The organism is Prevotella phocaeensis (assembly GCF_900065875.1).
Classification (GTDB): Bacteria; Bacteroidota; Bacteroidia; order Bacteroidales; family Bacteroidaceae; genus Prevotella; species Prevotella phocaeensis.
In genome coordinates this window covers 173,014-230,684 of sequence record NZ_LT160622.1, presented here as the reverse complement: position 1 = coordinate 230,684, position 57,671 = coordinate 173,014, and the positions used below count along the sequence as shown (strand labels likewise).

Annotated in this window: 43 protein-coding genes, 1 tRNA gene and 1 pseudogene (2 of these 45 only partly in view); 19 read left to right on the top strand and 26 right to left on the bottom strand. The window is 43.1% G+C overall.

The annotated features are described in order from the left end of the window. A protein-coding gene (locus BN3912_RS04240) for a hypothetical protein (protein ID WP_023984247.1) crosses the window boundary here: on the top strand, positions 1-24 show its 3' end. Its footprint begins 1,617 nt before the window's first position; the window shows 24 of its 1,641 coding nt (coding positions 1,618-1,641); its start codon lies off the left edge, out of view; its stop codon occupies positions 22-24. Positions 25-532: 508 nt separating this feature from the next. On the opposite strand, the pseudogene BN3912_RS12655 reads toward BN3912_RS04240, so the two are convergent. Then, positions 533-636: pseudogene (locus BN3912_RS12655) on the bottom strand (IS982 family transposase); the annotation flags it as partial. Between the two features lie 261 nt (positions 637-897). Between BN3912_RS12655 and BN3912_RS04230 the strand changes: the two are divergent. From BN3912_RS04230 to BN3912_RS04200, 7 genes are all read left to right on the top strand, one after another. Next, the gene (locus tag BN3912_RS04230; protein WP_051403446.1) at positions 898-2,724 is read left to right on the top strand and encodes a glycoside hydrolase family 2 protein; all 1,827 of its coding nucleotides are present in this window, start codon (positions 898-900) and stop codon (positions 2,722-2,724) included. Between the two features lie 68 nt (positions 2,725-2,792). Continuing rightward, entirely contained in the window at positions 2,793-4,541 is a 1,749-nt protein-coding gene (locus BN3912_RS04225) for an ELWxxDGT repeat protein (protein WP_023984245.1), read from the top strand. Between the two features lie 181 nt (positions 4,542-4,722). After that, entirely contained in the window at positions 4,723-7,866 is a 3,144-nt protein-coding gene (locus tag BN3912_RS04220; protein ID WP_023984244.1) for a SusC/RagA family TonB-linked outer membrane protein, read from the top strand. 17 nt (positions 7,867-7,883) lie between these two features. Beyond that, complete coding sequence (locus BN3912_RS04215; protein WP_023984243.1) at positions 7,884-9,578, top strand: RagB/SusD family nutrient uptake outer membrane protein; 1,695 nt, start codon at positions 7,884-7,886, stop codon at positions 9,576-9,578. 155 nt (positions 9,579-9,733) lie between these two features. Beyond that, on the top strand, positions 9,734-10,579 hold the full coding sequence (locus tag BN3912_RS04210; RefSeq protein WP_230204636.1) for a hypothetical protein: 846 nt from the start codon (positions 9,734-9,736) through the stop codon (positions 10,577-10,579). Between the two features lie 299 nt (positions 10,580-10,878). Continuing rightward, positions 10,879-12,648: an exo-alpha-sialidase gene (locus tag BN3912_RS04205; protein ID WP_230204635.1), complete on the top strand. Its 1,770-nt coding sequence runs from the start codon at positions 10,879-10,881 to the stop codon at positions 12,646-12,648. Between the two features lie 328 nt (positions 12,649-12,976). After that, positions 12,977-16,987, top strand: coding sequence for a hybrid sensor histidine kinase/response regulator transcription factor (locus tag BN3912_RS04200; RefSeq protein WP_036859563.1), 4,011 nt, complete (start codon positions 12,977-12,979; stop codon positions 16,985-16,987). A 460-nt stretch (positions 16,988-17,447) separates the two neighbouring features. Here the strand turns inward: BN3912_RS04200 and BN3912_RS04195 are convergent, their stop codons facing one another. From BN3912_RS04195 to BN3912_RS04150, 10 genes are all read right to left on the bottom strand, one after another. After that, positions 17,448-18,347, bottom strand: a complete 900-nt coding sequence (locus BN3912_RS04195) for a helix-turn-helix transcriptional regulator (RefSeq protein WP_023984239.1) — start codon at positions 18,345-18,347, stop codon at positions 17,448-17,450. Positions 18,348-18,359: 12 nt separating this feature from the next. Further along, a complete protein-coding gene (locus tag BN3912_RS04190) occupies positions 18,360-18,968 on the bottom strand; it encodes a ribonuclease HII (RefSeq protein ID WP_016665457.1) in 609 nt (202 codons plus the stop codon). A 97-nt stretch (positions 18,969-19,065) separates the two neighbouring features. Beyond that, a complete protein-coding gene (locus BN3912_RS04185) occupies positions 19,066-20,280 on the bottom strand; it encodes an aminotransferase class V-fold PLP-dependent enzyme (RefSeq protein ID WP_023984238.1) in 1,215 nt (404 codons plus the stop codon). 113 nt (positions 20,281-20,393) lie between these two features. After that, on the bottom strand, positions 20,394-21,737 hold the full coding sequence (gene sufD / locus BN3912_RS04180; protein WP_023984237.1) for a Fe-S cluster assembly protein SufD: 1,344 nt from the start codon (positions 21,735-21,737) through the stop codon (positions 20,394-20,396). After that, positions 21,730-22,482: a Fe-S cluster assembly ATPase SufC gene (gene sufC, locus BN3912_RS04175; protein ID WP_004369243.1), complete on the bottom strand. Its 753-nt coding sequence runs from the start codon at positions 22,480-22,482 to the stop codon at positions 21,730-21,732. The genes sufD and sufC overlap by 8 nt, the downstream gene beginning before the upstream one ends. A gap of 73 nt (positions 22,483-22,555) precedes the next feature. Beyond that, positions 22,556-24,001: a Fe-S cluster assembly protein SufB gene (gene sufB / locus BN3912_RS04170; RefSeq protein WP_023984236.1), complete on the bottom strand. Its 1,446-nt coding sequence runs from the start codon at positions 23,999-24,001 to the stop codon at positions 22,556-22,558. Between the two features lie 100 nt (positions 24,002-24,101). Next, on the bottom strand, positions 24,102-27,014 hold the full coding sequence (gene infB / locus BN3912_RS04165; protein ID WP_023984235.1) for a translation initiation factor IF-2: 2,913 nt from the start codon (positions 27,012-27,014) through the stop codon (positions 24,102-24,104). Between the two features lie 113 nt (positions 27,015-27,127). After that, positions 27,128-28,393: a transcription termination factor NusA gene (gene nusA, locus BN3912_RS04160; RefSeq protein WP_023984234.1), complete on the bottom strand. Its 1,266-nt coding sequence runs from the start codon at positions 28,391-28,393 to the stop codon at positions 27,128-27,130. A gap of 109 nt (positions 28,394-28,502) precedes the next feature. Continuing rightward, a complete protein-coding gene (gene rimP, locus BN3912_RS04155) occupies positions 28,503-28,970 on the bottom strand; it encodes a ribosome assembly cofactor RimP (RefSeq protein ID WP_023984233.1) in 468 nt (155 codons plus the stop codon). A gap of 245 nt (positions 28,971-29,215) precedes the next feature. Next, positions 29,216-29,289 (bottom strand) — tRNA-Asn (locus BN3912_RS04150). Between the two features lie 161 nt (positions 29,290-29,450). Between BN3912_RS04150 and BN3912_RS04145 the strand changes: the two genes are divergently transcribed. Next, positions 29,451-31,127, top strand: coding sequence for a S41 family peptidase (locus BN3912_RS04145; RefSeq protein ID WP_023984232.1), 1,677 nt, complete (start codon positions 29,451-29,453; stop codon positions 31,125-31,127). Positions 31,128-31,172: 45 nt separating this feature from the next. On the opposite strand, the gene BN3912_RS04140 is transcribed toward BN3912_RS04145, so the two are convergent. The 3 genes from BN3912_RS04140 to BN3912_RS04130 all read right to left on the bottom strand — a co-directional run bounded on the left by BN3912_RS04140 (position 31,173) and on the right by BN3912_RS04130 (position 34,631). Then, complete coding sequence (locus tag BN3912_RS04140; RefSeq protein WP_023984231.1) at positions 31,173-32,339, bottom strand: dicarboxylate/amino acid:cation symporter; 1,167 nt, start codon at positions 32,337-32,339, stop codon at positions 31,173-31,175. 143 nt (positions 32,340-32,482) lie between these two features. Beyond that, complete coding sequence (locus BN3912_RS04135) at positions 32,483-33,682, bottom strand: FprA family A-type flavoprotein (protein WP_023984230.1); 1,200 nt, start codon at positions 33,680-33,682, stop codon at positions 32,483-32,485. A 7-nt stretch (positions 33,683-33,689) separates the two neighbouring features. Further along, positions 33,690-34,631, bottom strand: coding sequence for a carbohydrate kinase family protein (locus tag BN3912_RS04130; protein WP_004369234.1), 942 nt, complete (start codon positions 34,629-34,631; stop codon positions 33,690-33,692). Between the two features lie 343 nt (positions 34,632-34,974). Between BN3912_RS04130 and BN3912_RS04125 the strand changes: the two genes are divergently transcribed. Beyond that, a complete protein-coding gene (locus tag BN3912_RS04125) occupies positions 34,975-36,228 on the top strand; it encodes a M16 family metallopeptidase (protein WP_023984229.1) in 1,254 nt (417 codons plus the stop codon). Between the two features lie 79 nt (positions 36,229-36,307). Here the strand turns inward: BN3912_RS04125 and BN3912_RS04120 are convergent, their stop codons facing one another. The 5 genes from BN3912_RS04120 to nrfH all read right to left on the bottom strand — a co-directional run bounded on the left by BN3912_RS04120 (position 36,308) and on the right by nrfH (position 41,289). Further along, the gene (locus BN3912_RS04120; RefSeq protein WP_023984228.1) at positions 36,308-36,859 is read right to left on the bottom strand and encodes a DUF3332 domain-containing protein; all 552 of its coding nucleotides are present in this window, start codon (positions 36,857-36,859) and stop codon (positions 36,308-36,310) included. Positions 36,860-36,958: 99 nt separating this feature from the next. Further along, positions 36,959-37,753 carry a cytochrome c biogenesis protein CcsA gene (gene ccsA, locus BN3912_RS04115; protein ID WP_023984227.1) on the bottom strand — a complete coding sequence of 265 codons (795 nt, stop codon included), beginning with the start codon at positions 37,751-37,753 and terminating at the stop codon, positions 36,959-36,961. Continuing rightward, positions 37,750-39,045, bottom strand: a complete 1,296-nt coding sequence (locus tag BN3912_RS04110) for a cytochrome c biogenesis ResB family protein (protein ID WP_023984226.1) — start codon at positions 39,043-39,045, stop codon at positions 37,750-37,752. The genes ccsA and BN3912_RS04110 overlap by 4 nt, the downstream gene beginning before the upstream one ends. Positions 39,046-39,133: 88 nt before the next feature. Further along, on the bottom strand, positions 39,134-40,630 hold the full coding sequence (nrfA, locus tag BN3912_RS04105; RefSeq protein WP_023984225.1) for an ammonia-forming cytochrome c nitrite reductase: 1,497 nt from the start codon (positions 40,628-40,630) through the stop codon (positions 39,134-39,136). Between the two features lie 44 nt (positions 40,631-40,674). Then, positions 40,675-41,289 (bottom strand): cytochrome c nitrite reductase small subunit, encoded by a 615-nt coding sequence (gene nrfH / locus BN3912_RS04100; protein WP_023984224.1) that lies wholly within the window; start codon positions 41,287-41,289, stop codon positions 40,675-40,677. Between the two features lie 430 nt (positions 41,290-41,719). On the opposite strand from nrfH, the gene BN3912_RS04095 reads away from it, so the two are divergent. Beyond that, positions 41,720-42,280, top strand: coding sequence for an NAD(P)H-dependent oxidoreductase (locus tag BN3912_RS04095; protein WP_023984222.1), 561 nt, complete (start codon positions 41,720-41,722; stop codon positions 42,278-42,280). A gap of 13 nt (positions 42,281-42,293) precedes the next feature. Continuing rightward, on the top strand, positions 42,294-42,851 hold the full coding sequence (locus BN3912_RS04090) for a flavodoxin (RefSeq protein ID WP_023984221.1): 558 nt from the start codon (positions 42,294-42,296) through the stop codon (positions 42,849-42,851). A 101-nt stretch (positions 42,852-42,952) separates the two neighbouring features. On the opposite strand, the gene BN3912_RS04085 is transcribed toward BN3912_RS04090, so the two are convergent. From BN3912_RS04085 to dapB, 4 genes are all read right to left on the bottom strand, one after another. Then, positions 42,953-43,591: a WbqC family protein gene (locus BN3912_RS04085; RefSeq protein WP_023984220.1), complete on the bottom strand. Its 639-nt coding sequence runs from the start codon at positions 43,589-43,591 to the stop codon at positions 42,953-42,955. After that, positions 43,588-43,983: a signal peptidase I gene (gene lepB / locus BN3912_RS04080; protein WP_262502689.1), complete on the bottom strand. Its 396-nt coding sequence runs from the start codon at positions 43,981-43,983 to the stop codon at positions 43,588-43,590. The genes BN3912_RS04085 and lepB (BN3912_RS04080) overlap by 4 nt, the downstream gene beginning before the upstream one ends. 152 nt (positions 43,984-44,135) lie before the next feature. Further along, positions 44,136-45,584, bottom strand: a complete 1,449-nt coding sequence (gene lepB / locus BN3912_RS04075) for a signal peptidase I (RefSeq protein WP_023984219.1) — start codon at positions 45,582-45,584, stop codon at positions 44,136-44,138. Between the two features lie 8 nt (positions 45,585-45,592). Then, the gene (gene dapB, locus BN3912_RS04070) at positions 45,593-46,348 is read right to left on the bottom strand and encodes a 4-hydroxy-tetrahydrodipicolinate reductase (protein WP_023984218.1); all 756 of its coding nucleotides are present in this window, start codon (positions 46,346-46,348) and stop codon (positions 45,593-45,595) included. 107 nt (positions 46,349-46,455) lie between these two features. On the opposite strand from dapB, the gene BN3912_RS04065 reads away from it, so the two are divergent. From BN3912_RS04065 to dprA, 3 genes are read left to right on the top strand one after another with little or no spacing between them, the layout of a single operon-like run. Continuing rightward, positions 46,456-47,751 (top strand): DUF2851 family protein, encoded by a 1,296-nt coding sequence (locus BN3912_RS04065; RefSeq protein ID WP_023984217.1) that lies wholly within the window; start codon positions 46,456-46,458, stop codon positions 47,749-47,751. Beyond that, the gene (locus tag BN3912_RS04060; RefSeq protein WP_016665450.1) at positions 47,748-48,152 is read left to right on the top strand and encodes an acyl-CoA thioesterase; all 405 of its coding nucleotides are present in this window, start codon (positions 47,748-47,750) and stop codon (positions 48,150-48,152) included. The genes BN3912_RS04065 and BN3912_RS04060 overlap by 4 nt, the downstream gene beginning before the upstream one ends. Further along, positions 48,153-49,280, top strand: a complete 1,128-nt coding sequence (gene dprA, locus BN3912_RS04055) for a DNA-processing protein DprA (protein WP_023984216.1) — start codon at positions 48,153-48,155, stop codon at positions 49,278-49,280. Positions 49,281-49,284: 4 nt separating this feature from the next. On the opposite strand, the gene BN3912_RS04050 is transcribed toward dprA, so the two are convergent. Then, a complete protein-coding gene (locus tag BN3912_RS04050; RefSeq protein ID WP_036859387.1) occupies positions 49,285-49,863 on the bottom strand; it encodes a hypothetical protein in 579 nt (192 codons plus the stop codon). A gap of 109 nt (positions 49,864-49,972) precedes the next feature. On the opposite strand from BN3912_RS04050, the gene dusB reads away from it, so the two are divergent. From dusB to BN3912_RS04035, 3 genes are all read left to right on the top strand, one after another. Then, a complete protein-coding gene (dusB, locus tag BN3912_RS04045) occupies positions 49,973-50,953 on the top strand; it encodes a tRNA dihydrouridine synthase DusB (protein ID WP_023984214.1) in 981 nt (326 codons plus the stop codon). Positions 50,954-50,976: 23 nt separating this feature from the next. Then, positions 50,977-52,167: an esterase gene (locus BN3912_RS04040; protein ID WP_023984213.1), complete on the top strand. Its 1,191-nt coding sequence runs from the start codon at positions 50,977-50,979 to the stop codon at positions 52,165-52,167. A gap of 277 nt (positions 52,168-52,444) precedes the next feature. After that, positions 52,445-53,689 (top strand): transglutaminase-like domain-containing protein, encoded by a 1,245-nt coding sequence (locus BN3912_RS04035; RefSeq protein ID WP_023984212.1) that lies wholly within the window; start codon positions 52,445-52,447, stop codon positions 53,687-53,689. A 234-nt stretch (positions 53,690-53,923) separates the two neighbouring features. Here BN3912_RS04035 and BN3912_RS04030 read toward each other — a convergent pair whose 3' ends face one another. After that, entirely contained in the window at positions 53,924-54,364 is a 441-nt protein-coding gene (locus tag BN3912_RS04030) for a Fur family transcriptional regulator (protein ID WP_004369212.1), read from the bottom strand. Positions 54,365-54,587: 223 nt separating this feature from the next. Here BN3912_RS04030 and BN3912_RS04025 point away from each other — a divergent pair, with 223 nt between their 5' ends. Next, entirely contained in the window at positions 54,588-55,640 is a 1,053-nt protein-coding gene (locus BN3912_RS04025) for a class I fructose-bisphosphate aldolase (RefSeq protein ID WP_023984211.1), read from the top strand. Between the two features lie 140 nt (positions 55,641-55,780). On the opposite strand, the gene BN3912_RS04020 is transcribed toward BN3912_RS04025, so the two are convergent. Then, on the bottom strand, positions 55,781-57,671 hold the 3' portion of the coding sequence (locus tag BN3912_RS04020; protein ID WP_023984210.1) for a heavy metal translocating P-type ATPase. It continues 2 nt past the right edge of the window; only the last 1,891 of its 1,893 coding nucleotides appear in the window; the start codon is cut by the window's right edge — 1 of its three bases falls inside, at position 57,671; the stop codon is at positions 55,781-55,783.

Genomic DNA, 57,671 nt, shown 5'->3' with positions numbered 1-57,671 from the left:
ATGCGGTGTGTAAAGTTTGAATAACTTCTTGCCGATAAAAATAGATTTTTATATTAGACAATGAGACGGCCATTTCACAAATGGAAAATCTCTATAGAATGTCCCCATATATAGTCTTGGCATTCTATAAATAACGACAAAAGCGCTTCAGCGAGGTCTCTCTCGCCGAGGCGCTTTCATTTTTTCATCAGCCATTATTATCTTCTACCAGTATTATTGTCATTCGGCATAAAAAACATAGACTCAGTCAATAATTCGTGGAGCAGAAAGTCTATGTAAGTAAATAAAACCTCCTGTCTTTACTTTCCCTTTGTCCGGCATAGGGAAACCCGTGCCGAGCATGTAGAGGTCGCGCTTTATGCCTTGTATTTGCACTTTTGAAAAATCGTTCTGCCGTGGTAAGAAAAGTGCGGTATATCTGATTCGATATGCAGAAAAGGCATACCATGCAATAGCGCACCACCTCTCTTTTTGCTATGAAATACGTCAATCCGTACTCATAAAGTTGGGGCTTAAAACATCTCCTGTTATCTGTTTTTTCCATATATATGGGCAAACCTCCGGCCCGTTCTCGAAGAAACAATCGCAATAGGCGGTAAGAACCGAGCAAAGGTTCGTTAAGAATTTATGCAACGAACAGCGATAATTTCGTTTATAGTATCATAATAATAAAAATAGAAGTGTTACCTATAAACCTTTCAGCATAGTTACAATATTGATAGAAATAAGTCATACAAGTACAAATAACGAAGAAAAGAAACGTTTTCAATATTACTTTAAACAATAGTACAGATATCTAAAACAATATTACCCTTCATCATTAAGGTATGCGTATTATTTTTGTATCAAATAAAAATCTAATTAACGACTAACGTGAAAGTATATCTTGTAATATTGATGATAACTATAGGAGGTTATTGTGTGGGTAAAACAATACCACGTCCAGAATATCCAAGGCCACAATTTGAAAGGTCTGAGTGGATTAATTTGAATGGAACATGGACTTATCAGTTCGATTTTGGAAAGAGTGGTATAGAAAACGAGCTGTTTAAATCGAAAGGGTTCGAAAGACAGATTACGGTTCCGTTTTGTCCGGAAAGCTCTTTATCGGGTGTAAACCATAAGGATTTCATCAATGCTATGTGGTATCATCGTTCTATTTCCATACCACAATCTTGGATGGGCAGGCACATCATTTTACACTTTGGGGGAGTGGATTATAAATCTACAATATATATAGATGGTATAGAAGTTTTTGTACACTATGGTGGAGCTGCTTCTTTTTCAATAGATATTACCCGATATGTGAGCAAAGGAAGGCAACATGACCTTGTTGTTTATGTTCAGGATGACGTTAGGAGTGGTCTGCAACCCGGAGGAAAGCAGTCGAGAAAGCTCCATTCATACGAATGTTTCTACACTCGCATTACAGGCATATGGCAAACAGTATGGCTTGAACCTGCAGCTAAAGGTGGTTTGAAAAGTTGTAAGGTTACCCCTGATTTAGACCAATCCCGCTTTATCTTCGAGCCCATATTCTATGATAATCATGCTTCCACATCGTTTTCCGTTACGATAAAAGATGGTAACAAGACTGTTTATTCGTGTGAAAGTGTTGCTGATAACAGTACTTTTTTGGTAGCGCCTATAAAGAATGTAAAAACTTGGTCCCCCGAATTGCCTCATTTATATAAGGTATTATACTCTGTAAAAGATGTACATGGCAAGGTGATAGACCACGTAGAATCGTACGCAGGAATGAGGAAAATAGAGTTACGCGGTAAAACTTTCTATTTAAACAATACACCTTATTACCAGCGATTGGTGCTTGATCAAGGGTATTATCCCGATGGTCAGTGGACTGCTCCCACGGATGAAGCACTCAAACGCGATATTATATTAGCCAAGAATGCCGGTTTCAATGGCGCCAGACTACATCAGAAAGTGTTCGAGCAACGCTATTTTTATTGGGCAGATAAACTGGGATATCTTACTTGGGGGGAATTCCCGAGTTGGGAAATGGACTGGACAAATCCTATAGCAGCACGCAATATGCTTACAGAATGGGAAGAATGTATGGCACGCGATTATAATGAGCCGTGCCTTGTTGCATGGTCTCCGTTAAACGAGACATGGATGTGCGACAACGATGGACAACGTGAACGATTTACAAACGACTTATATTTCATAACTAAGCGCATTGATCGTACACGTCCTGTTGTAACGGCAAGCGGCGGATTTCATACCGGTTTTACCGACATCTATACCGAACACACCTATGAACAGAACCCTATGAAACTTTACAAACAACTGTCTTTAGATCAAGACAGCATGCCTTATATGAAACACAAGGAGTTCAGCAAGCCTTATCAAGGGGAAGCATATATGATAGATGAATTCGGAGGTATTAGATGGGTGACAAAAATGCAGGCACAGGAAGTTGCCCCTGAAAAGTTGTTTTGGGGATATGGAAAAGATCCCCAATCGTTGGACGAATATTATAAGCGCTTAAAAGAACAAGTAAATGTAATATTAAGCATGGATTATATTACCGGTTTCTGTTACACTCAACTTGTAGATGTAGAGCTTGAAAAGAATGGTATCTATACTTACGATCGTAAACCGAAGTTCGATATGGGCCGAATTCGAGAAATATTCAGTAAGTCGCGTAGCAAAGCAAAGGCAGAAGTACGGCACATAATTGGCCAAAGAAATAATCAATAATATATATATCAGTCTGATATCTATAATGCGTAGATACCATACATATTACTAACTTAAATTGTGTTATTATGAAACGTGGAAAATTTTTACTCATTACAGCCATGATGCTTCTTACGGGTAATGCTATGGCACAGGGCGACGGTCAGGTTATTCCTTTATTGCCAGACGGCGTGACAGCTAATATCAATTCCGAACGAAAGATGGGAAAAGCAAAAAATCTTGTAGTTGCAGGCTCACCAGAAAAAGGCTATAAAGCTTTCTTTGCTGCCAAAGACGACGAACATGGAGAAGAACTATGGGTGACAGATGGCACGAAAGAGGGCACTCATATGGTGAAAGATATTATTCCGGGTACGGCAAGCTCTGATCCTTCTTATCTCGGACGTCTTAATGACAAGGTGCTATTCTCTGCTTATACAGATGAGGCAGGATACGAAACATGGGTGTCTGATGGTACCCCGGAAGGAACTTTTATGCTTGCAGATACCTATATGGTTGGTGACGGTAATCCGAAAGGTTTCTATCAGATCAACGAAAAACAGGCAATATTCGGTGCCACGAGCGATGAGAGTGCCGAGTACGATCCTGATAATGGTGCACAGCAATGGCTTTGGATAACCGATGGAACTGTAGAAGGCACAAAGTTTGTAAAGAAAGTAAAGATAGATAATCCGGGAAAAGAAAATACAAATTTGCATTATCCTTATGTACGTGTGGGGAGAAAAGTATTCTTCAAAGCCGACGATATAGATGGTACTACCGGTACGGAACTTTGGGTAACAGATGGTACCGAAACCGGAACTTATCTTGTAATGGATATTAATGATGAACCGAATACAAATCATGAGGGTTATACCCGTGATTCGGCTATCGACAATTTAGAGAATTATCAAAATGAGCGTGTGTTTTTCAATGCATGGACGATGGCCTCCGGACAAGAGCCATGGACTTCAGATGGCACGAAAGAAGGTACATATCAAATTTATGATACTAATCCTTCTGTAAATCCGGATAATGGTATAGGAAATGGTGGTGGCGTATTCGGTCCAAGTAGCGAGGTTTACAAGGGGCGTATATGGTTCCGTGGATATTCTCCAGAAGGAGGATATGAATTAGGGGGTACGAATTGTCAAAAGGGTGATTATCAGTATTATGACATTTGGAATGTAAATCCATCGGCAGATCACAACTCATTCCCTGATCCGGGATGTGTATTCGATGGTGTGTATATGTTCTGTGCGGCACATGGATTTGATGCTGCGGTACCGGATAATTATGGCGGAGAGCTCTGGTGCTTCGATGGTGAAAAGGTTTGGCTACAGAACGATTTTTGTCCAGGAACCGCATGTGATTGGGTAAAAGAGCAGACTGTAGCCGGCGGTTCACTCTATTGGTATAATGAAGCTAACGACATAGCGAATGGATTCGGCTCCGGTCTTTACCGTCTCGACAGTAAAGATGCCGTACCCGTGGTATGCCCTACGATCACTGCTACCGGCGACTTTGTACACTCGCTTCGTAATCTTGCAGGAACCATTATTTATGCTTCTACGACAACTAACGGTGTATATGCATTTAAGTATACTAAAGCCGGATGGGACGGGAAAACAGATGCAGGCTATCTTGAACCTGAATACCGTACACCTGCCGAGATTGCTGCCGGTATTAATGAGATGCGTACTCCAGATACAGATATAGTAAATGTTTATACGATAAGTGGAATGAAGATTCGGCAAAATATAGATAGGAAACATGCTACAGAAAGATTACAAAAAGGTATTTATATCATTGGTAGCAAGAAAGTGGTTATACGTTAACTGTTTCAATATAAGGAATAAGATTTCTTCCTGTTCTCCTCTTAACGAAGAGGACAGGAGGTAACAAATCCTCTGATTTTAACAGCTTCACTCATCTAAGGCTGATAATCTTGGTTATTTTCTTTAATTTGTATCTAAATATATAGAATGAGAATGCTTCTAATAAACTAAAGCTAAAAATATGTGTAAACATTATATTACAAGAATATTGGTTTTCTTGTTGCTGATATCTTACATGTCAATATCTTATGCGCAAAATATTACTGTAACGGGAACAGTTGTTGATAACCTGTCTAATGATCCTTTAATCGGTGTCACTGTGAGAGAGAAAGGAACAGCTAATGGTGTAATTACCAACATTGACGGGCAATATAGCATTAATGTATCGCCTAAGGCAACCCTTACATTTTCGTATTTGGGTTTTACGCCACAAGAGATTACTTTGAATGGCAGGAAAAAGATAGATGTTTTTTTAGAATCGACTTCAAGACAATTAGATGAATTGATTGTTATCGGTTACGGTGTACAGAAAAAGAGTGATGTTACTGGCTCTATTTCTTCTATTAGCGGAAAGGAAATCAACCATACGCCGGTATCATCTACGTTGCAAGCATTACAAGGACGCGCAGCAGGTGTAAATATCATTCAGAATACAGGAGCACCCGGTAGTACTACAACTATAAAAATTCGTGGCACAGGTACGATCAATGATGCCGATCCTTTATATGTAGTCGATGGCTTTATCGTGGACGATATAAATCATCTCAATCCTAACGATATAGATAATGTAGAAATTTTTAAGGATGCTGCTTCAAGCGCCGTCTATGGATCACGAGCAGCCAATGGTGTAGTTGCCATTACAACTAAAAGCGGTAAGCAAGGAAAGACCAAAGTTACCTACGACGGTTATATTGGTATATCCAATCCCTGGAAGAAAATCAAAGTGATGGGATTGGAGGATTATGCGCTTATGCAGGATTATATAAATGGTACTTCCGATTATTCGGCAGATGGCAGACTATATATGTCTAAGATGACTGATGGAACCTATTTTTATGATCAATCGAAGTTCGAAAGACTTGATACCATTCGCCATAATTCTGCTGGTAATTGGTGGGACGCTATAACACGTACAGGGCTAAAGATGCAACATGGGATATCTGTTTCGGGAGGATCGGATAAGACGCAATATCTTGTCAGTACGAGTTACTACGATGAACAAGGCATTATAAAAACATCGGGCTACAAGCGTTTCAATGCACGTGTGAATATAAATACATTATTGGCAAAGTGGTTAAACTTAACTGCCAACATATCATTCACAAATGAAAAACGCCTAATAGTTCCCGAAGGTTCTGGAAGTATATTGAAACAGGCTCTCTATGAAAGTCCGATGTTATATCTTCATAACAATAAAGGCTATTGGTATAGTAATAATCCTCTTGCAGTACTTGATAGGGATAATGATAAGGTGCATACCAATCGACTCGATATGAACTTGGGTGTTGATATAAAATTATGCAAGTATCTAACATATCAGTTTAAGACGTCTTTCTATACAGTACATTATGTAGACGATAATTTCTTTGCCGTATGGGGACTTGATGAAGATTTCACAATGCCTTATTCTCTGTCATCGGTATACAAATATCAAAGTACAGCCAATAAATGGGAGGTCAATAATCTCCTCACATTTATATGGAGTGGCAAACGTCATAATCTAACCATGCTTGCCGGACAAACAGCAGAAGGTTATAAGCACAGCTATCAGCAATCTTCTCGTTACGGTACACCAAGTAACGAAAGTATTTTCCATTATTTGTCGAGTGCTTATACTGGAGATAAAACCTACGGATTAGATCGTGAATGGACAGCAATTGGTATAATCGGACGCGTGAACTATAGTTACAATGATACTTATTTACTGCAAGCAAATATACGTGCTGATGGTTCCTCAAAATTTGCTAAAAATAACCGATGGGGCATTTTCCCATCAGTATCTCTTGGATGGAAATTCTCCAATGAAACATTTATGAAAAAGATAGTTTGGCTTACACAAGGAAAGTTTCGTATAGGTTGGGGTATCCTCGGCAATAATCGTATTGATGAACTTGCAAGATACACTTATCTTACTTCCGGTTACAACTATGCTTACGGACTGGGAAATCACAGTATCTGGGAAGGTTCTACAGCAACAGTTCTCGGCAATAATAATATAAAGTGGGAAAGAAGCGAAAGCTACAATATTGGAGTTGATCTAACTTTCTTACATAATAAACTGAACTTTACAGCAGAATATTTTAATCGTAAGACAACGGATATGTTATTACGTGTGCCAACCGTAAGTTCCGCAGGACTTGATAAGGCTCCGATGACGAATGCTGGAACCGTAAAGAATTATGGATGGGAATTTAATGTGAAATGGCGCGACAATATTAAAGAGAATTGGCATTATTCTATTGGATTTAATCTATCTTATATTAAAAATAAGGTTATTAATCTTGGTACAGGAAATGAACCTGTCTATGGTTCGTATCTAAGTGAAGGTAGCGTTGTAGATTACGTTACGAAAACTGCTGTAGGCCAACCCATCGGAAGTTTCTTCGGATATGTTACGGATGGGATATTCCAAAGTTATGATGAGGTTAAAAAGAGTGCGCAGTACGAAGTTGGAAAGAATAATTTCGAGCAAACAACAAAGCCCGGCGATTTCCGTTTTAAAGATTTGAATGGAGATCATAAGATTACGGCGGAAGATCGTACTTATCTGGGATCGTCATTGCCTAAATTTGTTTTTGGCATACCGCTTTCCATTGGATATAAGAATGTCGATATTAATTTATTTTTTCAAGGACAGACGGGTAATAAGATTTTCAATGTGATGGATTATTATTTATACAATGCTGCATCAGGAAATGTATATGCCAATATTAGAAGCAAGCATTGGTCCGGACAGCTTGTAGAACAAAAACGTACTTATTTTCCATTGAATATTGATGCTTCTATTCCAGATTTGAGTAATAATGATGCTCCACGCAATTTCCGAGCAAGTGATTTCTTTATTAAAGATGGATCATATATTCGCTTAAAAGAACTAACACTTACTTATAACATCCCACAGCATATTCTTTCAAAATGGAATATACCTAATTTAGCTTTTTCTTTAACTGCTTATAATTTATTGACTTTTACGGGTTACGATGGCTTTGACCCAGAAGTAGGTAAAGTTGTCGGAACAGAAAGCAATAATCTTAATATGGGGGTAGATCAAGGTAATTATCCTCAGGTACGTTCATTTTCATTCGGCATAAAACTCAGTTTATAATAAAAAGGAATATGATTATGAAGATATTTTATATAGTTTTAGGAATAACTTGCTTTATTTTCTTGATAAGTTGTAATGATTTTCTTGATAAAGAAGTTTTAGCAAATGCTACCGATAAAACTTATTATAATACGCAATATAAAATGCAATCTACTTTAGATGCTGCGTACGATGTATTACAGTCTGATCAATTCAATGAAACCGAATGGCGTTTTGGAGAAGCTATGAGTGATAATGTATTTGGTACAGATGAGGGGCTATCTTCGCAAATGGGACAGTTAGTGAATTTCCGTTTCAACACATCTAACACATGGATACTGTCTCGTTGGAATATCAATTATAAAGGTATACATCGTGCTAATCAAGTAATCCACAATATTAATAGGGTAAGGATATCTACCAACGATTATTCTGCTTATCAAACGATACGTTATATTTATGGCCAAGCAAAATTCCTACGTGCATTTTATTACTTTAATTTGGTAAAGACCTTTGGAGGTGTTCCTATTAGACCGGAAGAAGAATCGGTAGAGGCTTTGGTCGTTCCAAGAAGTACAAAAGAAGAATGTTACGCTTACATAGAAAAAGATTTACGTGAGGCTGCTATCATGCTGCCTGTTGTATATTCTAATGTAACAGAATATGGTAAGGCTACGCGCGGAGCTGCTGTAGCACTGCTGATGAAAGTCCTTATGTATGAAGCGAAACCGGGTATAACATCAGATAAATGGGAGCAAATTGTAGAACTTGGTAAATACTTTGTAGACGGTGCTCAAATGACTTATGCTCAAATGGTAAGAAATGAAAATAGCGAAGGATGGGAGTCTTTGCGTGAACGATTGTGGTTTAAACCTAAACGATTGATAGATGCAGGGGCGACCGGTGAATACGAGTCTCCAGATGATCAGCTTACAGCACTTAACAATGCATATTCTCTTGCTTATCAGGATTATTATGGTCAGTTTTTGCACAATGGAGATAAATGGTCTTATCTCTTCCAGTTCTATACAGACGGAGAATTTTGTAAAGGTTCGATTTTTGAAGTTGTATTCAAAGAAAGTGCTGATGGATCGGTGGGAGATACTAATGAAGGAGCAGGGCTTGAATTTTTTGATGTAGGTAATGTAAAAATGTATATGACTGATAAACTCCTCTCAGATATCTTTAATACTGATGTTCGTAAAGACTATACCATCCATCATCAAGGAACAACTTTTGACGGAGAGATTTGGCAAGGAGGTGAAGGACGCTATGTATCATTAAAATGGTACACCCCGAAGAAAGATAAACCTAAATATGCCGGAGATAACGGTAAGAACCGGAGGATACTACGTTTCGCAGATGTAGTTTTAATGTATGCTGAAGCATTGAATGAATGCGGTGATAGAGAGGGTGCACTTGCCAATTTGAATAAATGCAAGTCGCAAGTCAACACAATAAACGGGAGCACCAAACTGTATGTGGCCGGAGGGTATGGATTTATTCGCGATCAGATATGGCAGGAACGCAGAATGGAGTTTGCATTCGAATGGGATCGTTTTTTTGATATTATTCGCCAAGGGCGTGCTGTATCCATCTTCCACACATTTGCCGGATACACTGCAACTCGCCGTGGCGCATATTTCCGTGAGAAAGTAAATGAGATTTTCCCGATACCTCAAACAGAAATAGATATATCTAATGGAGTCGTCGAACAAAATCCAGGGTATTAATTTAGAATTGAATTACAATGAAAAAGTATTATTACATAATAATGTGTGCATGCTTAACGTTATTTATAATAGCTTGTACAGATGAGAATAAAAAGGCGGATACACCTATAGCTTCTGTTATAGTAAATACTACTCAATTAGAAATTAACCAATCTATGGAAATACAATTTACTGGAATTGCAGATCAGGCAGTCATATATACAGGAGACAAAGGACATTCGTATGCTTTACGAGATTCGAGCGACACAGGATTTATAGTTAATAAGGGATTGTTCACTTATTCGTATGCCGTTCCGGGGAAGTTCCATGTTGTATGTGTAGCTTCTACTTATGATACTTTCATGGGAAAGGGATTACGTCGTGATACTACCGCCTTTGATGTTGTTGTGAAAGACGATGTAACAACAATAGATCGGATATTTTCATCAATAAGACCGAACGTGTATTTTGCAGAACTTGTTGACACTGATAGTTGGATGATGTGCTTCCCGATAAAACAGCTTTATAATGATAAAGAACTGAAAATTAATACTGCCCGAGTAAGATTATCTTTCGAGATTGCTTCCGATTCTTCGAAAATATACGTTGATGAAGAACTGTACAATTCAAAGAACTATTACGACATGACAAAACAGCACAATTTACGAGTAGTGTCTGATTACGGTTCCATTCGCAACTATAAACTGTACCCGATGATTTATCCCGAATTTACATCAATAAAGATTGCAGGAGTACTTGGTACTCTTCAGCGCAATGCGTATGATCAAAGCCTTCAGACCTATATTTTTGCTTTACCTATTGGGACAGATTTAACGCATATAATTCCCGAATATGTAGTTGATGGCGATGGAATATTGTATGCAAATGGAAAAGAAATTGCATCGGGTTCAGAAATGAACTTGACTGATAGGGATGTTATATATACGCTTGTGCGTACTTCATCGGCCAATGCTAAAGTATCTGCTGTATCAAAAATTAAGTTCGAGGTTACACTTTACTAAGAGTAGGTAAACAAATAAGGTGCTGTATCAAGATCGATACAATAACATATTTTTTACAGAATAAAGTAATGCAGACGTGCTTATATCAATTTCTTTTCCCAAATCGGATAAATCATGTATGATAAATTAAGTAAGTAAAAATGAAATCAAATAGATTCGCATTCGTCATAATTTCCCTATTGGTCGCATTATCTTTAAATGCAGAGAACACATCCCCCTATACAAGGTCCCGGATATTTTGGGATACATCTACACGGAAGACTGTTTTTGAAAGCGGAGGATATGCCCGAATTATCCAATTGAAAGACGGAAGACTGATGGCTACGTGTGAAAGTAATGGCATTGTTGTTGCTTTCAGTCGAAATATGGGAAATTCATGGACAGCTCCCCAAAAGATTGTAAACAATATAAATAATATTCCTAACTGCGTACCCGATTTAATTCAATTATCTGATGGTACGATAATCGTTGCGTATAACCCTCGTCCGAGTAAGCCATATACCGATGACCGAAAGTTCGGTATTCGTTGCAAAAGGAGTATAGACAACGGAGCCACATGGAGCGAAGAGATTTTTGTGAACGATGCTTCTTATACATTTGATGATGGTTGTTGGGAACCTTCTATGCTAGAATTACCTTCAGGCGAATTACAACTTTATTTTGCGGATGAAGGGCCATACACAAATAGTAACGAACAGCAGATATCCATGTGCCGTTCATTCGACCAAGGCAGAACTTGGAGTAAAGTACAGAAGATATCTTTTAGGGCAGGCTTCCGTGACGGTATGCCTGTACCCATTTTATTGAAAGATCGGTCATCGATTGTTGTTGCAATAGAAGATAACGGGTGGACCGGTATTCATGATTTTTTCCCCACAACGGTAAGATGCCTTCTCGATAATAATTGGACTAATAATTGGATAGACGCTAACAGTTCATATAGAAATAAAACCTTAGATTTAAATTTCTGTCCGATTGCTACGGGCGGTGCTCCATATTTGCGGGTATTGCCATGGGGCGAAACCGTTCTCTCTTACCAATCAAATTACAACCACGGCTCTCTATTGAATATGCTGGTTGCAGTAGGAGATGATAGAGCCCAAGATTTTAAGGCATTGAGCAATCCCTTTGTGATAGGAACTCAAGAAGAATGTCTATGGAATTCGCTGGCCGTGGTCGATACAGGAATCGTTATTGCCGTAGGAGGTATAAACGGAAAAATAGAAATGATCAAAGGATATCCTACAAAGTTATTACAGGCTCCATACGCCAAACCAAAAATAGATGGTATACAAACTCACAAAGAAGGATATTATAAACCGAATGCGACACAAATAATATTAGGAAATACAAACGGGGTACGCTTTACCGGAGATTTTGCCTATGATAAAGATTCTTTATATTTTACCTCACGTGTGTCCGATCATACGCAATATGCTTCCGGTAATCAGATTGATGGTGTGAGGTTACTCATCGATGTAGATAACGTAAGTAGCAACACGCCTACAAAAGGAATGTATAGCTTCTTTTTTCGTTTAGATGGGATTGTGCAGAGTTGGCAAGGCAACGATGGCGTATGGAAACAGGAAAACCTGCATATAAACTATAAAGTAGTTTCTAATAATTCGAAGACTTATTATGTTGTAGAGACAGCCATTCCATGGCGTGATCTGGGGAAAATGGCACCTCCGGTTCTTCAGCGAATGGCCGCAACGATAGAGTTACAAGACCGTAGATCAAATACAATGTTAACGGATAAGATGCCCGATGCAAATAGAAATCAGTCGTGCACATGGATGGAATTTCAGTTGAGGCAACCCGAGAAAACGGGGATATCTGAGACCAATCGTGATAATAGCGTAAGTGTAACAGTTACAGATCATCGTTTTATTATTAAAAGCGAAGTTCCTTTAAAATTTGTTTCACTATATTCTATAGACGGGAAGATGCAGAAAAACTTTAATCAATCTGGCTGTTATCTTACGGGTGTAGTACCATTTAAGGGAGTATCTTTTATGAAAATAAAGCTTATTGATGGGCGCGTTATCTATAAAAAGATACTTCTTTAATTGATTTTTTCATAGAGTTATACGATAAATTCGAATAAAACAAAAGAAAAGAAAAATATGTATTTTTATCGTCGTTTTCCATAGTTATTATAATATATTGATTACTATTTAGATACATATATTTTCGATATGATGAAATGACAGCAAAAATAAAGAAAGAACTGTATTTTTGGTACTTTTGATGACAATACTTGTATCAATAATACATACCTTGTATAAGACAGATACACAGTACATGGAAACATAACATCTGCATAAAAATTATAATAGAAAAGTATTTACATCAATATTATTATCCCCGAACTTGCGTAATTTCAGTTATTCTTTTATGAAGAAGCATCTACTGACTATAATTGTTATCTTGATGTATTGTTTGTCGGACAATGCAGAAAATTATAAATTTAAGCATCTAACAAGCGAACAAGGATTACCTTATCAGCAGGTAGAAGCTCTTATGCAAGATGCTAAAGGTAACATTTGGATTGGGACACGTGGTGGACTCTCACGTTATGATGGTTATAGTATAAAAAACTATTTTCATGAGGATAACAATCCCAATTCATTGGTACATAATTTCGTAAACTGCATTTATTTAGATAAAAGAAAACGTCTTTGGGTATGTACTCAAAGAGGGATATGTCGTTATCGCCCTACGACAGATGATTTTAAGTCTTATAAACTACCAAGAGGACGAGTCTCGTCTATAGCAGAAACGAGCAAAGGAAAAATAATCTGTGGCAGTGAACAACTGTATATATATGATGAAAAGAAAGATGTTTTTATACCATATCCATCATTTGATCATGAATACATTATCTCACTTGCTGTCGATAAAGAAGATAATATTTTCGTAGCAACGAATTATTCTATATTTTATTATAACTCTTCAATGACGAAGATCACACGTCTAAATTCGAAATACTATGCCGATTTCATAACTGGTGTCGATGGTATTATCCCTATGCTGTTCGATTCATACGGTAAATTGTGGATAGGCAGAAATGGCAAGGGCGTTATGAATATGGATTTAGCCCATAATATTTCGAAGATATATGAGCCGAAAGATATTTCGAATGGTATTGTGCGTGTTATTAAGGAAGACTGGTTACATAATATATGGTTAGGTACAGAGAAGGGCATTACCATTATTAAGAAGAACGGGGATATCGAGATTTTACGGCATCGTTTTCAAGACACAAACTGCCTTAGTGATAATGCTATCTACAATATTTTATGTGACCGCAATCATAATATTTGGATTGGTTCTTATTTCGGAGGAGTGGATATATTACTTCATAACAGCAAGTTATTTAGGAGTATAGAGCCGGGATACAATGCCCATGATATAAAAGGAAAAGCTGTCAGAATGATGATAGAAACTGCTCCGGATAAATTTTGGATTGCTACTGAAGACGGAGGATTGAATATATATGACGCCAATCAAGGAACCATAAATGTATTTAACAAAATACCAAATCTTGGAACCAATATACATAGTCTCTACTATAATCATAAATTGTCAGAAATTTGGATTGGCACATATCGGAATGGGCTTTATCGATATAATCTTAATACTGGTCGTTTTAAAGAATATCTATTTACCAATGGGCTTCGTTCCGATGCCATTTTCTATTTTGCAAGTCAACGGAACGGCCGACTATGGGTGGCAACATCACATGGATTATTGTATTATGATGCCGAACAAGATTACTTTTATCCCTGTGGAAATAGCGTGTTAGACTCATTATTTATTTATACACTTCATGTAGATAGACAAGATAATGTCTGGGTAGGTACTATAACACAAGGATTATTTCGAATTGATGGAAACACACGGAAAATAACGAATTGGAGAAAAGGAGATACAACCGGTCTTAAAGATGACTATATTACATGTCTCTACCAAGATCATTATGGAAGACTATGGATCGGTACTAATAACAATGGACTACAATATATGGATCCGAAAGAGGGTAGGATAATGTCTGTAGCTACTACCGGACCCATATCTCAAAGTACGATATGCAGTATTATCGGAGATCGTAATGGTGGACTATGGATAAGTTCCAGTCTTGGACTTTATGAGTATGTACCTGCTAAACATACATTTGTAAGATACACTATTGATGACGGTTTACCTACTAACCAATTTAATTTCTCTTCATCGTTGATGAGCCACAACGGAACGTTGCTTCTGGGTACGGTACATGGATTGGTCACATTCTCTCCCTCTTCTATCCATCATAAGTCAGGGCCTTTCCATGTACACTTGAAAAATCTGATTATCAACAATTGTATTATAAATGCTTCTTCCCCACATTCCCCTTTGGTAAGAGAACTCGACGACACCTCTGAAATAATTCTTTCTTACAGTCAGGCCCGCTCGTTTAGTATAGAATACGGTGTTATTATTCCCGGCGATGCCGGTACGATAGAATATCAGATACGCTTAGAGGGAATTGATAAAGAGTGGAGAAACGTAAGTTCCGAGCGTAAGTTTGTAGGAAACAACTTACCGGTAGGAACTTATTATCTTCATATTCGTGCAAATAATTCTAATGGTAATTGGAATAGTTGTCCTGTCAAATCTATTAAAATTATCGTAGAACCTCCCTTTTATCGTTCCGGATGGGCATATTTCTTTTATTTAATACTCGCAAGTATTTTCGGTTATGTTGTTTACTCTGTTTTTGCTGCTCGTATGAGAGCACGGAATGCAATTAGACTTGCTAACATTGAAAAAGAAAAGATCGAAGAGATAGACAGAACCAAATTAAATTTCTTTACCGCTGTCTCGCATGAACTCAAGACACCTTTATCCCTTATTATTGCCCCGTTAAAGAGTATTTCTACATTAGAGTTAAGCAATAAATCTAAAAAGTACCTTGAAACAGCAATCAAAAATACGCAAAAAATGGAAAATCTTATCAATGAGTTGGTAACCTTTAATAAAGTAGAAAATGCGAATTTCCCTTTTTACATCCAAAAGGGTAATCCGTTGGAATTTATAGAACTCTTGATTCTTTCGTTTTATGATATGGCTTTAGAGAAGAAGATTATTCTTTGCGCCAACTGTGAGAACAACGGTGAGGAAGTATGGTTTTCCCCTTCATATATAGAACATATAACCAACAATTTGCTTTCCAATGCCTTGAAATTTACGCAAGAAGAAGGACGAGTTATAGCAAATGTAAGTATTACAACCACAGAGACAGCACCTTATACTTATCTGAAAATAGAGATTACCGATACCGGTATCGGTATTGAGAACGAGGAATTGACGAATATCTTTGAACGCTATTATCAAACCAAACGCGGTTATAATGTCAATAATAGCGGATGGGGTATAGGATTAGCTCTTGTAAAACGTTTGGTAGAAATACATAAAGGTTGGATAAAAGTAGAGAGTTCTGTTGGTAACGGCAGTACCTTTGTTGTGTTCGTCAATGTAAGCGATACAGCCTTTGATCCTAAATGTAAAATTAATGAAGATAAAGTTATCGTGCCTATCAGTCAATATAAATTTTCTGAATCTTTGATGAATATCGATAGAACTGTGATGGAATTTTCAGCTATAAACAATGCCAATCACCTCTCTATCCTTATTGTCGATGACAATAAAGATCTGCTTTTGTTTTTGAGCGAATATTTCTCAAATAAGTATAATGTATATACGGCTGAGAATGGACATGATGCCTTAGAAATAACTCATAGGGAAAATATACAATTAGTCGTATCAGATGTTATGATGTCTCCAATGGATGGTTTCACCCTTTGTCTAACGTTGAAGCAAGATATGGCGACATCCCATATCCCCGTCATTCTTCTTACAGCTAAAACAGAACAGGACGATGTGGTGAGCGGATATAAGAGTGGTGCAGAGGCTTATGTATCGAAACCTTTCGATCCTCAGATACTTGAATTGCAAATTAAGAATATCATTCACTTACAGAAAGCCCGACAAACGGAAATTGTTAATGCGGGAAACGGAGAAATCGATGCTATATCTTTAAGCGAACTCGATAAAAGTTTCTTGCATAAGATAAATGATCTGGTAGAAAATAATATTGATAACAGCGATTTCTCTGTAGGAGATATTACGAAAGAACTGGCCATCAGCCGTAGCCTATTGCATATCAAAATGCGTAGTTTGCTCAACATGTCGATGGGCGACTATATTTGTAAAAAACGTTTAGATAAAGCTTGTAGTCTACTCCGCAGCGGTTATAATGTTTCAGAAACAGCATATCAGACTGGTTTTTCTGATCCTAATTACTTTTCAAAGACGTTTAAAAAGCATATAGGTATGAGCCCTACAGAATATCAAAAAAATATTTAACTTGCACATCGTTTTAGAATAAGCAAAGATATTTTTATTTTTGGCTTCTTATTACTTTCAATATATTTTTAAACGACACCAAGGCAAACACTCAAAGAAATATCTGTTAAACCATAATAGCATTTCCTTAATAAACTCTTTTTATAACATCTTTATCTTTTAAAGTTTAGAAGAATCGACTTTGTTTAAAGCAAAACGCTTACGAAACAAACTATTGAAAAGCTCCGAGGTTTTATCTTTTTATATAATACATTTATAATCTTGTCATACTCTTTCTATAAGAATTGCACAATCGTACCGCATTATTCTGAAAAAAGATGAACAACAGAAAGTTAATACATTTTCTATTTACGGCCGAGGGCAGTTCGGAACAGCGGAAACAAATGTATAATCTAAGAACAACAAACAATATATTAATCGCTATTAGATATACTGTACATCGCACACAAACGTTATGCTTTCACTGCAGAGCCATTTTATGTATCTTTTCCTGAATGTAATTCTTGAAGTCTTCGCCTCTTACGATATCGATATCATCGTAAAGTCCTAATACAAATCTGCCGATGCCTAAATAACTTACCACATCGGTTTCGAAGAGCCAATGACAGTCGTCTTCTTCACGAATATGGCCGGTCGACCGAGGATACTCTTCGAGCAAAAGATTGTGAGAAAGGATGCCTAAGCGCAGCACCACATGGAAACTTTCTTCACCGCTGAACATGAAAACATCGGTAAACACATTGCGATGGCGCTTTTCATGCAACCACTCTACGTCGAGTATCTTCACATTATCTATGCGAGACACTTTGAATGTCTTATTCATCTCAGACGCCAATTCGTAACAACGCACATCGCCATCGCCGTTCATCAGCAGGAAAGGCTCCACTAAACGGTCGGAAACGCTCTTGCTATGAGGCGATGAATAGCCGCAAAGGGTTACGATTTTCTGTTGCGCAATGGCCTCTTTGAGCAGTCTTACATTACGCACGTTTCGCTTCAACACAGCAGGATCGGTAAATTCTTCAAGATTGTAAAAGCGTTCCAGCTTTACTTTGATGGCATTGCCCACGGTGTCTCCTTTATCAACACCCTCCAACTGGCGCCGCAGATAGGCTGCTTCGTCGGCATTGAGCGCAATGTTTTCGTGCAGTTTACGGAAGAATGGCGACTGTCTGTCAAGCCTGTAATGCGCATGTTCCTTAATCAGATGAAAGCCGCATGTTCTCAGATACTCAAAATAATAGTACAGATTACGGCGCGTTATGCCCAGCTTGTCGGCTATATCCTGTGCAGAATATCGCCCTCCATCGGTCAATAAGAGAATTAGGTCGAGCTCCCGTCCGAATTTATCCATCGTCATAACTGTAACGTGTTAGTCGCGAAAATGCAGCGTAAGTTCATCATTGCCCAAAAGATTGTAGCTTTTGCGGTGATAGGGGGTTATTCCGTGCAATCTGATCGCTGCACGGTGTTTCGACGTTGGATAGCCCTTATTGTGCTGCCAGTCGTATTGAGGGTACTCAAGAGCCAGTTCTTCCATGTAATCATCGCGGTAAGTCTTGGCCAAGATGCTGGCTGCAGCAATAGCTTGATACTTGCCATCGCCCTTCACTATAGCGGTATATGGCAAATCTTGATAGGGAATAAAGAGGTTTCCGTCTACGATAACGGCCTGCGGGCGCACGGCCAACTGGTCGAGTGCACGGTGCATAGCCAAGAAACTTGCCTTGAGTATGTTGATTCGATCGATTTCTTCGGGCGTTACAATACCTACCGCCCACGCCGTGGCGTCGCGTTCGATCTGACTGCGCAGCTCGTATCGTAACTTTACGCTTAACTGTTTGGAGTCGTTGAGCAGCGGGTTGTCGTAATCTTTCGGCAGGATTACCGCCGCCGCATATACGCTTCCGGCAAGACATCCGCGACCGGCTTCGTCGCAACCCGCCTCTAACAGTTCCTCATAATAGTGACTTTTCAGCATATTAATTTCTACTTTATCGTGAATACACATTAACAAGAAACTTTCTTTAATGAAATTTTTTCGGAGGCAAAATGCAGAATTCTATAGGATACACCTATTAAAACATGGCCGTTACACGGCTGATCCCATCGGTCAGGATATCTATCTCTTCTTTTGTATTGTATAGTGCAAAAGAGGCTCTTACGGTTCCTAACACGCCTAAACGCGCCATCAACGGCTGTGCGCAGTGATGTCCGGTTCGCACAGCAATGCCGAGCCGGTCGAGTAGCGTGCCCATATCCATGTGGTGGATATTACGGACAAGAAAGCTAATAACAGCATCTTTATGCGCCGACTTGCCAAAAATCCTCATTCCATCGATAGTTTTCAGCCTTTCGGTGGCATATTCCGTTAGGCTTTGTTCATACTTCTGTATGTTCTCTATGCCGATAGACGACATATATTCTATAGCTTTGGCAAGCCCATGCGCGGCAATATAGTCCGGCGTTCCGGCTTCGAACTTCAATGGAGGACGCTCGAAAGTGGTCTTGTCGAAGCTTACATTCTCGATCATCTCGCCACCTCCTTGATACGGAGGTAGCTTCTCGAGCCATCCTTCCTTACCATAAAGCACGCCGATACCCGTAGGTCCGTACATTTTATGACCGCTGAAAACGAAGAAATCGCAATCCATAGCCTGCATGTCTACCTTGAAATGCGGCGTACTTTGTGCCCCGTCGATTACCACAGGCACATGGTGTTCGTGAGCAATGCGTACGACTTCGTTCACCAGATTAATGGTTCCGAGCACATTGCTCACATGGGTAATGCTTACGATTTTGGTCTTCGATGTGAATAAATCGGCGAATTCATCGAGATTAAGCTCGCCTTTATCGGTGATAGGAATAACCTTTACGACTATTCCCTTGCGCTGCGCAGCCAACTGCCAAGGCACGATGTTGGAATGATGTTCCATTTCAGAAACGATAACTTCATCGCCTGTCTGCATAAACTCATCACTGTAAGAAGATGCTATGAGGTTTAAACCTTCGGTAGTTCCTCTTGTAAACACCACTTCAGCAGTACTACGGGCGTTGATGAACTTACGTACGGTTTCGCGAGCTGCCTCGTGTAGCTCCGTTGCCTGCTGCGACATCCAATGAACTCCGCGGTGTACGTTGGAATTTACATTTAGATATTCCTCCCTCATGGCATCCAATACGCACAGAGGTTTCTGGGTAGTGGCGGCATTATCTAAATAAACAAGCGGCTTGTCATATATCTTTCTCGATAAAATGGGGAAATCTTTACGTATTTTATTAATATCATACATAGGCCTAAAACATGTTGTATCTTTCTGATGGAAGAATGGTTCGAAATATATAAAAATACAAGTCTCCACTGCAAGTAAATAGACTTGCAAGGAGACTTCTGGGGGTTATACCGTCATTGACAGAGTTTGCATCCTTCGCATTTGTTCAGTTCACCTCTGAAACGTTTCTCAACCAAGTGGTGAAGATGCTCGCGCAGAGGCTCGAGTTTAATTTGGTCTATAACCTCGCCCACAAATGCAAATTCAAGTAACAGCTTGGCTTCTTTCAGACTGATTCCACGCTGACGCATATAAAAAAGTGCCGCATCGTTCAGTTGTCCTACCGTACTACCGTGGGCACACTTTACGTCATCCGCATATATTTCGAGCATGGGTTGGGTGTACATGTGTGCTTCTTTCGTGATGCACAGGTTCTGATTACGTTCTTCAGATACAGTCTTTTGTGCATCATGGCGTACCACGACTCTGCCGGCAAACGCACCTGTCGCCCGATCATCAAGTACATATTTATAGAGTTCGTTGCTTGTACAATGTCCCACCTGATGATCTATCAACGTATTGTTGTCAACAAACTGCTGCTTATCTGCAATCACACAGCCGTTGCAGTTGCATTCGGCACCCTCTCCCTTGAACACTAAGTCGAGCCGATTACGGGTTACGCCGTTATGCAACGTAATAATATTGTGGTTGACACGGCTGTTTGCCTGCTGTTCTACGTACACATTGCTCACACGGGTATTCTTATGATGCGTTTCTTCCAAGCAATATAAATCGAGATTTGCGCCCTTTGCCACATATACTTCTATAACCTGTGTGGCGAGGAAGTTACGATCGTCGGCGCTGTCATCACAGAAAAGTAGCTTGATTTCGGCTTCTTCTTCCACAATAATCAACACACGACGGTTCAGCATGAGATCTATATCCGAACGAAGAATATTTATAACCTGCACTGCGCGGTCTACCTTTACACCCTTGGGAACATAAACCAGTAAGCCGTCTTGTGCAAGCATGGTGTTAAGAGCCGTTATCGCATCCTCTTCCGTCTTGGCTATTTTAGAATAATATTTACCGATGAAATCGGGATTTTTTGCGGTCTCATCTCGCAGAGAGCCCACGATTACACCTTCAGGAAGAGGATTTCCATGCCGTATCTTGGAATAAAAACTGTCGTTGACTACGAAATAAAGAGATGTATCCAGATTGGGTACTCCGCATTTAAATTCCTCATAAGGATTTAAAGGCATCTCTAATCGTCTTAAATTAAGCCCGAAATCAGGCTCGAAAATCTTCTGAATGTCGATGTATTTATAGCGTTCGGCTTTTTTAGAGGGAAAACCCAGTTGCTGAAAATCGTCAAAAGCCTTATCGCGTACTGCATTCATGACCTCCGAACTATGTTCTCGGATCATTTGCCGATACCCGTTATAAAGGTCTATATATTGCTTTTCACTACTCATTTACTTCTGCTTTTATCCAATCATACCCTTTCTTTTCGATCTCTTTAGCCAACAGAGGACCGCCGGTTTTGACTATTCTGCCCTGATAAAGTATGTGAATAAATTCCGGTTTAATGATATCGAGCAAGCGTTCATAGTGCGTTATGACGATAATAGATGTATCGGGGGTTTTCAGTTTATTCACGCCTTCGGCCACAATTCTCAATGCATCGATGTCCAAACCAGAGTCTGTTTCATCAAGAATACTTAGCTTCGGTTCGAGCATGGCCATCTGAAAAATCTCGTTACGTTTCTTCTCTCCTCCGCTGAAACCCTCGTTCACGCTCCTATGTGAAAGGGTAGCATCCAACTCGACAAGCTTGCGTTTCTCTTTCATCAGCTTGATAAAATCGGCCGCACTCATAGGTTCGAGCCCCTGATACTCACGCTTTGCATTGATTGCCGCACGCATGAAATTGGTCATAGATACACCGGGTATTTCCACCGGATATTGGAAAGAAAGGAACAATCCTTCACGTGCACGGTCTTCAGGTTTCATTTCTAAGAGATTTTTTCCATTAAAAATCGCTTCTCCTTCGGTCACTGTATATAGCGGATTACCCGTAAGAACCGCACTCAGAGTGGACTTTCCGGAACCATTCGGCCCCATGATAGCATGCACCTCACCATCATGTATAGTCAGATTAATGCCCTTTAATATTTCTTTGCCGGCAATTGTGGCATGAAGATTTCTAACTTCTAACATATTATTATCTTTATTCTATACCTAAATATATTATCTTTTATTTGCCTATAATAGGATAAGTCTTCCTATTATCCTATCCTACTGTTCCTTCGAGAGATACGCTCAAGAGCTTCTGGGCCTCTACGGCAAACTCCATAGGAAGTTTGTTAAGCACTTCTTTGGCATAGCCGTTCACAATCAATCCTACTGCATCTTCCATCGGAATACCACGCTGATTGCAGTAGAACAACTGGTCTTCGCTAATCTTGGATGTCGTAGCTTCATGCTCTATAATGGCAGTATCGTTATGTATATCCATATAAGGAAAGGTGTGTGCACCGCAATCACTGCCAAGTAACAGGCTGTCGCAAGAACTGTAATTCCGTGCATTATCCGCATTAGGAGTAGCTCTTACCAGTCCTCGATATGAGTTTTGACTGTGTCCGGCACTGATTCCTTTAGAAATAATTGTACTTTTAGTATTCTTACCCATATGGATCATTTTCGTTCCCGTATCTGCCTCTTGATAATTATTGGTAACGGCAACACTGTAAAACTCTGCCTGTGAATTGTCTCCACGTAAGACGCACGACGGGTATTTCCATGTAATGGCGCTTCCGGTTTCTACCTGTGTCCATGATAGTTTGGAACTCTCACCCCGCAAATCACCCCGTTTCGTGACAAGATTGAGCACACCTCCCTTGCCTTGTTCATCGCCCGGATACCAATTCTGTACGGTGGAATACTTCACTTCTGCACGGTCTTTCACGATAATTTCTACAATAGCGGCGTGCAATTGGTTTTCATCACGCATCGGAGCGGTACACCCTTCAAGATACGAAACATAAGAATCATCATCGGCAATTATCAATGTACGCTCGAATTGTCCTGTATTTCGGGCATTGATACGGAAGTAACTGCTCAACTCCATTGGGCATCTTACGCCTTTAGGTATATAAACGAATGAGCCATCGCTAAACACAGCACTGTTCAAGGCAGCGGTAAAATTATCTCTATATGGTACTACTGTTCCTAAATATTCGCGTACTAATTCCGGATGATTCTTTACCGCTTCGCCGATAGAACAAAAGATTATACCTTTTTCGGCGAGCTTCTCTTTGAATGTTGTCTTAACGGAAACCGAGTCCATGATAGCATCTACCGCCATTCCGCTTAATGCCAGCCGCTCTTCCAACGGTATACCGAGTTTGTCGAATGTCTTTTCTAACTCCGGATCGATCTTGTTGTTCTTCGGCTTCTTTGCTAAAGGATCGGCATAATAAGATATATCTTGGAAATCTATTTCAGGCAAATGCAGATGTCCCCATGTAGGTATAGACATCGTTTTCCAATATTCATAGGCTTTCAAACGGAAATCGAGCAGCCATTCCGGTTCTTCTTTCTTTTGGGATATCAGCCTTATAACATTCTCATTCAGTCCTTTCGGGATGATATCTGTATGTATATTCGTCGTAAAGCCGAACTCATACTTCCGTTCGGCAACTTGTTTTACGAACTCGTTTTTATTGTTTTCTTCCATTATCTCATCTGAATTACAGAGGCGGGCCTATTCCGGTCCGCCCCTATCCATATACAAATGTTATACCAGAACCGCCTCCGGTCACAAATGTTACCTTATTCTACAACTTCTGCTGCACCTCTATCTCGGTGAATGATTCAAGAATATCGCCTTCTTGAATATCGTTGTAATTGACAAGGCTGATACCGCATTCGAAACCGGTTGCCACTTCTTTCACGTCTTCTTTGTAACGCTTCAGAGCGTTGATCGGTGCTGTATGAACTACAATACCATCGCGAACCACACGCACCTTGTCCGCACGATGTATTTTCCCTTCGGTTACCATCGCACCGGCTACGGTACCTACCTTGGATATCTTGTACACTTGCTTTACTTCTGCCTGTCCGGTAACGACTTCTTTCTTTACCTTATCGAGCATTCCTTCCATTGCCGACCTTACATCGTCGATCGCATCATAAATCACAGAATAGGTATTTATCTCTACTCCAGCTTGATCTGCCTGCTTTCTTGCGGCTGCAGAAGGACGTACTTGGAAGCCTACAATGATTGCATCCGAAGCATCTGCCAACGTTACATCGCTTTCGGAAATTTGGCCTACAGCCTTGTAAATCACGTTGACCTTTATCTTTTCCGTCGACATCTTGATGAAAGAGTCGCTCAATGCCTCGATAGAACCGTCGGTATCACCTTTGACAATAATGTTCAGTTCCTTGAACTCACCCAATGCGATACGGTGTGAAATATCGCCCAAAGTAAGACGTTTCTGTGTACGGAGCCCTTGTTCGCGCTGCAGTTGTAAACGTTTATTACCGATATCTCTTACTTCCTGTTCCGTATCGAGCACGTGGAATTGGTCACCGGCCGTAGGTGCACCGTTGAGACCGAGAATGATTGCCGGCTCTGCCGGCTTAGCCTCTTCGATACGTTGGTTACGTTCGTTGAACATAGCCTTGATACGTCCCCAGCTCGTTCCGGCGATTACATTGTCGCCGACGTGCAATGTACCGTTGCTGACAAGTAACGTACTTACATATCCGCGGCCCTTATCAAGCGACGATTCGATGATGCTACCCGTGGCTTTACGGTTAGGATTGGCTTTCAGGTCAAGCATTTCCGCTTCCAAGAGAACCTTATCAAGCAATTCGGATACGCCTATACCCTTTTTTGCGCTAATTTCCTGACACTGATATTTACCGCCCCACTCTTCTACAAGCAGGTTCATTTGCGACAGGTCTTCGCGTATCTTATCGGGATTAGCCCCGGGCTTATCGATCTTGTTAATGGCAAACACCATCGGTACATTGGCTGCCTGTGCATGCGCAATGGCTTCCTTCGTAGTCGGCATCACGCTATCATCGGCTGCAATAATAATGATTGCGATATCCGTAACTTGAGCACCACGGGCACGCATGGCAGTAAAAGCCTCGTGCCCCGGTGTATCGAGGAAAGTTATCTTCTTTCCATTGGCGAGCGTTACGTTATAAGCACCTATATGTTGTGTAATACCTCCGGCCTCTCCGGCAATCACATTTGTATTACGGATATGGTCGAGAAGACTGGTTTTACCATGATCTACGTGTCCCATTACGGTAACAATCGGCGCACGAGGCACAAGATCGTTCTCATCATCCACCTCTTCACTCACAGCCTCTTGTACTTCCGCACTCACATATTCAGTCTTGAAACCGAACTCTTCTGCCACAAGATTAATCGTTTCAGCATCAAGTCGTTGATTGATAGACACCATGATACCTACGCTCATCAGTGTTCCTATCAACTGATTGACAGAAATATCCATCATGGTAGCAAGTTCGCTTACGGTTACAAACTCTGTCAGTTTCAGCGTCTTGCTCTCTTTCCTTTCTGCTCTTGCCTCCTCATCTAAGCGCTCCTGTACTGCCTCGCGTTTCTCTTTACGATACTTGGCCCCTTTCTTATTTTGGCTTTGTTTGTTGGTCAGGCGGGCGAGCGTTTCCTTTACTTTCCGTGCAACGTCCTCTTCGTTTACCTCTAAAGGCCTCTGATTACGGCTATTGCGATTTTTCTTTTTCTTATTATTATTCTTGTTATTATTACCGGTTGAGCTCGGTTGATTGACTGCTGCGTTGATATCCACGCGTTCCTTATTAATCCGTACGCGCTTCTTACGCTCACCACTTTGTTGTGATTTCTCTTCTCGTTCTTTCCTACGTTCCTCTTTTGACTTCTTCTTAGGACGCGTACTCTGATTAAGCGAGTCAAGATCTATCTTGCCAAGTACGTTTACTTTGGGCGTATTTAAAATCTTCTTTTCACTCTTTAACTGGAACAGTTTAGGTTCATCATTTTCTTCTATCTCCGATGTAACAGCCTCGTCCTGCGCTTCTGCCTCCACATTTTCATCTTGAGATTCTTGTTGCACAAACTGCTCTTCCTCTCTTTTTTGCAGTTTTGATTGCGAAACCTGCTGTGATTTCTCATCCTGTTCGGTTGTTTCAGTAGTCATAACAGACTCTTCCGCTTTCTTCGACTCTATTGTCTCAACCGTTTTTTCAGTCTTCGATTCTGTTTTTGCTGTAGGTCTTTCTTCCTTGGCAGAACCTGTCGAAAGCTCGGTTTCCTGTATCTGAACGCGACTGACGGCAGCAGTCTTCGGTTCAGCAGTCTTCTTTAATTCTGCAGCAACAGACTTTTCTCCCGCCGATTTCTTACCTAAACTGTCGAGATCGATCTTACCCAACGGCTTAAATTGCTGCTGATTCGACGATTCTAATAAGTTTTCGGCACGAGTATCTTTAGCTTCCGGCGCATGCTTTTTATCTTTCGGCTTTTTCTGGAAGAGCTTCTCAGCTTGATTTCTTACTTCAGCATCTTGCTTGAAAGCCTCGACCAAAGCCTGATATTGGCCATCACTGAGTTTAAAACTCGGTTCAGCCTTTACCTCTCCCAGTTCACTCTTCTTCTCAAGGAACTCCACTGCCGTTTGAAGTCCTATATTCAATTCCCGTAATGCTTTGTTTAATCTGATGCTCATCTATTTTCCTTTAATTCTTATTTCCTAAATTTGTAGTGCCTGTATATACATTTTCTATTTTCATTGATTGCCCGCTGTATTTCTGCAATATGCAATCTTTCGAAAAGTAAGCACTACTGTTCAAATTCCGCTTTCAGTACTCTTAACAAGTTATCAACGGTCTCCTCTTCGAGGTCTGCTTTCTCGATAAGCATTTCACGTGGGGCATTCAGCACCTGCTTTGCAGTATCAAGACCGATGGCCTTAATAGCATCGATTACCCACTGATCTATCTCATCGGCAAATTCATCAAGGTAAATATCTTCGTTATCTTCATTTTCATCGAGCACGCGGAATACATCTATCGTAAATTCTGTGAGCATCGATGCCAATTTTATATTCAAACCGCTACGGCCGATTGCCAAACTTACCTCTTCCGGTTGTAGATATACCTCTGCTTTATGATTCTCTTCATCCACCGTTATAGAAGTAACTTTAGCTGGACTCAATGCACGTTGTATGAATAGTTTCACATTGGAAGTGTAGTTGATCACATCGATATTTTCATTACAAAGTTCCCGCACGATACCATGAACACGGCTACCTTTCACGCCCACACAAGCTCCAACCGGATCAATACGCTCATCATAGCTTTCTACAGCAATCTTTGCACGCTCTCCTGGCATGCGTGCAATCTTCTTAATAGAAATAAGTCCATCGTTAATTTCGGGTACCTCGGCCTCAAGCAGTCGCTCAAGAAACATCGGACTTGTACGAGAAAGGATAATCTTAGGATTGTTATTCTCGTTATCTACACGTAAGATTACGGCACGAATTGTTTCACCTTTACGATATTGATCAGATGGAATTTGCTCGCTCTTTGGCAAAATCAACTCATTGTTTTCATCATCCACCACAAGTACCTCGCGTTTCCAAATCTGATAGACCTCGCCCGAAATCACCTGCCCTACACGATCTTTATACTTATTGTATAACGAATCATGCTCAAGTTCAAGTACCTTCGAAGCCAAAGTCTGACGAAGATTTAGAATAGCACGTCGACCGAACTTCGCAAAGTTTACAGGCTCTGAAACTTCTTCGCCTATTTCATAGTCGGGTTCTATCTTCTGCGCCTCTTTCAGAGCTATCTCCTTGTTCTCATCGGCTACCTCTCCGTCTGCCACTACCATACGATTACGATAAATTTCGAAGTCTCCCTTGTCGGGATTTACAATTACATCGAAGTTCTCATCGCTCCCGTATATCTTGGCAAGCACATTACGGAAACTCTCTTCCAATACACTTACCAATGTAGTACGATCGATATTTTTCGTGTCTTTAAACTCACGAAAAGTGTCGATCATGCTTACGGTTTCTTCATCTTTCTTTCTTGCTACCATAGCGATTTCTCTTTTTAATACGCTCTACATCTATGCTCTACGACAATCATGCGGAAAAACATCTACAAAAATATGCACCACATATTTGTGCACAGACGAACGTTAAAACTTATTTGAAACTTATTAAATATTTTGTATACTTTACTTCATCCATCCGATAAGCATGGTCCACATCCTGCAACACAGGACGTTTTTTACCCTCAACCTTTACCTTTTCGCGCACCGTAACTACAAACTCGTTACCGTCTACGCTCTTCAACAGGCCTTTCACTTTCACGCCGTCAGCATCGAGCACCTCTACTTCCTTACCTATAAAATTAATATATTGCTGCGGAACCTTAAAAGGTTGACCGAGGCCTGCCGAACCTACTTCCAACTCATAGTCTTCTTCATCGCGACTGAGATGGTCTTCAATATACTTGCTCAACTCAACGCAATCTTCTATCCATACACCATCGGCATGATCTATCTCGACCACAATTTTGTCATCAGGGCTAATTTCCACCCCTACAAGAAAGTAGTCTTTGTTTTGCAACCACTCGTCAACTAACTTTTCTACGGCGTTTTTATCAATCATACATATCCTATTAAAATAAAATGAGGAGCTCTTCGGTGAGCCCCTCATTCCACTGAACGCTGCAAAATTACGAAAAAAAACGTTCAACTCCAAAGATTTTTCAAAATTTTACAACCATAAATCATCTTATTTCTTAAACATATAACATTAATAGGAAAACAAACTCTGCACTTTCTGAACACCCTCAACGTAAACAAAAATCGATACAAAACAAAAAAGGATTACCGAAGTAATCCTTTTCCATGCGCTTCAAGATGGGCTTGAACCAACGACCCCCTGATTAACAGTCAGGTGCTCTAACCAACTGAGCTATTGAAGCATTGTCCTTTTATTGCGCATGCAAAGGTACATCGTTTTTTTTATATCACCAAACTTTTTGATATTTTTTTCATTTCATCCGCTAAAATACAATAATTTTTAGGAGGTTATTAAAGAAATACGACATGAATATATTACTTTTGCAACAATAATATATAGAATATGAAACAACTTGCATTATATCTTTTATTGATAATTTCTTTGCCTTCAATGGCACAAACGGAGAGAGAACATAATTTCGATGTGGCCAAGAATATGAATGTATTCAATACCATCTACAAGAACCTTGATCTCATGTATGTAGACACTCTCAATGCCAATGAGGTTATCGGCAACGGTATCAATGCTATGCTGAGAAGCTTAGATCCTTACACCGAATATTATCCTGAAGATAAAGTTAAGACCTTAAAATCGATGATAACAGGACGATATGCAGGTATCGGCTCCATCATTAGATATAATCATCACAACAAACAAGTTATCATCGAAGAACCATATGCCAATATGCCCGCTGCTGAAGCCGGCCTGAAAAAAGGTGATATAATATTGGCAATCGACGATTCTTCCATGGTAAATAAGTCTACAAGCTATGTAAGCCAACACCTTATGGGCGATGCAGGGAGTACATTTTTATTAAAGATAAAGCGTCCGTCGACCGGTAAGGTGATGAAAATTAAAATTACTCGCAAGGCAATACAACTTCCTGCCGTTCCTTATTACGGCATGCAAGTGGGGAATATCGGCTATATTAACCTGAGTTCCTTTACTGAAGACTGTTCAAAGAATGTAAGACGTGCTTTCATCGACTTAAAAAAACAAGGGGCAAAAGGACTCATACTCGACTTACGAGGTAATGGCGGCGGTTCTGTATCAGAGGCCGCGAACGTCATCAACATGTTTGTACCGAAAGGACTTTCATTGGTTAAAACCGTTGGAAAGCTGAAACGCGCCAATAGCGAATACAAAACGACGGTAGAACCCATAGATACAATAATGCCGATGGTTGTATTGGTCGACGGCGGAACGGCAAGTTCGAGTGAGATAACGAGCGGTAGTCTGCAAGACCTCGACCGTGCCATTATACTCGGCACACGTACCTATGGCAAAGGGCTCGTACAGTTAACCATGGACTTACCCTATAACGGAAGTATGAAACTTACCACCGGAAAATATTATATACCGAGTGGAAGGTGTATTCAGGCCATCAATTACAAACATGCACGCGGAGGCTATACGGAGCATGTGCCCGACTCTCTGACGAAAGAATTCCATACTGCCAACGGTAGAATTGTACGCGACGGAGGAGGTATCATGCCTGATGTGGAAGTAAAACCCGACACTATGTCGAACATAGCCGTGTATCTCTCGAACAGCGACGGCTATGGCGTAGCGGTAGATTCTACGGAATCGATGCTCGAATATGAGATAAACTACATTGCCAAGCATCCAACATTACAAGATCCTGCCGGTTTCCAGATCAGCGACGAAGACTTCGAAGACTTCAAAAAGTGTGTTATAAAGAACGGATTTACTTATGATAGGGAAAGCGAGAAGTATTTAAAAAACCTCGTGAAGTTAGCTAAATTCGAGGGATATTATGAAGATACCAAGGCCGACTTCGACAATCTCGAGAAGAAGTTGAGCCATAATCTTTCAAGAGACCTCGATCATAATAAAAAAGAACTGAAAGAAATCATCTCGAAGGATATCGTTACAGCCTATCATTTTCAATCGGGTGCCATTCAAAACACCTTACTCCGCGACAAACAAATGAAAGAGGCACTTCGACTGCTCAATAATCCTGCCGAATACCGGAAGATACTGCAACCCAAGAAGTAAGCGCCTCCGTGCTTACTCTACCTGCTGTCCATGCCTGACAAACCATCATGCTATCGTCTTTTTGAAATATCTGTCTACCACCAAGGCTATGGCTCCGTCGCCGGTAACATTGCAGGCCGTGCCGAACGAATCCATGGCAATATAGAGCGCGATCATAAGAGCTTGGTCGGTAGCCCCGAAACCTAACACGCTTGCAAGCGGCGCAAGAGCGGCCATAATGGCACCTCCGGGAACGCCCGGGGCGGCAATCATCATGATTGCAAGGAGCATTACGAAGTTTAGAAATACCCCGAAACCATGAGGCATGCCATGAAGAAGACAAATAGTAAGTGCACATGCCGTTATTTTCATGGCAGAACCCGACATATGGATGGTAGCGCAAAGGGGCACCACAAAACCGGCTATGCCCTCATGAACGCCGTTACGGAGCGAACACTTCAAGGTTACAGGGATCGTAGCCGCCGAAGACGCCGTGCCCAGAGCGGTAAGGTAGGCGGGCAACATGTTCCACAAAAGGCGGAAAGGATTTCTTTTCACCAGCGCTCCGGCTATACAGAACTGGTAAATTAGAATAAAGAAATGAAGTACGAATATCACAATAATGATCTGTACAAATACCAGCATGATGCGATAAGCCTGTCCTGTATAAGTCATACAGAGGAATATACCGAAGATATATAACGGGAGTAGCGGTATTATAGCTTTTATTATCGTTTTCGAAACAATCTCTTTAAACTCTTTGAAACTCTCTTTCAGCGTTCTGCAATTGCCGTATGCAATGCCTAAACCTACCATAAAAGCAAAGACAAGGGCAGCCATAACATCGAGTATCGGCGGTATGCTGACGGTAAAATAAGGTTCTATTGCCGCTGCCTTTCCCACATCTGTCACCCCCGAAGCTCCCGCAATCATGTCAGGGAACAGCCACGAACCCGTTCCATAAGCAAGCAAACCGGAGAATACCGTATCTACATAGGCAATAACTACCGTAATGACAAGCAATTTACCGGCACTCTTACCAATATCGGCAATAGCAGGAGTCACCAAGCCTACAATGATCAGCGGTATCATGAAGCCGAGGAACTGACCGAAAACGGTATTGAAAGTGGCAAATATCCGTACCCATTGCAACGATAAAACCTGTCCCGACAGCACACCGAGGAGTATGGCAACGAGTATTCTCGGTAATAATCCTATCCTTATTTTCTTCATGGTTCTATCACATTTTTGGGTTCTATCGATATCGGCATCTTGCCGTACCGGCTACAAATTAAAAATATTCTTGTTTTAAAGCATCGGCAGGGGGCACTTGTATACCGCTGCCGACACCTGTATCCACAGGCAACAAACCACGTTTAAACTCTGTCAGCTATAAGTCGTTGGGCCATGGCACGCCCCAATTCGCGGCATTGTTCGCGCGTATCTGCCGTAAGCGCCTGCTTCATCTCTACCGGATTGCCCACAACTTCGAACTTGATATGCTGCTCATTCCATTCGCCTATCTTCTGTACAGCCTTGCTTGCCCACGCATAACTGCCGAACCATCCTATGTAGTGGTTCTTTATATCGCGGTTGGCAATCTCGGTCAGCAGCACTTCCATCTCGTGGTAAAGGCCGTTATTGTACGTAGGAGCCCCGACAACAAGTCCTCTGAAGCGGAATATATCGCGAATTATATACGAATGATGCGTCTTAGAAACGTTATACATCACAATGTTTTTAATGCCGGCCGTACTTGCCGCCTGTGCTATAACCTCTGCCATGCGCTCGGTATTGCCGTACATGGTACCATAACAGATAACAAGCCCTTCCTCTGTTTCGTACTTCGACATGCGGTCGTACATCTCTACAACCTTGTCGACATACTTATGCCACACCGGTCCGTGGGTAGAACAAATATAATCGAGCTTTACTCCGTCGAGCTTCTTCAGCGCGTTCTGCACGGGCACACCATACTTTCCCACGATGTTGCTGTAGTAACGAGTCATCTCAAGCCATGCCCACGACGTATCTATGTCGGCATCGATGAGCCCTCCGTTCAATGCTCCGAAGCAACCGAACGCATCACCTGTGAATATCAGATCGTCTTCTACATCGAGCGTCATCATTGTTTCGGGCCAGTGAACCATCGGTGTAAGATAAAACCTTAGCGTACGATGAGGGCCTAACTGCAACTCTTCGCCGTTCTTCACCTCTATTTCGTTCTCCTTAATCCCATAAAATCCGTCGAGCATATCGAACGTCTTTTTGTTTCCGATGATCTTTATATCCGGATAAAACTGCTTCAATAACGTAAGCGAACCACTGTGGTCGGGCTCCATGTGATTAATGACAAGATAATCGATCTTACGCTCTTTACCCAACACCTCATGCAAATTTTCGACAAACTGCATAAAGAAATCTACCTCGACAGTATCGATCAGACACACTTTCTCGTCTACAATGAGGTATGAATTATAAGAAACACCGTTGGGTAAAGGCCACAATCCTTCAAATAGAGCTTTGTTACGATCGTTTACACCCACATAGTAAACTTGGTTGGTTATTTCTATCATATCTTCTTTATTTATTGAATTCCTTCTTCATTTGTTCTCCAAAAGCCTTCGATACATAGTTACCGAGATGCCTGCAACAGTCGGCCGAGAATTCTAAAGCACACTTCATTACGGCATCCCATTGCATTGCAATAAGTCCGTGCTCTATGTCTGCCCTCCTTATGTCATGCTTCATGAGTCCGTAAATAAAGCCGGCATTAAAATTATCGCCGGCACCAATGGTACTTACCGCATCGGTCTTTACCACCGGATATTCGCATCTGGCATTGTTTTCGGCACGAAGTATCACCGGATGAGCGCCGTTCGTATAAACGAATTTCTTACAGTAAAAAGAAATCTCCGATGCATATACCTTGTCCGGATCGTCCATCTTATAGAGAACTTCGAAGTCTTCACGGCTGCCACGTACAAAGTCTGCATACTCTAAGTTCTCCAACAAATTGGGCGTAATGCGCATAACGTCGTTGCTATGTGCCGCACGGAAGTTCACGTCATAATAGATAATCGCCCCGTGGTTGCGCGCATAATCGAGGAAACCTACCATTTGCGGGCGTATTACAGGGTTCACTGCGTAGTATGAACCGAACACTACAATATCGTCGGGTTGTACATCCGGATACTTAAAATCGAGCTGATCGTGCGGATGGTCCTTATAAAAAAGGTACTCGGCATCATTGTTTTCATCTAAAAAAGCCAATGATATCGCAGACTTGCTGTCGGGGAAAACATTGATATTCTCTGCATCTACTCCGTTTCCACGTAAGAAACGAACGATTTCTTTGCCCACTCTATCGTTGCCGGCTTCAGATATAAACGTAGCATTGATACCGGATCGCCCCAACGAAGTTACGGCATTGAATGTAGAACCGCCCGGAACAGCCGCCGTAGGTTGCCCGTCTTTAAAGATAATATCGAGAACCGTCTCTCCTATTCCTATAACCTTGCGCATGTATTTATATCAAAAATCTTTCTGCAAAGATAGATATTAAAAACGAAAAAGGTATCAGAATGCAGAAGAAATATTACAGACGAACCGCCCCGTTTACCCAAACGTCGATAGCAGTCGTCGCACATGCGGCAAGAACATTGCCGTTCTAAAAACGACAGACATGCCATCTACCTCCGACAAACATATAGTTTGCATCCGATAAGTATATCGCTTATTGCAAACGCTTGGGAAAGGAGCAAACCGCACACTTCGCATCTCGTCCGAACAGAAAGTGCGGTATAAGCAAATAACAATGTCCTTTTCAACCCGAAAAATACTTATTTTTCGTATCTTTGCAGTCGTTATGAATTACAATACCCATACGCTTTCCTGCGGATTGCGCATTATTCATTTGCCCTCGGCATCGCCTGTAGTGTACTGCGGTTACCGGATCAATGCCGGTACACGGCACGAACAGAAGGAACAGGAGGGCTTGGCGCACTTCTGCGAACACATGTCTTTCAAGGGTACAAGCCACCGACGGGCGTGGCACATACTGAACTCTCTCGAGAGTGTTGGCGGCGATATCAATGCTTTTACCAATAAAGAAGACACCGTTTACTACGCTGCAATACTGAAAGAACACATTCCACGCGCCATAGACCTGCTTACCGATATCGTTTTCAACAGCACCTATCCGCAAAACGAGATAGATAAAGAGGTGGAAGTGATATGCGATGAGATTGAAAGTTATAACGACAGTCCGGCCGAACTGATATACGACGAGATAGAAAATGCCATATTCAAAGGGCATCCTTTAGGGCACAATATTCTTGGAGAGGCCAATCGAGTAAGGTTATATACCACAGCCGATGCCCGCAGATTTACCGAAAGGTATTACCGTCCGGACAATATGGTGTTCTTTGCCTATGGCGATATCGACTTTGAAAGACTGCTAAGATTGCTATCACGGGCACTTGATGATACGGCATTTGCAGCATCTGTTACAGCCGCAAGCAATAATTCTGCAGGGCAGAACGCCGCACCATCGGGCTTAGATGCCTATGCTCCGCGCAAAATCGTGCGCCACATGCAGACACATCAGGCACATGTAATGCTCGGTAACCGCGCCTACGACATTCATCATCCCTTGCGCATACCGCTCTATCTGCTTAATAATATCCTCGGCGGACCGGGTATGAACGCCCGATTGAACCTTGCTCTGCGCGAGCATCATGGCTTGGTTTACACCGTAGAAAGCAGCATGGTGAATTATAGCGACACAGGTATATGGAGCATATACTTCGGATGCGACGAACACGATATTAACAGATGTCTGCGCATTGTACGAAAAGAACTCGATAAAGTTATAGGAAAAACGCTGACCGCACACCAGCTGTCGGCGGCAAAAAAGCAACTAAAAGGACAGATAGGCGTGGCATGCGACAATCGTGAAAACTTTGCATTAGACTTTAGCAAAGCCTATCTGCATTACGGATGGGAACGAGATGTAACGTCGTTATATACGCATATCGACAACGTAACGGCCGAACAACTGCAACAGGTTGCGCAGGAACTTATGACAGAAGACCAACTTACTACACTTATTTTTAAATAGCACTACCGCTATAAACGCATTCAGGCAGACACGTATGGCGCATGTCTGCCTGAATTATATGCCGATTAACAACCGTAAACTATCGCATTGCCCAATATGTACCGCCGTTCACAGCCATTCTGGTCTGATATACGCCGGCCTCATCCAATGTTACATCGATCTTTTTCCCATCGGGAAGACTGGCCTGAATAGTACCATCGGAATTGAAACGGAATATCTCTGTCTTCTTCCCATCTTTCTCCTGTAACCACGAATCGGTGGCTTTGTCGTAAGTGAAGAGCAGTTTTTCGCCATCCGGTTTTGTTATTTCGTAGCCTTTCTTCAAAGTCTTTACGGCATAATATTTACCGTCGGGGCCCAGTACCTGCTGCGTTTTGCCCACACGACTCGCCAACGGATTGGAACCACTCCAGAACTCAACCGCATTAAGTATTAGCACATCGGCCGTTCCACATATAGCATAAGCCGGCGAAATAACCAAGAAAATAATCTCATTCAGAAACTTACTGTTGGTTGCACGCTTGTTCCATGAAGCTAACTTATTGAACAAAGCGAAGCTACCCACGCACGATGATGTTAACAAAGCACCTGCCAACAGCAATGAAGCAACCTTTAAATGTCTCATCTTCATAATCAATATCTATTTTAAAATTATTAATCGGCGTAAAGATACAATAAAAACTCTATACCTATATAATATGAAAACTTATTTAACGTTCCTTATTTCTGTTCAACTAAGATTATAGGTATGTACGCTGGCTCCCTGTGCCGACGGCAGATAATTGATGCCCCACCAGCACATTTGCAGCAGCACGAAGAAAACAACCAGCATCCATAGCGCCGTTCGAGCCTTGGTATGTGGGGTATCGAGTCGGTAATGTATGTACGCCAAATATGCCAGCCATGTGGCTGCAGCCCACGTTTCTTTCGGGTCCCATGCCCAATAATGTCCCCATGCCTCGTTGGCCCAAAGGGCACCGAAAAGCATGCCGATAGTAAGAAATGCCCAACCTACGTACACCAAGTTATCGCAGATATCCATTTCCTGCTTGCTTGCAAGTGTCTTTCTCCTGATAAAGAGCAGGTATGCAGCCATCACAAAAGCCGCTCCGAACAGGGCATAAGCAAATATATAAACAATAACATGAGGCGCAAACCACGGGCTTTGTAATGCCGGCATTAGCGTTTTACTGTGTATTTCCGGCCTGAAAATGTTCACACAGACGAACACTGTAGCCAACACGGTAGAGAAAGATAATATCCACGGATAACGCCAACGCCAATACACAACGATGCCTGTAAGGGGCAAAAAGAAAGAATACCACAGTCGTGTTTCGCCCATTGTGCGCAATGGAGGGCGCTCCAAAGCCACCCACATCAATACTATATAGCTGAAAAACACAACAAGTCCCATGATTGTAGCGCCGAATACCAGCATTGGCTTGCCTTTCCATGCCGCCAAGGCGCCCGTTATCCACAGCATTACTGCCACAATAGCAAAGACAACAAAGTAATTCCAGCTCATTTCTCTGCCTCCTTTCTTCTGCTACTTGCTATAAGAAATATTCCTACAGCACCGATCAACAACAAATATATACCTATGTAAACAACGGGCAACCATGGGTTTGAAACCAACTCGAATACGCTGTATGTACTCCATTTGCCCATTTCTTCGTTGTAACCGAGCTGATATATCTTCCATCCGTTAATCGAGTATGGCTTGTTTACCTCTACTTCGGCCTGCTCGTTTTTACCGTCCTCGGTGTATATATCGATAATCGAAGCATAACGCCGTGGTTCGGGATTGCTCATGACAAGCGTGTGTTTATCATCAAGCCGCAGTGTCTGAAAAGGAAACAGATAGCTCCCGCACGTTACCCATCCCTCCTTTTCCACAGTTCCCCGTACAGCTTTCACATAAAGAGCATAGGCCGAACCGCGTGCATCCGTAGCAACAAACCCTCCCGTATTGCGTGCCATGCCGAGCGAATCCATGCGTACGTTCGCCATCATTCCCCTCGGTATCTTGCTTATCATCTTAACCATCGAGGCCGGAATGGCGTTCTGTATGCGTTTAACAATATGTATATCCCAGCCGTTTAGCCGTCCGTCGGCGATATTCTCATAGGCAACAATACTTTCAGGCCTCTTCGACGGCTGCGGGATACCCTGCCTGTCGATCATCATCAGCTTGGGCGGATACTCTTCAATGGTAAACTTTTCCAACTGAATTGCGATTGGTAGCTCATGAACATTATTCCAAGCATCGATACCACGCCACTCCGGCTTTCCTAACTCGCAGTACATTTTCAGCCGTTGCATATCTGCACTGCCCAAAGTTCCGCAGGTCAGGACGATAAAAAGGCCGATATGGCAGACAAAGGACGGCAGTTTTCGCCACTTAAAAGTGGCAAGTTGGTGCAATGCAGCCTCGCCGACAATAACGGTAAGCCATATATATACGAGGATAAAAGGCCAGAAATTCAGCATTTTGGTCAACCCGATAGGATCGGAAGACGGGCTTCCTTCGGCCGCTTGACGTGTCAGTCCCATGACGATTGTCAGCAATACAGCTAAGACAATGGCCGGCACTGCTGCCTGTACAGTAGTAATGAAACGACAGAAATAATATCGTTTTCGCAGCAAGCAGATTACAAAAAGCAAAGCCATGAACACGGCCAGAACGACTAAGTTGGCCGGCCAAACGAAAATACCCCATTCAAGCGGACCGATTGTCAGCTGCAACAATTCGCCCGTAACCGACAGACCGACAGCGATAGCTATTCCTTCTTTCAACGTATAAGGTTTATTCCACATAAATCATAACATATAAAAGGGGAGCATTGGGTATCAATGCTCCCGTTCTACAACGGCATTTTAACAATCTTGTTCCATAGCGCTCCGGCTACATTGGCTTCGAAACAAAACGCTTATTCTTGCGGGCCGTTTCGATCCACTTGGGCACCACGCTGTCGAGGAAGTCCTTCTTTTGAGACCTAAGCTGCCTCATATTCAAGCCTACATATTCCGCTGTCTTCTCACGAGTGGACAAATCAGGAAGAGGAATCGTACCGGTATAGCCGTGTCTTGCTACAATACGTGCCACTTGCAGACGGGCATCTTTGGCATACTCCATGGCGTCTGCCAACAATCTCATCACTTCCTGCGGGGCATGGAAAGCCGCTCCGTGTCCGGCAAGTGCATAATCCCACCGCCATTGACTCTTGCGGATATCCTCCAATGTCTTCTTCATTTCGGGCTCGGTTGCACCATGTTCCCATGCAAACTTTGCCTCTATATGGGCATAGGCCAACTCTTTATCGACCTTACCAGCAAAATCGTACACCTTCTTTTCACGGTCATAAACGTTCTTACGAAGCGTCTCTGCATCCTGTCGATGGCAGGTCTGACAGGTACGATCGATATGTGCCAAGGGGCTCATGATATGGTGATCCGTATATTTAACGCCTCCCTCGGCTATATAAGGCATGTGGCAATCTGCACAAGACACATTGCGCTGCCCGTGAATACCCTGCATGAATACCTCATACCCGGGATGTTGAGCCTTCAAAATCTTAGCTTTCGACAGCGGATGAATATAGTCATAAAAGCCGATACTGTCATAATAAGCCTCGGCATCCTCACAGGTGAGCCCCTTTTCCTGCGGGAAATGAAGATATTGCCCGTTATCTTTTTCGAAATAATATTCCGTATGACACTGTGCACAAACCAAGCTCCGCATCTCTTGATGGGTGGCTTTTCTGACATCTTTCCCTACACGTGCCCACGCTTCATATAGCGCCGGACGTGCCGGACGCAGGTCCATAGTGCGGGCATCATGGCAGTCTGAACACCCTACAGTATTCATTACTTGGTCTCCCCACTCGCTCCATTTAGCCGCATAGAACCGGTTTATGCCCTTTTCACGCATCAGACGCGGCACGTCGGGGCCCTTACAAGTCCAGCAAGTGCCGGGCTGTATGTCTGCTTGACCGTCTACTCCCGGGCTTCCGGTACGCAGTATTTTTCTCAAATCCTCTATACAATGGCGATGTCCACGCGGCGTATTGTACTCACGCGAGAATGCATAACCGTCCCAAATCACTACAATTTCGGGGTGTTCTTCTAACACATCCTTCTCCTGAGAGCCGTTGTATTTGCTTTCGAAGGTTGTGTCTTCCGTCATCGACCACGTCTCATATTCCCGCGGAAAATCATCTGCAAATTTCTCGTTCTGTGCAACTATCGAGTCTTTAAACATATTCTTACGGTTATTGAAGATACTTACAACCTCGGCTCTTCGCTCCATAAGAGACGAAACAAGCAGACCTAAAAGGAATACAACAACCATCGATCCTCCGAACAACAACCATCCTTGCCAACGTTTCAATTGCTTTACCATAATATATCAGGTATTTTTAGGTTTATGTTTATTGTATAAATACTTTATCTTATTTTGCTTGAAGGCACCATTCTTTGCAACCATTCGGGAACAGGCGATGAAGGTAGCGGAACTTGAGTTTCGGCATAGGGCGTGCCCGACAACGAGTTAACACCGCCATGGGGTACTTCTCGGTGGCAATCCCAGCATGCCTTGCCCTCTCCTCGCTTAGCCATCATGTAATTGATACGGCCGGTTTTCACAAATTCCTGATTGAGTTGTGTGTGACAGCGTATACAGTTATCCATGATAACCTGCGCAGATGCGTCCTCAGCATTGATGGCTTGATGCTCACTATGGGTAATGAAATAAGCTACATGCTTCATTCCGTCCTTCCCTTTAAATAGGTATTTCATGAATAGGTTTTGGTGCGGAACGTGACAGTCGTTACATGTAGCATCGCGACCATGCGAGGAATGCGACCACGTAGCATAGTAAGGACTCATGATATGACAGTTTACGCATGCTGCAGGATCATCGCCTATGATATACGTATGCATGCGCAACATGTACATGAAAAGCAGCCCAAGCCCCACCACAGTGCCTCCTATCACTAACAACACCACTTTCTGGCGATAGGAAAACAGGTCTTTCCATGCTATAAGTTTACGCAAATTCATAGACTTGTTTAGTTAGAAATAATATCAGATATTGTAAATGTAAAGATTTATTTTAATATATATTGTAAACAAACAAGAAAAACATCATTATTAATGAGGATAAACAGTGTTAATATATATTTATCGCAGAGATCACACCTTATCGCCGGAAAAACGAAAAAACCTGCATACTGCAACGACAAGCAGCAAAAACATCGGAAACAGGAATACCGAATATCGGGTACAGACACTACGTTTATCAACGATAGACATGCCTTGTACCGACGATAGAGGCACTGTTTGTTGCCCGCAACGACATGGTATGTTACGGCCAACATTATACGGAAAAAGTAAAAAAGGATATTTTTTCCGTAAATTATATACAGCTGTTCTGTCGTAATCTCTCTATCTTTGCAACATCAGATAATAACACTAAAAAAGATAAGAACAAATGAAGAATGTATTAATCGTATCCGGTCACACCGATCTAAAGAACGATTCGGTGGCCAACAAGACCATTATTAACGAACTGAAAAGACTTCTACCCGAAGCAGAGTATGATATTTTGAGCGATCTTTACCCCGACTATCGGTTCGATGTAAAGGCCGAACAGGAGAAACTCGTTAAGGCCGACATCATTGTATGGCAATTCCCGGTGTTTTGGTACAGCATGCCATCGCTGCTGCGCAAATGGATCGAAGACGTTGTCGTGCACGGATTTGCTTACGGCTCCACAGGTACGGCACTGAAAGGCAAGCGGCTCATCGCCTCTTTCACTACCGGAGCTCCCGCCGAAATGTACACTAAAGAAGGGTTTGTAGGCTACACTATCGAAGATATTATCGGCTCGCAGCTGCGCCCCACCGCCAATCTGTGCGGTATGCAGCTTGCCGATTTCGTATATACGGGCGGCGTTTCGTACGCTTCGCGCAACGAAACGGGTGCCATAGCCGATATGGAAGCCCGCAGCAAAGAGCATGCACAGCGGCTTTTCGAGGCTATTAAATCATAAAAAGAAGCTATTTATGAAACGAACATTTTTAGCCATCGCCACCGCTATGCTCATCATGGTGACGGCTTGTGCGCAAGGCACATCACAAAAAAAGGAAGGAAAGAAAATGAAAACTCTCGTAGCTTATTTCTCTGCCACAGGCACTACGAAGCAGGTAGCAGAGCAACTCGCAGCCGCTGCCGGCGCCGATTTGTTCGAGATAACACCCCAAAAACCGTACACGAATGCCGATCTCGACTGGACAAACAATGCTTCTCGCAGTACTGTAGAGATGAAAGACCTTAGTTACAGGCCACCGATAGCCAAGACGGTCAGCAACATTACGGATTACGACGTGGTATACATCGGCTTCCCGATATGGTGGTACACAGCACCGACCATTATCAATACGTTCATCGAAAGTTGCAATCTGCAGGGCAAGAGTGTGGTTCCGTTTGCCACATCGGGTGGAAGCTCCATCAAGAAAGCGTGTGATGACTTGAAAAAGGCTTACCCCGCAATCAAGTGGAAAGCAGGTCGTTTGCTGAACAGTCCTACCCAAAAGGAACTTAAAGCATTTGTTGCAGAATAGACAAGAATGCAAAACGATAAAGATTTTTGCACCTGATAAAACAAAGTGCCGGACCGTCTGTTTGCAGATAATCCGGCATTTTTATGTGCTACTGCCTCTCCCTACAGATATAACACAGCCTCGGGACCTTCGTTGAACAACAGATCGAGAATACTCAGATTTGGCTGGAAACCGTGCTTCAGGGCATAAACTTGATAGTATTCCTGCGGTTCGAATTCAGCATCGGGCAACGGATGTTTCGGACGAATGGCATCTCTGAAATCCATGATGCCTGTGCCTGTTGCTTCCGAACCATTGTCTTCGGGTAAAAAAACATACTCGTCGGTCGTGCTTACACGGGGCTCTATATCTAATAACTCGCACATTTTCTGCATGATTTCCATATTGAAATCGAAAAGAAACGCCCAACGTTTTTCATAAAAAGGACGCAAATCGTCGGCATAGAAATCGAAAAAAGGGCTCTCTCCATAGGCAGACAGCAGTGCATTCCAATGCAGATGGCGCCAGTTTCCGTGGTCGCTGATGCGTACATCGCGCATAAGCATATCGCCTTCATCGTGCACTATAGGGACGGTAAGTGCCTGCCGTCCGCCGGTTGCAGCTATAATGCAACGGTTACGGTAAGTTTGCTTGATAAAACTGTCGCAGCGTTCTATCAGGCATGCTTCGTATCGGTTCAGCTTCTGATACCACTGAACTGGACCGAAATAAGTAGAAGAAAGGAGTGCTGTTGCCGTCATCTGAAAGGAAAAATACGATAGGCTCGCCCTATTATCTTACTGTGGCGAACAAGAAGTTTGGTGTTCCCTGTGGTAATAAGATAGCATCTGCACTCTTTACAATCGCATATCTTGCAACATCGGGTGGGTATGACATATTTACTGCCACGGCAAACTATCGTATCTCCGGGTACCAAAACGATACGCCCCGCATAGTAAGCACTATCGCCGAAAACTACGTATTCGCCCCGTCGAAGGTCGGCACGCGACAGTCTGTTCACCAATACTCTGTCGCCGTTTCGCAATTCGGGCCGGATATCCGTACCGTTAACAGTAAATACAGTGAACATGTAAGCGCGGATAAATAGCATGATGGATATGCAAAGTGCTATCGACAATGCACATTGAAACACATTCCGCAAGACGCGCCAAAACTGTCTATCATCATCCCTGCTTCCGATTTTTGTCTATAGTCTTAACGATTGTTTTAATTATCTGCATAGTTTCCATGGGCAGGAAAGAACAGATTTCTGCCATACCTCTATGGCAGAACCCGCCCCTCCATTTACTTTATGTTGTCTACAAACTTGAAAAGTCGATGCCAACGTATACCGCCAAAACCGTTACGATCAGGATCTGACGACCACCAAATGAATATCGGTTTGCCCACAATATGGTCTTCAGGCACGAAACCCCAATAACGACTGTCGGCTGAATTGTGCCTGTTATCGCCCATCATCCAATAGTAATCGAGCTTAAAGGTGTAGCTTGTGGCCAATTTCCCATTAATGTATATCTGTCCGTTTTTCACACTAAGGTCATTCCCTTCGTACACTTTGATCGGTCTTTCGTAGATGGCGATATTGTTCATATCGAGTTTAACGGTTTTGCCTTTGGCAGGTATCCATATCGGCCCGTAGTTATCGCGCGTCCAACCGGTAACGGCGTTTAGCGGATAAAGGTCGCCTGTCTGCGCATCCGTATTCAAGCGTATGCTCTCTACCAAGTCTTTACGTTTCGAAAGTACAGCCACAGCATGCTTCGTAAGCGGCATGTAGTGGTTTTGGTTCAAACTTGCAAGGTCTTCCTCCGATATTCCTAACTCTTTCAGCAAGTTTCCGGGGATGTTCTGTTTCAACTTTATATAATAAGTATACTGTACGTTTTCGGGTTCCTTGAGAGGTTTCCCGTTTATATAGACGATACGGTTTTTAATCTGAAGCGTCTGCCCGGGCAGTCCTACACAGCGCTTTACATAGTTTTCTCTACGGTCTGTAGGACGCGTCATTATGCCGCCATAAGTCTGGAAGTTATCTAATATATACTTCCGCCCTGTGGCATATACGGCATCGAAATACTCTCTCTGTTGTACCTTATTCAATACACCAAGATCGATAGGCACAGGATTTTGCGCAGCTATAATTTGCTCTCCAAAAGAGTAAACCATCTGATAATAGTCCTGAGCCTGCCACTGTTCGTTGCAACAAAGCGTATCTCCGGCGGGAAAGTTGAATACTACAATATCGCCAAGCTGTACTTTTCCCAATCCTTTCACGCGTCGGTAATTCCAGTGGGGCCAATCTATATACGATTTACAATTGAAAACAGGAAGCGTATGTTGGGTAAGTGGCATCGTTAGAGGTGTCTGCGGAATGCGCGGGCCATAACTTACTTTGCTCACAAACAGGTAATCTCCCGTCAGTAAAGACTTTTCTAACGAACTTGAAGGGATGACATAATTTTGAAAGAAGAACTGATTGATGAAATAAACCGCCACCAATGCGAATACCAAAGCATCTACCCAACCCATGACAAAGCGCACCGGACGCTCGGCATCTCTCCACCATTGCCACTTTATTCGTTTGGTTATGTACACGTCGTAGATAAAAGGAACGACGATAAGTCCTAACCAACTCTTCAACCAATATAAGAAGATGAGATATAAAACCAATACTACAATGAACTTGGTCCATTGCACTTTCATGTTCAGCTTTGCTTTTTCTTTGTCGATCATGATGTATCTTAGAATTTAAAAAGATCGCTTGTGGTGAGTAATCCTGTATGTGTAGCCGTGTATTCTGCGGCAAGTACCGCGCCGAGAGCAAAGCCCTTGCGGTTGTGGGCATCGTGCGTAATGGTGATGGAATCCGCTTCACTGTCGTAAGATACCGTGTGTATGCCCGGCACTTCATCTCGCCGTATGGAAGCAATCGGCAATTTATCGGCAGTAGTTTCGTTGCTTCCAGTACGTGTACCGTCGGCATGCACCTGCAATCCCTTTACCCAATCGTTCTTACGGTCAAGGTTTTCGATGATTTCCTCGGCCAGACTGATGGCTGTTCCTGAAGGAGCATCGAGCTTATGCACATGGTGCGTTTCCTCCATCGTTACGTTATATTGCGGAAAGTTGTTCATGATTTTTGCCAAATAGCGATTGACTGCCGAAAATATAGCAACCCCTATCGAGAAATTGGATGCCCAGAAAAGCGTATTACCTTCCTCGTTGCACAGTCTTTTCACATCGTCTCCGTGATCTTTCATCCATCCCGTAGAACCGCTAACTACCTTTACATGGTGCTTAAAAGCTTTCAAGTAATTGCCGTAAGCAGCCATCGGCGAAGTAAATTCGATAGCTATATCGGCGGAAGAGAATGCCGGTTTATCGAAATCGTCTTGATTATTCACATCGATAATACTAACGATTTCATGGCCACGGCTTATGGCTGTCTGTTCTATCATCCTGCCCATTTTGCCGTAGCCTATTAAAGCAATTTTCATATCAATTCGAATTAAATCGTTGCAAAGATAAGTATTTTTCCGTTGTTCTTTCCATGTATTACGATTTTTTTAGTAGTTTTGCACGATTAAAACATCCTCAAATCTCTATGGAACAGCTACTCCATTACGTTTGGAAACACAAAATGTTCCCGCTATCCGGCCTTAAAACGACCGACGGACATACGGTGGAAGTCATCGATACGGGGCTTCACAACATGAATTCCGGGCCTGATTTCTTCAATGCAAAGCTGAAAATCGGCGATACAATGTGGGTTGGAAACGTGGAGATACACGAGGCATCGAGCGATTGGTATGTACATAAGCATGATAAAGACGCTGCTTACGACAACGTGATCCTGCATATTGCTGGTATAGTCGATACCGATGTGTGCACACAAAGCGGATTGGTAATTCCGCAAGTGCAACTGGATGTACCGGTCACAGTAAGCGAACATTACCGCGAACTGCTGCAAATAGACAGCTATCCCCCGTGCTATAAGGTCATTCCCGACCTTTCACAACTAACAATCCACTCATGGATGAGCGTCTTACAAACCGAACGTTTAGAACAAAAAACAAAGGCTATTAAGGCACGGACTTTACTTTGCGAAGGCTCATGGGAAGCGTCTTATTTCGTTACATTAGCTCGTAACTACGGTTTCGGTCTCAATGGAGACGCATTCGAAGCATGGGCAAGAAGCATTCCTTTGCACGCTGTAGACCATCATCGCGACAATCTTTTCCAGATAGAGGCCGTTTTCATGGGGCAGGCAGGGCTGTTAGAACCCGAAACAATCCCGCAGAAACATCGGGAAGAAGCACTGAACGAAGACTATTTTTTAAAACTCCGCAACGAATATCTTTACTTGGCACATAAGTTCGGGCTTACTCCCATGAATGCTAAACTGTGGCGGTTTCTGCGGTTGAGACCGCAGAATTTTCCGCATATCCGCATCTCTCAGCTCGCCAACCTGTACTTTTCCCGTCGTTCAGACCTTAGTACGTTGATCGAATGCGATACGGTTAAGCAGGCCGAGCGCATGCTCCACACCTCCGTAACCCCCTATTGGGAGACGCATTACACTTTCGGTTCCGTCAGCGAAAAGAACGAGAAACAACTCTCTTCGGCCTCTTTACATTTATTAATGATCAACACTGTCGCCCCGATGCTTTTTGCCTACGGACGATACAAGTCTGACGAAAGACTCTGCGACCGTGCGTTTACCTTTCTCGAATCGCTGAAAGCCGAAAACAACCATATCGTACGAATGTGGAAAGAGTGCGGTCTGACTGTGCAAAATGCCGGAGATACGCAAGCGCTCATACAGCTTAAAAAAGAATATTGCGATAAAAAAGACTGCCTGCGCTGCCGTATAGGATACGAATATCTTAGAAGAAAATGAAATATATATTTGAAACAACAATGGAAGTGCGCGACTATGAGTGCGACATCCAAGGCATTGTGAACAATGCCAACTACCTTCATTACATCGAACATACGCGACATTTGTTCTTATTGTCTACCGGTTTGAGCTTCTCCAAGATGCACGAACAGGGCATAGATGCCGTAGTCGCGCGTATGAACCTGCAGTACAAAACACCGTTGAAGTGCGATGATCTGTTCATATCCCGATTAGGTTTGCACAAAGAAGGGCTGCGCTACGTGTTCAACCAAGATATTTTCAGGGCTTCAGATGAGAAACTTTGTTTCAGAAGTACGGTAGAATTGGTCTGTCTCATCAACGGAATACTCGGCAATAGCGAAGACTATGACAACGCTTTCTCTAAATACTTGACCGAGTAGATGGATACCCAAGAGATCATCAACACTATTGCGCTCACCCGTATCAATTACTTCAATCTTGCGGGCCTGCTTGAGCTATACCGCCGACTCGGCTCGGCTACTGCTGCCATAGAGCACCGCAATAACATTCTGGATGTGGTTCCTGACGCCTCACCCAAGTTGGTTAAGGCTTTTAAAGAACTTTCGGAACCGCTGAAAAGGGCAGAAACAGAGCTGGAATGGGATATGAAAAACGGCGTCGTTCCGCTTTGTATGAATGACGAACGGTATCCACAACGCCTCAAGGAATGCGACGATGCACCGTTAATGCTATTCTATAAAGGTAATGCAAACCTCAACCAAGCCAAGATAATCGCCATCGTGGGTACACGGCGGTGCACTATGTACGGACAAGACCTTATCCGCAGGTTCACCGCTGAGTTGAAACAACACTGTCCCAATGTACTTATAGTAAGCGGACTTGCCTATGGCGTCGATATCAATGCGCACCGCTATGCCTTGCAGAACGCCTTCCAAACCGTGGGAGTGTTAGCTCATGGACTGGATGACCTGTATCCTCCGCGCCACAGACAGACTGCCGAAGAGATGCTCCTCCACGGCGGACTGCTCTCAGAATTTCTTACCAATACCAATGCAGATAAGGTAAACTTCGTTCGGCGCAACCGGATTGTGGCGGGAATAGCAGATGCTGTCATCCTCGTAGAGAGCGCCTCGCAGGGCGGAGGGCTTATTACAACGCGCATAGCCCGCGACTATAACCGCGATGTATTCGCATTTCCCGGCCCTGTGGGGGCACCCTATAGCGAAGGATGCAACAATCTGATCCGCGATAACGGTGCAGGTTTAATCTCCAATGCTTACGACTTTGTGAAAGCAATGGGCTGGGAAGACGATGCAAAACTACAGCAAACCCGAAAAAGCGGCATCGAACGAGAGCTTTTCCCCAATCTTACAGACGAGGAATTGCAGATAGTGAAAGTCCTTGCAAAGACCAACGATTTGCAAATAAACATGCTTAGCGTACAATCGAACCTACCGATCGCCCGTCTTACGGCTTTACTGTTTTCTATGGAAATGAAAGGAGTAGTCAAGACATTGGCGGGCGGCGTGTATCATCTTCTGGCATGACGCTTCAGAAAGTATACCCTATTGCTATCACCAATTGGTTATAATTCATGCTGTTTCCCGCATCTGTACGATGCTGAAACTTAAAACCTATCTCCGGAGAAAGCGTACCCTTTCCACAACGGATATCCAATCCGGCAAAGGGTTTTCCATAGAATCCCAGCTTCGTTTGCTTGCTATAGCTCTCACAGGGTATCAGAAAAGCATAACCCACATCTCCTCCTATATACGGTACTACACGAGTATGAGTGAGCCGGCATTTCAAAAAACCGAAAACAGGGATATACAAATTCTGTACAAATGAGGGTGAAAAATTGCTGTATGGCGGCGGAACGATATCTACTGACGAGCTATAATCCATCCCTATCTTGTCATAACTCTGGCTCGACCAAAACAGTCCGGTACCCACACCTGCCGAAACCATACCGTCTGTACGATATCCATAAACAACTTCCACACCTGCCGATTCACAGGTATAGTTTATAAATCCTCCTTCATAAGCCGCTTTCAACTGCACATAACTCTTGCGTTGTGCCTTCACGGGCAATACCGCCGACAGCATTATCCATAACAAAATTTTCTTCATTTCCAACGATACGTTTTCTCTATAAACGCCGTCGAAGCCTCATTCTTGCATGCGTTTTGTAAGAAAAACCGTATCTTTATTGAAAATCTTTTGTAATTTTGCCAACAATATGAAGATAGGAAATATAGAATTCGGTAAACATCCGCTCTTCCTTGCCCCTATGGAAGACGTCACCGATATAGGCTTCCGTCTGCTATGCAAGCGCTTCGGAGCTGCCATGGTTTATACGGAATTCATCAGTGCAGAGGCACTTGTGCGCTCCATTAAAGCTACCATGAGCAAGCTGACCATCAGCGATGAAGAGCGTCCTGTAGGCATACAAATCTACGGACGCGATGTTGTATCGATGGTAGAAGCGGCAAAGATCGTCGAAGAAGCGCATCCCGACGTGATCGACCTGAACTTCGGATGCCCCGTAAAGAAGGTTGCAAGCAAGGGAGCCGGTGCAGGTATGCTTCGTAACATACCGCTGCTTTTGGAGATTACACGCGAAGTAGTGAAAGCAGTTCATACCCCTGTCACCGTTAAAACTCGACTCGGCTGGGATGCAAATAACCTCATCATCGCCGACCTTGCCGAACAACTGCAAGATTGCGGCATACATGCGCTCACTATACATGGCAGAACGCGCTCGCAAATGTACACCGGAAAGGCCGACTGGACGCTTATAGGCGAAGTAAAGCGTAATCCTCGCATCCATATACCCATCATCGGAAATGGCGACATTGCTTCTCCATCCGAAGCAAAAGAGGCTTTCGATCGCTACGGAACGGACGCTGTCATGATCGGACGTGCTACCTTCGGGCGACCTTGGATATTCCGAGAGATCATAGATTTCTTGGAGAATAGCGATACACCTGCTGCTCTCACCCTTAATGATAAGATTGATATCCTCGAAGAACAGCTACGCATCAACGTCGAACGCATAGACGAATACCGCGGCATACTGCACACGCGCCGCCATCTTGCGGCAAGTCCCGTCTTCAAAGGTATTCCCGACTTCCGACAGACACGCATTGCCATGCTACGGGCCTCAACGTTCGACGAGCTCATGGCTATCCTCGAAGACTGTCGGGCACGCCTTTCGTAACCCCCACACCAAAACAACATCTCATGAAAAAGCTATTTATGTTCCTTGCAGGAGCAGCCTTTTCTTCGGTTGCTTTCGCACAACAGGCGCTTTGGGAGCACCCCAACATGCAGTCGCCCATCATCAACAGCGACGGTACGGTGACCTTCAATTACTTCGATCCCGATGCAAAAACCGTGGAAGTACGCGGCGATTTCGCCGAAATACATCAGGAGAACCTCGCCATGATCAAGAATGAAAAAGGCGTATGGAGCGTTACCACACCCTACAGACTGGCACCCGAACTCTATTCGTACGCCTTCATAACAGACGGAATACGCCGACTCGATCCGGCCAACGCCTATCTCAATCGCGATGTTTCTACCTATACGAACATCTTCATCGTATCTCATTCGAAAGACGACAAGGGCGACTTGTACAGACCGAATGCCGTTCCGCACGGCAATGTTGCCAAGGTTTGGTACGATAGTCCTACGCTGAAGATACAACGACGCATGACTGTTTACACGCCGGCAGACTATGACAAGGGTAAAAATTACCCCGTTTTATACCTATTGCACGGCATGGGAGGCGACGAAAACGCATGGAGCGAGCTCGGCAGAGCCGCACAGATTATGGATAATCTCATAGCTGCAGGCAAGGCAAAGCCTATGATCGTCGTTATGCCAAACGGCAACTCGAACTGCGAGGCTGCCCCCGGAGCATGGTCGGCAGGTATGTATACGCTTTCCGGAACGGCCGTTAAAACCGCTCCGAAAGCCACTTTGGAAGAAAGTTTTATGGATATAGTGAACTTTATAGACGCACATTACAAAACTATCCGCAAGCGCGAAGGGCGTGCCGTGTGCGGTCTGTCGATGGGAGGAGGCCACACTTTCGGCATTTCACGTATGTATCCGACCATGTTCGACTACTATGGACTGTTCTCAGCTGCCGTACGCGTAGGCAAAGAATATTCGAGAGAATCGTTCTATAAAGACGCTGTAGCAAGCACAAGGTTTGCAGGCGAGATGGATAAACTGTTCGCAAGCTCGCCCAAGCTCTACTGGATAGCCATCGGAAACGAGGACTTTCTCTATAAAAACAATACGGAACTGCGCCGATACCTCGACGAGAAAGGCTACAAATACGAGTATTTCGAGAACGACGGCGGGCACCTCTGGCGTAATTGGCGCATTTATCTGACCATGTTCGCCCAACGGCTTTTCAAATAAATTCATGGCACATTTCCGTTAAGGATGCAAGGGGTTTCCATACTGTTCAGAAAACCTTTGCATCCTTATTTTATTGCCTATGGGTTACGTACCGCGGTAACAATTCCCACATACAGGCATTCTATCGGCCATAGGCATGGCTTTTACGTACAATAGAAGTAGGGTAGAATAAAAATAAACATGCAATGTATCGCAACATTTCTACCCGTTTTTTCGTCTTACATTTACAGAATAACCATAAAACGCATATATTTATAAAAACTTAACCATTTTATTTATGAAAAGAAAACTGTTCTTCTTATTTGTTTCAATGGCCGCTTGTCTTTCGTTACATGCACAGACCGATTCCGAAACACTCAACAAACTCTTCGTTAAATGCCGCGCTCTAAACGATACTTACACGGAGTTTTACCAACAAAAAGATTATGTAAATACCGTAAAAACGCTACGAACAATGCTGCAAGAACTTGATAAATTGCAGCTCACTAAAGCCGAACAGGAAAAATATCAAGAGTTGGTAAGAGCTGCAAAGAATAACTCTTATTACAATCTCGCTTGCTCCTATGCCTTACAAAACAAGAAGAAAGAGGCCATAGAAGCATTCAAGAAATCTATTGAGTACGGTTATAAAGACTATCGCCATGCCCTGACAGATACCGATTTCGATGGCATTCGCAACGACAAAAGGTTCAAACAAGTGCTCGAGACAATACGCGAATATGATTATTTATACATACTCCGTCACGCCAAAGGCTACTGTAAAGAAGCGACAGACACGCTTCCTCGCTTCACTTATCAGCAGGCCGACGACCAATCTCTGAAGCAAATGCGCACGTTCTTCAAGCTCGATTCCGTGGCCGGAAACGGCGATGAAGTGTCGAAGATTATCAATATTCTAAGGTTCGTACATAACTCTATCCCCCACGATGGCGGCAACTTCGGCATGTGCGAGGGCGATGCGTTCGACATATACAATTATTATAAGGCTACCGGCAATGGTGTCAACTGCCGTCAGTTGGCCATCGCGCTGAACGGAATGTACCTTGCAATGGGCTTCCCCTCGCGGTATGTAACCTGTATGCCCAAGGACGAGAACGACGGCGACTGCCATGTAATCAACTGTGTTTACTCTTCTAAACTCAACAAATGGCTTTGGATGGATCCTACTTTCAATGCCTATGTGAAAGATGAGCATGGTAATCTGCTGTCGATTGCCGAGGTTCGCGAGCGTTTAATTACCGATCAGCCTCTTTATCTGAACGAAGATGCGAACTGGAACAATAAATCTAAGCAGACTAAAGAGAAGTATTTAGACGACTATATGGCCAAAAACCTCTATTGGATGAACTGTGTAGACAACAGTTGCCTTAATCCTGAGGGGCGTTACAGGTACTATGGTGAGCGCTACATTGTGCTTCTTCCGGAAGGATTTAGTTCGCCTGCTACCGTTAGGTCGTTTTACACAGCCACCAATGATGCCGATTATTTCTGGCAAAAGCCCCCGAAAGAAAGTGATAAATGATATAAAAACAACCGGCATAGCTTTCTCCCGTCTCTTTCAAGGAAGGAAGTCACGTTTGTAAGAAATGCGGAGAAAGCATCATAGGAATTTGGCTTATCTAAGTATTCCATAACTTTCAAAGATAAAGAATTAAGGGCATGACTGCCTTTCCGGTATGCTTCAGGCAAGCTAAATTCCTACAATATAACAATCAATCGCTCGTCCCTAATCCTTCATCCCCCATCCTCAATTCCGTCACCTCGATTGCCTGTCGAGCTTTTCGGCACACTCCGGGCAGAGTCCTTTCAGCACATAATTGATGCTGTTGAGCCGGAAATCATCAGGCAACGGCACTACCGGCACCGCTATATGCTTCAGACAAAAGGTGCGGTGGCAATGTTCACAATAGAAATGCGTATGCTCATCGTCTACCGAACAGTCGCAATTGTCGTCGCAAACGGCATATTTGAGTGCGCCCGAACCGTCGTCGATGGCATGTACAAGGCGGTGAAGAAGGAACAAGGATAATGTTCTGGAGATGGTAGACTTATCTATCGTCGGCAGAAAACGCTCCAAATCGGGCATCGAAACGGCCTCATCGCCGCGCATCATGGCCCGCAGAATAAGCATACGTGTGGCGGTCGGCTTTATTTCGCGGTGCTTCAACTTGTCCAAATAGTACAGTTCATCTACCATAGCGGTTGCAAATTTACACAGAATAATCGTAACCTCAAAATTTTATTCGCACCATGTATTCATGCTACACAGCCGGTGTATGCCCGATACACCTATGATATGCGTCCGATAGAATACCTATCTAAAATACTCACAACAAGGTATTGTGTAATCGAATGATTATAAGTATCTTTGCAATGCTACCCAATAAAGAGTGGCACGACCTAAAAATATATTTTATATTATGAGTAAAGTAACCGATTTATTAGGCAAAGACGCAGCGTTTTACCTTGAACATGAGTGTAAAACAATAGACAAACAATTGCTGCATCTGCCCGGAAAAGACGTGATAGACACGGTATGGGCAGAGTCTGACAGAAACATCCGTACGCTCGAAAGCCTGCAACAACTGTTCTCGCACGGACGACTTGCCGACACTGGATACCTCTCTATCCTGCCCGTAGACCAAGGTATAGAGCACTCGGCAGGTGCTTCTTTCGCACCCAACCCGCTGTACTTCGATCCGGAGAACATCATCAAACTTGCCATAGAAGGCGAATGCAATGCCGTTGCAACCACTTTCGGCGTATTGAGTTCCGTAGCTCGGAAGTACGCACACAAGATACCTTTCTTGGTTAAACTGAACCACAACGAGCTGCTCACCTACCCCACAAGCTACGAACAAATAATGTTCGGCACCGTTAAAGAGGCGTGGAACCTCGGCGCAGTGGCCGTTGGAGCAACGATATACTTCGGTTCCGAAGACAGCAGACGGCAGTTGGTAGAGGTTGCAGAGGCCTTCGAATACGCACACGAGTTAGGTATGGCTACCGTACTGTGGTGCTATTTGCGTAATAGTGCTTTCAAGAAAGACGGCGTAGACTACCATTCGTCGGCCGATCTTACAGGACAAGCCAACCATATAGGCGTAACCATCAAGGCCGACATAGTAAAACAAAAGCTGCCGACCAATAACGGTGGCTTCAAAGCAATAGGCTTCGGTCGCACCGATGAGAGGGTTTATTCGGAATTAACCACTACACATCCCATCGATCTTTGCCGTTATCAAGTGGCCAATGGCTATATGGGACGCGTAGGACTTATTAACTCTGGCGGCGAATCTCATGGCGCATCAGACTTGAAAGATGCCGTTATTACGGCCGTAGTGAATAAACGTGCCGGCGGTATTGGTCTCATCAGCGGCCGGAAGGCATTCCAGAAACCGATGAAAGACGGTGTGGAATTGCTGCATACCGTACAGGATGTTTACCTCGACAAGAGTATTACAATAGCATAATCCGGAACTTCTTCCACGGTTACTATTGCCTGTAAACCGCAGGAAAGCATAAAAATAACGGCGCATGCAATATATTCTGCATACGCCGTTTGTTATTTATGTCGGCCGTATCTTAACGAAATAGCACCGATGAAACAGACTTATTTCCCCGATCGGAGAAATATCTTAGAAGAATTGAGTACGGCTAAAAGAGCCACACCGCTATCGGCAAACACCGCTTCCCATAGATTGGCCAAGCCGAATATGCCGAGTATCATAACGGCAGCTTTTACGCCTAACGCCAACACAATATTCTGCCGAACGATACGGCGTGTGCGTTTTGCAATTAAGATTGCTTCGGCTACTTTCGACGGCTGGTCGGTCTGTATGATTACATCGGCCGTTTCTACAGCCATATCAGCACCCAGCGCGCCCATCGCAATGCCCACATCGCTCAACGCCAGTACCGGTGCATCGTTGATACCGTCGCCCACAAACGCCACTTTATGTCCTTCGCGTTTCAGTTTTTCTATATGAGCAACTTTGTCACCGGGCAGCAATTCGCCATAAGCATGGGCAACATTCAACTGACGTGCTACCTTATCAACCAAGGCTTGCTTATCGCCTGAAAGAATTTCTACCCGTGTATTCAATGTCGACACGGCCTGTACGGCATCTTCTTTCAGCGTGTCTGCCAGCAGAATATAGCCGATGAAACGGCTGTTTTTCGCAACTGCGACGATGGTTTCGGGCATCTCTTTCAATGCTTCGGGATAAGCAATGCCTTTGTTTTCGAGCAGCTTAAGATTACCAACAGCCCATCCTTCCGCCTCAAGACCGTAGCCCGAAAGCGAACGGAGCGATGCCGGAGCATCGGCAGACGGCAGTTTAAGTTCTTTATACGCATAATCTACGATAGTGCGGGCTATGGGATGCGGACTCGACTGCTCCATAGCAGCCACCGTACGAATGTCGTTTTCGTCCAATCCATCGACCTTTTCTACAGAAAAGCTGCCGTTGGTAAGCGTGCCGGTCTTATCGAATACCACCGTATCAACGGCGGTCATGGCGTCTAAATAGTTACTTCCTTTAAAGAGAATGCCACGCTTCGACGATGCTCCTATGCCCCCGAAATAACCTAAGGGTATGCTGATAACCAGCGCACACGGACAACTTACCACCAAGAAAACGAGCGCCCGTTTAAGCCAATCGCTGAAAATATACGCAAAATCGGCAACAGCCAACGAATACAACCACGGCAGCAGTACGGTGAGAAAAGCCAGCACGATGACGATAGGGGTATAAACATGGGCAAACTTGCGTACAAACAATTCGGTGGAGGCCTTGCGTTCAGCTGCCTCCTGTACCATTTTTAAGACACGCGAGAGGGCCGATTCGTCCGACGGACGCAACACTCTAAGCCGCACAACCGAGTCGAATGCAATCATTCCGGCCAATACCTCGCCGCCACGTTCTATCTGTGCAGGAAGCGATTCGCCCGTAAGCGCCGACGTATTAAACGATGCATTCTCGGTCAAGAGCGTACCGTCGATCGGCACACGTTCGCCAACTTTCACCTCTATAACGTCGCCCACGTTCACTTCTGCGGGATCTATTTCTTCGATATCCGGCGATTTGCCGTTCACATCTCCTCCCTTCAACCGTCTTGCTTTATCGGGGCGCAGGCCCACAAGCGCACGGATATGATCGCGGGCACGGTCTACTGCGCGGTCTTGAAGCGCCTCCCCGATGCAATACAATAGCATTACAGCAACGGCTTCCGGATATTCACCGATGACAAACGCACCGATCGCCGCCAACGACATGAGCATAAACTCGCTCATGAAGTCGCCTTCACGCACGGCATGCCATGCTTCTTTCATCACCGGAAGTCCCACCGGAAGGTACGCAACGGCATACCATGCGAAGCTGAACAATGGATGCTGAAACCATACAATGCCCATGTAAGTTGCCAAGATGCCGCCTATAAGCATGACAGACGATATACCTAAGCTCCATAGAGATATGCTCTTCTCATGTTCTTCGATTTCC

What these genes read in the sequence shown, in the direction of transcription:
- BN3912_RS04230 (WP_051403446.1), top strand. Translation starts at nt 898, where the DNA reads ATGATAACTATAGGAGGTTATTGTGTGGGTAAAACAATACCACGTCCA.
- BN3912_RS04225 (WP_023984245.1), top strand. Translation starts at nt 2,793, where the DNA reads ATGAAACGTGGAAAATTTTTACTCATTACAGCCATGATGCTTCTTACG.
- BN3912_RS04220 (WP_023984244.1), top strand. Translation starts at nt 4,723, where the DNA reads ATGTGTAAACATTATATTACAAGAATATTGGTTTTCTTGTTGCTGATA.
- BN3912_RS04215 (WP_023984243.1), top strand. Translation starts at nt 7,884, where the DNA reads ATGAAGATATTTTATATAGTTTTAGGAATAACTTGCTTTATTTTCTTG.
- BN3912_RS04210 (WP_230204636.1), top strand. Translation starts at nt 9,734, where the DNA reads ATGGAAATACAATTTACTGGAATTGCAGATCAGGCAGTCATATATACA.
- BN3912_RS04200 (WP_036859563.1), top strand. Translation starts at nt 12,977, where the DNA reads ATGAAGAAGCATCTACTGACTATAATTGTTATCTTGATGTATTGTTTG.
- BN3912_RS04195 (WP_023984239.1), bottom strand. Translation starts at nt 18,347, where the DNA reads ATGACGATGGATAAATTCGGACGGGAGCTCGACCTAATTCTCTTATTG.
- BN3912_RS04190 (WP_016665457.1), bottom strand. Translation starts at nt 18,968, where the DNA reads ATGCTGAAAAGTCACTATTATGAGGAACTGTTAGAGGCGGGTTGCGAC.
- BN3912_RS04185 (WP_023984238.1), bottom strand. Translation starts at nt 20,280, where the DNA reads ATGTATGATATTAATAAAATACGTAAAGATTTCCCCATTTTATCGAGA.
- sufD (WP_023984237.1), bottom strand. Translation starts at nt 21,737, where the DNA reads ATGAGTAGTGAAAAGCAATATATAGACCTTTATAACGGGTATCGGCAA.
- sufC (WP_004369243.1), bottom strand. Translation starts at nt 22,482, where the DNA reads ATGTTAGAAGTTAGAAATCTTCATGCCACAATTGCCGGCAAAGAAATA.
- sufB (WP_023984236.1), bottom strand. Translation starts at nt 24,001, where the DNA reads ATGGAAGAAAACAATAAAAACGAGTTCGTAAAACAAGTTGCCGAACGG.
- infB (WP_023984235.1), bottom strand. Translation starts at nt 27,014, where the DNA reads ATGAGCATCAGATTAAACAAAGCATTACGGGAATTGAATATAGGACTT.
- nusA (WP_023984234.1), bottom strand. Translation starts at nt 28,393, where the DNA reads ATGGTAGCAAGAAAGAAAGATGAAGAAACCGTAAGCATGATCGACACT.
- rimP (WP_023984233.1), bottom strand. Translation starts at nt 28,970, where the DNA reads ATGATTGATAAAAACGCCGTAGAAAAGTTAGTTGACGAGTGGTTGCAA.
- BN3912_RS04145 (WP_023984232.1), top strand. Translation starts at nt 29,451, where the DNA reads ATGAAACAACTTGCATTATATCTTTTATTGATAATTTCTTTGCCTTCA.
- BN3912_RS04140 (WP_023984231.1), bottom strand. Translation starts at nt 32,339, where the DNA reads ATGAAGAAAATAAGGATAGGATTATTACCGAGAATACTCGTTGCCATA.
- BN3912_RS04135 (WP_023984230.1), bottom strand. Translation starts at nt 33,682, where the DNA reads ATGATAGAAATAACCAACCAAGTTTACTATGTGGGTGTAAACGATCGT.
- BN3912_RS04130 (WP_004369234.1), bottom strand. Translation starts at nt 34,631, where the DNA reads ATGCGCAAGGTTATAGGAATAGGAGAGACGGTTCTCGATATTATCTTT.
- BN3912_RS04125 (WP_023984229.1), top strand. Translation starts at nt 34,975, where the DNA reads ATGAATTACAATACCCATACGCTTTCCTGCGGATTGCGCATTATTCAT.
- BN3912_RS04120 (WP_023984228.1), bottom strand. Translation starts at nt 36,859, where the DNA reads ATGAAGATGAGACATTTAAAGGTTGCTTCATTGCTGTTGGCAGGTGCT.
- ccsA (WP_023984227.1), bottom strand. Translation starts at nt 37,753, where the DNA reads ATGAGCTGGAATTACTTTGTTGTCTTTGCTATTGTGGCAGTAATGCTG.
- BN3912_RS04110 (WP_023984226.1), bottom strand. Translation starts at nt 39,045, where the DNA reads ATGTGGAATAAACCTTATACGTTGAAAGAAGGAATAGCTATCGCTGTC.
- nrfA (WP_023984225.1), bottom strand. Translation starts at nt 40,630, where the DNA reads ATGGTAAAGCAATTGAAACGTTGGCAAGGATGGTTGTTGTTCGGAGGA.
- nrfH (WP_023984224.1), bottom strand. Translation starts at nt 41,289, where the DNA reads ATGAATTTGCGTAAACTTATAGCATGGAAAGACCTGTTTTCCTATCGC.
- BN3912_RS04095 (WP_023984222.1), top strand. Translation starts at nt 41,720, where the DNA reads ATGAAGAATGTATTAATCGTATCCGGTCACACCGATCTAAAGAACGAT.
- BN3912_RS04090 (WP_023984221.1), top strand. Translation starts at nt 42,294, where the DNA reads ATGAAACGAACATTTTTAGCCATCGCCACCGCTATGCTCATCATGGTG.
- BN3912_RS04085 (WP_023984220.1), bottom strand. Translation starts at nt 43,591, where the DNA reads ATGACGGCAACAGCACTCCTTTCTTCTACTTATTTCGGTCCAGTTCAG.
- lepB (WP_023984219.1), bottom strand. Translation starts at nt 45,584, where the DNA reads ATGATCGACAAAGAAAAAGCAAAGCTGAACATGAAAGTGCAATGGACC.
- dapB (WP_023984218.1), bottom strand. Translation starts at nt 46,348, where the DNA reads ATGAAAATTGCTTTAATAGGCTACGGCAAAATGGGCAGGATGATAGAA.
- BN3912_RS04065 (WP_023984217.1), top strand. Translation starts at nt 46,456, where the DNA reads ATGGAACAGCTACTCCATTACGTTTGGAAACACAAAATGTTCCCGCTA.
- BN3912_RS04060 (WP_016665450.1), top strand. Translation starts at nt 47,748, where the DNA reads ATGAAATATATATTTGAAACAACAATGGAAGTGCGCGACTATGAGTGC.
- dprA (WP_023984216.1), top strand. Translation starts at nt 48,153, where the DNA reads ATGGATACCCAAGAGATCATCAACACTATTGCGCTCACCCGTATCAAT.
- BN3912_RS04050 (WP_036859387.1), bottom strand. Translation starts at nt 49,863, where the DNA reads ATGAAGAAAATTTTGTTATGGATAATGCTGTCGGCGGTATTGCCCGTG.
- dusB (WP_023984214.1), top strand. Translation starts at nt 49,973, where the DNA reads ATGAAGATAGGAAATATAGAATTCGGTAAACATCCGCTCTTCCTTGCC.
- BN3912_RS04040 (WP_023984213.1), top strand. Translation starts at nt 50,977, where the DNA reads ATGAAAAAGCTATTTATGTTCCTTGCAGGAGCAGCCTTTTCTTCGGTT.
- BN3912_RS04035 (WP_023984212.1), top strand. Translation starts at nt 52,445, where the DNA reads ATGAAAAGAAAACTGTTCTTCTTATTTGTTTCAATGGCCGCTTGTCTT.
- BN3912_RS04030 (WP_004369212.1), bottom strand. Translation starts at nt 54,364, where the DNA reads ATGGTAGATGAACTGTACTATTTGGACAAGTTGAAGCACCGCGAAATA.
- BN3912_RS04025 (WP_023984211.1), top strand. Translation starts at nt 54,588, where the DNA reads ATGAGTAAAGTAACCGATTTATTAGGCAAAGACGCAGCGTTTTACCTT.